The organism is Paenibacillus sp. FSL H3-0329 (genome assembly GCF_037963285.1).
Lineage (GTDB): Bacteria > Bacillota > Bacilli > Paenibacillales > Paenibacillaceae > Paenibacillus_AQ > Paenibacillus_AQ odorifer.
This window is the reverse complement of the sequence record NZ_CP150150.1, coordinates 2,076,174-2,133,844: the sequence shown is the minus strand read 5'-3', so window position 1 is coordinate 2,133,844 and position 57,671 is coordinate 2,076,174. Positions and strand designations below refer to the sequence as shown.

Annotated in this window: 61 protein-coding genes (2 of these 61 cut by a window edge); 18 read left to right on the top strand and 43 right to left on the bottom strand. The window is 44.0% G+C overall.

Going from position 1 to position 57,671, the window contains the following annotated elements; all coding sequences use genetic code 11:
- Nucleotides 1-468, top strand: the 3' portion of a protein-coding gene (locus NSQ66_RS09125; protein ID WP_036684045.1) for a carbohydrate ABC transporter permease. It extends 366 nt beyond the left edge of the window; only the last 468 of its 834 coding nucleotides appear in the window; the start codon falls outside the window, past its left edge; it ends in the stop codon at nt 466-468.
- Here the strand turns inward: NSQ66_RS09125 and NSQ66_RS09120 are convergent, their stop codons facing one another.
- The 7 genes from NSQ66_RS09120 to NSQ66_RS09090 all read right to left on the bottom strand — a co-directional run bounded on the left by NSQ66_RS09120 (nt 469) and on the right by NSQ66_RS09090 (nt 6,217).
- On the bottom strand, nt 469-636 hold the full coding sequence (locus NSQ66_RS09120) for a hypothetical protein (RefSeq protein ID WP_179086877.1): 168 nt from the start codon (nt 634-636) through the stop codon (nt 469-471).
- Nucleotides 637-1,392: 756 nt separating this feature from the next.
- The gene (locus tag NSQ66_RS09115; RefSeq protein WP_339279662.1) at nt 1,393-1,578 is read right to left on the bottom strand and encodes a hypothetical protein; all 186 of its coding nucleotides are present in this window, start codon (nt 1,576-1,578) and stop codon (nt 1,393-1,395) included.
- Complete coding sequence (locus NSQ66_RS09110; protein WP_339279661.1) at nt 1,569-2,444, bottom strand: CapA family protein; 876 nt, start codon at nt 2,442-2,444, stop codon at nt 1,569-1,571. The genes NSQ66_RS09115 and NSQ66_RS09110 overlap by 10 nt, the downstream gene beginning before the upstream one ends.
- Nucleotides 2,445-2,529: 85 nt before the next feature.
- Nucleotides 2,530-3,189, bottom strand: a complete 660-nt coding sequence (locus tag NSQ66_RS09105) for a class I SAM-dependent methyltransferase (protein WP_076142606.1) — start codon at nt 3,187-3,189, stop codon at nt 2,530-2,532.
- A 157-nt stretch (nt 3,190-3,346) separates the two neighbouring features.
- Nucleotides 3,347-4,369 (bottom strand): SDR family oxidoreductase, encoded by a 1,023-nt coding sequence (locus NSQ66_RS09100; RefSeq protein WP_076142604.1) that lies wholly within the window; start codon nt 4,367-4,369, stop codon nt 3,347-3,349.
- 35 nt (nt 4,370-4,404) lie between these two features.
- Nucleotides 4,405-5,253, bottom strand: a complete 849-nt coding sequence (locus tag NSQ66_RS09095; protein WP_036684049.1) for an NAD(P)-dependent oxidoreductase — start codon at nt 5,251-5,253, stop codon at nt 4,405-4,407.
- Nucleotides 5,254-5,284: 31 nt separating this feature from the next.
- Nucleotides 5,285-6,217, bottom strand: a complete 933-nt coding sequence (locus NSQ66_RS09090) for an aldo/keto reductase family protein (protein WP_076142603.1) — start codon at nt 6,215-6,217, stop codon at nt 5,285-5,287.
- A gap of 174 nt (nt 6,218-6,391) precedes the next feature.
- Between NSQ66_RS09090 and NSQ66_RS09085 the strand changes: the two genes are divergently transcribed.
- A complete protein-coding gene (locus NSQ66_RS09085) occupies nt 6,392-6,736 on the top strand; it encodes a helix-turn-helix domain-containing protein (RefSeq protein WP_036684053.1) in 345 nt (114 codons plus the stop codon).
- 984 nt (nt 6,737-7,720) lie between these two features.
- Nucleotides 7,721-7,882 (top strand): hypothetical protein, encoded by a 162-nt coding sequence (locus NSQ66_RS09080; protein ID WP_179088408.1) that lies wholly within the window; start codon nt 7,721-7,723, stop codon nt 7,880-7,882.
- A gap of 116 nt (nt 7,883-7,998) precedes the next feature.
- On the opposite strand, the gene NSQ66_RS09075 is transcribed toward NSQ66_RS09080, so the two are convergent.
- From NSQ66_RS09075 to NSQ66_RS09045, 7 genes are all read right to left on the bottom strand, one after another.
- Nucleotides 7,999-9,000 carry an anti sigma factor C-terminal domain-containing protein gene (locus tag NSQ66_RS09075; RefSeq protein WP_076100002.1) on the bottom strand — a complete coding sequence of 334 codons (1,002 nt, stop codon included), beginning with the start codon at nt 8,998-9,000 and terminating at the stop codon, nt 7,999-8,001.
- Complete coding sequence (locus NSQ66_RS09070) at nt 8,997-9,449, bottom strand: RNA polymerase sigma factor (protein WP_339279660.1); 453 nt, start codon at nt 9,447-9,449, stop codon at nt 8,997-8,999. The genes NSQ66_RS09075 and NSQ66_RS09070 overlap by 4 nt, the downstream gene beginning before the upstream one ends.
- A gap of 181 nt (nt 9,450-9,630) precedes the next feature.
- Nucleotides 9,631-10,791 carry an S-layer homology domain-containing protein gene (locus NSQ66_RS09065; protein WP_339279659.1) on the bottom strand — a complete coding sequence of 387 codons (1,161 nt, stop codon included), beginning with the start codon at nt 10,789-10,791 and terminating at the stop codon, nt 9,631-9,633.
- A 254-nt stretch (nt 10,792-11,045) separates the two neighbouring features.
- On the bottom strand, nt 11,046-12,182 hold the full coding sequence (locus tag NSQ66_RS09060) for an ABC transporter permease subunit (RefSeq protein WP_076142318.1): 1,137 nt from the start codon (nt 12,180-12,182) through the stop codon (nt 11,046-11,048).
- 5 nt (nt 12,183-12,187) lie between these two features.
- A complete protein-coding gene (locus tag NSQ66_RS09055) occupies nt 12,188-13,051 on the bottom strand; it encodes an ABC transporter ATP-binding protein (RefSeq protein WP_076100008.1) in 864 nt (287 codons plus the stop codon).
- Nucleotides 13,041-13,865, bottom strand: coding sequence for a hypothetical protein (locus NSQ66_RS09050; protein ID WP_038569608.1), 825 nt, complete (start codon nt 13,863-13,865; stop codon nt 13,041-13,043). The genes NSQ66_RS09055 and NSQ66_RS09050 overlap by 11 nt, the downstream gene beginning before the upstream one ends.
- Nucleotides 13,862-14,392, bottom strand: coding sequence for an RNA polymerase sigma factor (locus tag NSQ66_RS09045; RefSeq protein ID WP_051491311.1), 531 nt, complete (start codon nt 14,390-14,392; stop codon nt 13,862-13,864). Before NSQ66_RS09045 ends, NSQ66_RS09050 begins: the two co-directional genes overlap by 4 nt.
- A 318-nt stretch (nt 14,393-14,710) precedes the next feature.
- On the opposite strand from NSQ66_RS09045, the gene NSQ66_RS09040 reads away from it, so the two are divergent.
- The 4 genes from NSQ66_RS09040 (at nt 14,711) to NSQ66_RS09025 (ending at nt 18,736) form a co-directional block, all read left to right on the top strand.
- The gene (locus NSQ66_RS09040) at nt 14,711-15,241 is read left to right on the top strand and encodes a hypothetical protein (protein ID WP_076100009.1); all 531 of its coding nucleotides are present in this window, start codon (nt 14,711-14,713) and stop codon (nt 15,239-15,241) included.
- 664 nt (nt 15,242-15,905) lie between these two features.
- The gene (locus NSQ66_RS09035) at nt 15,906-16,814 is read left to right on the top strand and encodes an ROK family protein (RefSeq protein ID WP_051491321.1); all 909 of its coding nucleotides are present in this window, start codon (nt 15,906-15,908) and stop codon (nt 16,812-16,814) included.
- A gap of 38 nt (nt 16,815-16,852) precedes the next feature.
- Nucleotides 16,853-17,470 carry a sugar O-acetyltransferase gene (locus NSQ66_RS09030; protein ID WP_038569607.1) on the top strand — a complete coding sequence of 206 codons (618 nt, stop codon included), beginning with the start codon at nt 16,853-16,855 and terminating at the stop codon, nt 17,468-17,470.
- 66 nt (nt 17,471-17,536) lie between these two features.
- Nucleotides 17,537-18,736, top strand: a complete 1,200-nt coding sequence (locus NSQ66_RS09025) for an MFS transporter (protein WP_076100029.1) — start codon at nt 17,537-17,539, stop codon at nt 18,734-18,736.
- Between the two features lie 311 nt (nt 18,737-19,047).
- Here the strand turns inward: NSQ66_RS09025 and NSQ66_RS09020 are convergent, their stop codons facing one another.
- Together NSQ66_RS09020 and NSQ66_RS09015 are read right to left on the bottom strand one after the other, a co-directional pair.
- The gene (locus NSQ66_RS09020; protein WP_081382534.1) at nt 19,048-19,455 is read right to left on the bottom strand and encodes an HAD hydrolase family protein; all 408 of its coding nucleotides are present in this window, start codon (nt 19,453-19,455) and stop codon (nt 19,048-19,050) included.
- 32 nt (nt 19,456-19,487) lie between these two features.
- A complete protein-coding gene (locus NSQ66_RS09015; RefSeq protein WP_038569602.1) occupies nt 19,488-19,826 on the bottom strand; it encodes a hypothetical protein in 339 nt (112 codons plus the stop codon).
- Between the two features lie 218 nt (nt 19,827-20,044).
- On the opposite strand from NSQ66_RS09015, the gene NSQ66_RS09010 reads away from it, so the two are divergent.
- Nucleotides 20,045-20,380, top strand: coding sequence for a potassium channel family protein (locus NSQ66_RS09010; protein ID WP_036684066.1), 336 nt, complete (start codon nt 20,045-20,047; stop codon nt 20,378-20,380).
- 138 nt (nt 20,381-20,518) lie between these two features.
- On the opposite strand, the gene NSQ66_RS09005 is transcribed toward NSQ66_RS09010, so the two are convergent.
- From NSQ66_RS09005 to NSQ66_RS08940, 14 genes are all read right to left on the bottom strand, one after another.
- Nucleotides 20,519-20,698, bottom strand: coding sequence for a hypothetical protein (locus NSQ66_RS09005; RefSeq protein ID WP_076100014.1), 180 nt, complete (start codon nt 20,696-20,698; stop codon nt 20,519-20,521).
- Nucleotides 20,699-20,706: 8 nt separating this feature from the next.
- Nucleotides 20,707-21,276 (bottom strand): manganese catalase family protein, encoded by a 570-nt coding sequence (locus NSQ66_RS09000; RefSeq protein ID WP_036684067.1) that lies wholly within the window; start codon nt 21,274-21,276, stop codon nt 20,707-20,709.
- A gap of 50 nt (nt 21,277-21,326) precedes the next feature.
- Entirely contained in the window at nt 21,327-21,593 is a 267-nt protein-coding gene (locus tag NSQ66_RS08995) for a spore coat protein CotJB (protein ID WP_036684069.1), read from the bottom strand.
- Between the two features lie 3 nt (nt 21,594-21,596).
- A complete protein-coding gene (locus NSQ66_RS08990; RefSeq protein WP_036684070.1) occupies nt 21,597-21,815 on the bottom strand; it encodes a spore coat associated protein CotJA in 219 nt (72 codons plus the stop codon).
- 207 nt (nt 21,816-22,022) lie between these two features.
- Nucleotides 22,023-23,048, bottom strand: coding sequence for an AI-2E family transporter (locus NSQ66_RS08985; RefSeq protein ID WP_076100015.1), 1,026 nt, complete (start codon nt 23,046-23,048; stop codon nt 22,023-22,025).
- Nucleotides 23,049-23,095: 47 nt separating this feature from the next.
- Nucleotides 23,096-23,590 (bottom strand): DedA family protein, encoded by a 495-nt coding sequence (locus tag NSQ66_RS08980; protein ID WP_076100017.1) that lies wholly within the window; start codon nt 23,588-23,590, stop codon nt 23,096-23,098.
- Between the two features lie 7 nt (nt 23,591-23,597).
- Nucleotides 23,598-24,122: a CDP-diacylglycerol--serine O-phosphatidyltransferase gene (pssA, locus tag NSQ66_RS08975; protein ID WP_036684073.1), complete on the bottom strand. Its 525-nt coding sequence runs from the start codon at nt 24,120-24,122 to the stop codon at nt 23,598-23,600.
- Between the two features lie 42 nt (nt 24,123-24,164).
- A complete protein-coding gene (locus tag NSQ66_RS08970) occupies nt 24,165-25,919 on the bottom strand; it encodes a HAMP domain-containing sensor histidine kinase (protein WP_076100019.1) in 1,755 nt (584 codons plus the stop codon).
- The gene (locus NSQ66_RS08965; RefSeq protein ID WP_076100020.1) at nt 25,916-26,596 is read right to left on the bottom strand and encodes a response regulator transcription factor; all 681 of its coding nucleotides are present in this window, start codon (nt 26,594-26,596) and stop codon (nt 25,916-25,918) included. Before NSQ66_RS08965 ends, NSQ66_RS08970 begins: the two co-directional genes overlap by 4 nt.
- Before the next feature lie 164 nt (nt 26,597-26,760).
- On the bottom strand, nt 26,761-28,119 hold the full coding sequence (locus tag NSQ66_RS08960) for a hemolysin family protein (protein ID WP_036684171.1): 1,359 nt from the start codon (nt 28,117-28,119) through the stop codon (nt 26,761-26,763).
- Between the two features lie 20 nt (nt 28,120-28,139).
- A complete protein-coding gene (gene yfkAB / locus NSQ66_RS08955) occupies nt 28,140-29,276 on the bottom strand; it encodes a radical SAM/CxCxxxxC motif protein YfkAB (protein ID WP_036684078.1) in 1,137 nt (378 codons plus the stop codon).
- 224 nt (nt 29,277-29,500) lie between these two features.
- Nucleotides 29,501-30,610, bottom strand: coding sequence for an HD-GYP domain-containing protein (locus NSQ66_RS08950; RefSeq protein WP_076100022.1), 1,110 nt, complete (start codon nt 30,608-30,610; stop codon nt 29,501-29,503).
- 144 nt (nt 30,611-30,754) lie between these two features.
- Nucleotides 30,755-31,582 (bottom strand): undecaprenyl-diphosphate phosphatase, encoded by an 828-nt coding sequence (locus NSQ66_RS08945; RefSeq protein ID WP_036684081.1) that lies wholly within the window; start codon nt 31,580-31,582, stop codon nt 30,755-30,757.
- 74 nt (nt 31,583-31,656) lie between these two features.
- Nucleotides 31,657-33,096, bottom strand: coding sequence for a bifunctional UDP-sugar hydrolase/5'-nucleotidase (locus NSQ66_RS08940; protein WP_076100023.1), 1,440 nt, complete (start codon nt 33,094-33,096; stop codon nt 31,657-31,659).
- Between the two features lie 137 nt (nt 33,097-33,233).
- On the opposite strand from NSQ66_RS08940, the gene NSQ66_RS08935 reads away from it, so the two are divergent.
- On the top strand, nt 33,234-33,947 hold the full coding sequence (locus NSQ66_RS08935) for a molybdenum cofactor biosynthesis protein MoaE (protein ID WP_036684088.1): 714 nt from the start codon (nt 33,234-33,236) through the stop codon (nt 33,945-33,947).
- 77 nt (nt 33,948-34,024) lie between these two features.
- Nucleotides 34,025-35,065: an HD-GYP domain-containing protein gene (locus NSQ66_RS08930; protein WP_036684091.1), complete on the top strand. Its 1,041-nt coding sequence runs from the start codon at nt 34,025-34,027 to the stop codon at nt 35,063-35,065.
- A 37-nt stretch (nt 35,066-35,102) separates the two neighbouring features.
- Here the strand turns inward: NSQ66_RS08930 and NSQ66_RS08925 are convergent, their stop codons facing one another.
- Nucleotides 35,103-35,387, bottom strand: a complete 285-nt coding sequence (locus NSQ66_RS08925; protein ID WP_141118606.1) for a hypothetical protein — start codon at nt 35,385-35,387, stop codon at nt 35,103-35,105.
- Between the two features lie 353 nt (nt 35,388-35,740).
- Here NSQ66_RS08925 and NSQ66_RS08920 point away from each other — a divergent pair, with 353 nt between their 5' ends.
- A complete protein-coding gene (locus tag NSQ66_RS08920) occupies nt 35,741-35,989 on the top strand; it encodes a hypothetical protein (RefSeq protein WP_052096900.1) in 249 nt (82 codons plus the stop codon).
- 12 nt (nt 35,990-36,001) lie between these two features.
- On the opposite strand, the gene NSQ66_RS08915 is transcribed toward NSQ66_RS08920, so the two are convergent.
- The 3 genes from NSQ66_RS08915 to NSQ66_RS08905 all read right to left on the bottom strand — a co-directional run bounded on the left by NSQ66_RS08915 (nt 36,002) and on the right by NSQ66_RS08905 (nt 40,134).
- Nucleotides 36,002-36,316: a hypothetical protein gene (locus tag NSQ66_RS08915; RefSeq protein WP_076142315.1), complete on the bottom strand. Its 315-nt coding sequence runs from the start codon at nt 36,314-36,316 to the stop codon at nt 36,002-36,004.
- Between the two features lie 192 nt (nt 36,317-36,508).
- Nucleotides 36,509-38,347 (bottom strand): ABC transporter ATP-binding protein, encoded by a 1,839-nt coding sequence (locus tag NSQ66_RS08910; RefSeq protein ID WP_036684176.1) that lies wholly within the window; start codon nt 38,345-38,347, stop codon nt 36,509-36,511.
- Nucleotides 38,348-38,373: 26 nt separating this feature from the next.
- Nucleotides 38,374-40,134: an ABC transporter ATP-binding protein gene (locus tag NSQ66_RS08905; RefSeq protein WP_036684103.1), complete on the bottom strand. Its 1,761-nt coding sequence runs from the start codon at nt 40,132-40,134 to the stop codon at nt 38,374-38,376.
- A gap of 452 nt (nt 40,135-40,586) precedes the next feature.
- Here NSQ66_RS08905 and NSQ66_RS08900 point away from each other — a divergent pair, with 452 nt between their 5' ends.
- Both NSQ66_RS08900 and NSQ66_RS08895 read left to right on the top strand, forming a co-directional pair.
- A complete protein-coding gene (locus NSQ66_RS08900) occupies nt 40,587-41,135 on the top strand; it encodes a hypothetical protein (protein WP_249267783.1) in 549 nt (182 codons plus the stop codon).
- 96 nt (nt 41,136-41,231) lie between these two features.
- A complete protein-coding gene (locus NSQ66_RS08895) occupies nt 41,232-41,672 on the top strand; it encodes a hypothetical protein (protein WP_076100027.1) in 441 nt (146 codons plus the stop codon).
- Between the two features lie 146 nt (nt 41,673-41,818).
- Here the strand turns inward: NSQ66_RS08895 and sufB are convergent, their stop codons facing one another.
- From sufB to NSQ66_RS08860, 7 genes are all read right to left on the bottom strand, one after another.
- Complete coding sequence (gene sufB, locus NSQ66_RS08890; RefSeq protein ID WP_036684335.1) at nt 41,819-43,216, bottom strand: Fe-S cluster assembly protein SufB; 1,398 nt, start codon at nt 43,214-43,216, stop codon at nt 41,819-41,821.
- 24 nt (nt 43,217-43,240) lie between these two features.
- Nucleotides 43,241-43,672: a Fe-S cluster assembly sulfur transfer protein SufU gene (sufU, locus tag NSQ66_RS08885; RefSeq protein WP_036684339.1), complete on the bottom strand. Its 432-nt coding sequence runs from the start codon at nt 43,670-43,672 to the stop codon at nt 43,241-43,243.
- A complete protein-coding gene (locus NSQ66_RS08880; RefSeq protein ID WP_036684342.1) occupies nt 43,659-44,885 on the bottom strand; it encodes a cysteine desulfurase in 1,227 nt (408 codons plus the stop codon). The genes sufU and NSQ66_RS08880 overlap by 14 nt, the downstream gene beginning before the upstream one ends.
- The gene (gene sufD / locus NSQ66_RS08875; protein ID WP_036684344.1) at nt 44,882-46,183 is read right to left on the bottom strand and encodes a Fe-S cluster assembly protein SufD; all 1,302 of its coding nucleotides are present in this window, start codon (nt 46,181-46,183) and stop codon (nt 44,882-44,884) included. Before sufD ends, NSQ66_RS08880 begins: the two co-directional genes overlap by 4 nt.
- Nucleotides 46,184-46,209: 26 nt before the next feature.
- Nucleotides 46,210-46,992, bottom strand: coding sequence for a Fe-S cluster assembly ATPase SufC (gene sufC, locus NSQ66_RS08870; RefSeq protein ID WP_036684347.1), 783 nt, complete (start codon nt 46,990-46,992; stop codon nt 46,210-46,212).
- Nucleotides 46,993-47,272: 280 nt separating this feature from the next.
- Nucleotides 47,273-47,734, bottom strand: coding sequence for a Dps family protein (locus NSQ66_RS08865; protein WP_036684350.1), 462 nt, complete (start codon nt 47,732-47,734; stop codon nt 47,273-47,275).
- A 239-nt stretch (nt 47,735-47,973) separates the two neighbouring features.
- Nucleotides 47,974-48,276 carry a DUF1805 domain-containing protein gene (locus tag NSQ66_RS08860; RefSeq protein WP_036684352.1) on the bottom strand — a complete coding sequence of 101 codons (303 nt, stop codon included), beginning with the start codon at nt 48,274-48,276 and terminating at the stop codon, nt 47,974-47,976.
- A 214-nt stretch (nt 48,277-48,490) separates the two neighbouring features.
- On the opposite strand from NSQ66_RS08860, the gene NSQ66_RS08855 reads away from it, so the two are divergent.
- Nucleotides 48,491-49,018, top strand: coding sequence for a hypothetical protein (locus NSQ66_RS08855; RefSeq protein WP_076142314.1), 528 nt, complete (start codon nt 48,491-48,493; stop codon nt 49,016-49,018).
- Between the two features lie 78 nt (nt 49,019-49,096).
- Here the strand turns inward: NSQ66_RS08855 and NSQ66_RS08850 are convergent, their stop codons facing one another.
- Nucleotides 49,097-49,480, bottom strand: a complete 384-nt coding sequence (locus NSQ66_RS08850) for a DUF423 domain-containing protein (protein ID WP_076124773.1) — start codon at nt 49,478-49,480, stop codon at nt 49,097-49,099.
- Between the two features lie 170 nt (nt 49,481-49,650).
- On the opposite strand from NSQ66_RS08850, the gene NSQ66_RS08845 reads away from it, so the two are divergent.
- Together NSQ66_RS08845 and NSQ66_RS08840 are read left to right on the top strand one after the other, a co-directional pair.
- On the top strand, nt 49,651-50,112 hold the full coding sequence (locus tag NSQ66_RS08845; protein WP_076124771.1) for a hypothetical protein: 462 nt from the start codon (nt 49,651-49,653) through the stop codon (nt 50,110-50,112).
- An 800-nt stretch (nt 50,113-50,912) separates the two neighbouring features.
- Nucleotides 50,913-51,035: a hypothetical protein gene (locus NSQ66_RS08840; protein ID WP_339279658.1), complete on the top strand. Its 123-nt coding sequence runs from the start codon at nt 50,913-50,915 to the stop codon at nt 51,033-51,035.
- Between the two features lie 168 nt (nt 51,036-51,203).
- Here the strand turns inward: NSQ66_RS08840 and NSQ66_RS08835 are convergent, their stop codons facing one another.
- Entirely contained in the window at nt 51,204-51,692 is a 489-nt protein-coding gene (locus tag NSQ66_RS08835) for a hypothetical protein (RefSeq protein ID WP_036684361.1), read from the bottom strand.
- A 200-nt stretch (nt 51,693-51,892) separates the two neighbouring features.
- Between NSQ66_RS08835 and NSQ66_RS08830 the strand changes: the two genes are divergently transcribed.
- Together NSQ66_RS08830 and NSQ66_RS08825 are read left to right on the top strand one after the other, a co-directional pair.
- Nucleotides 51,893-52,537 carry a methyltransferase domain-containing protein gene (locus tag NSQ66_RS08830; RefSeq protein ID WP_051491334.1) on the top strand — a complete coding sequence of 215 codons (645 nt, stop codon included), beginning with the start codon at nt 51,893-51,895 and terminating at the stop codon, nt 52,535-52,537.
- Between the two features lie 118 nt (nt 52,538-52,655).
- Nucleotides 52,656-57,671, top strand: partial view of a DUF11 domain-containing protein gene (locus NSQ66_RS08825; protein WP_141118489.1) — the 5' portion only. Its footprint extends 1,722 nt past the window's final position; only the first 5,016 of its 6,738 coding nucleotides appear in the window; the start codon lies at nt 52,656-52,658; its stop codon lies off the right edge, out of view.

Sequence of the window (57,671 nt, the reverse complement as noted above, 5' to 3'; positions counted from 1 at the left end):
CTGACCGTTCTGCAAACGGCTAAGACTTTAAATCTCTCTGAGAGTACTTGGGGACTTGGGTTGTTATATTGGGGTTTCGGTGCTCCACTCGCCGTGTTTATCTACCATGGATTCGTCAAGGGTATTCCGGTTGAAATTGATGAGAGTGCCACGATTGATGGAGCTTCCGGCTTCCGCCTGTTCTTCAGTGTCATCTTCCCACTGCTGAAATCGGTCACAACAACCATTGTCATTATCGACGTAATGTGGATCTGGAATGACTTCCTGCTCCCGCTGCTCATGGTCAACGGCTCCCCAGATACCAAAACGCTGACACTGGCTGCCTACACCTTCGTAGGCCAATATACCTCAGATTGGCAATATGCGATGACTGCTATGGTCATGGCGGTGCTGCCATCAATCGTAGTATTCATCTTCTTGCAAAAGTACATCGTTAAGGGTGTTGTTGCGGGGGCGGTGAAGGGCTGATTAACTGATTCCAAACCTAGCTTCTGCATAAAAAGGGGGAGATCCATATGGATCTCCCCCTTTATGCAGACGTTCCAATACTTTGCATACTGCTACGGTCAGCTTTTGATGCAGACGTTCCAATACTTTGCATACTGCTACAGTCAGATTTTTATACAGACGTTCCAATACTAACTAGTAGTTTAACTGTATTTTGTACAACTATAACTCTGCAACTCGCTCGGCCGATGGATATAGCTGTATTTCGTACAACTATTCTCTTGATATATTGCCCTCTAGGTCGATTTTCTAGTTTTTAGTTGCATAGAATACACTTAAAAGCAAAATGGTCCGTTTTACATATAAAATAGGTGTATAGAATGCAGTTATTTCACAAACACAACGGTGATACTTCATGGGCACTCCATACGGACTCCATAAATACTCTCTTCATACTGCTTCAGTCAGCTTTTTATACAGACGTTCCAATACTAACTAGTAGTTTAACTGTATTTTGTACAACTATAACTCTGCAACTCGCTCGGCCGATGGATATAGCTGTATTTCGTACAACTATTCTCTTGATATATTGCCCTCTAGGTCGATTCTCTAGTTTTTAGTTGCATAGAATACACTTAAAAGCAGAATGGTCCGTTTTACATATAAAATAGGTGTATAGAATGCAGTTATTTCACAAACACAACGGTGATACTTTATAGGCACTCCATAGGTATTCCATACGCCACATCCTACGTACACCATACGTACTCCATACATACTCCATACATACTCCATACATTCTCCATTCGTACTCCATACGGACTCCATACATACTCCATACGTACTCCATTCGTACTCCATACATACTCCATAAGTACTCCACACATTTCGCATTCCAACGGGATCGGGCGCGATCCGTGAATAGTTAATCAGAGTTTGTATTTATTAAAGCTCCTTCTCCGTGACCCTGCCGTTAGCATCTATGTTGGCATTAAAAGATAGGGTGTTCATGAGCTTAATCGTTTTCCTATTGTAGGAATCATCCATGAAATTAGGCTGTCCGCCAATGATTTTGACAGGTGTAATCTTGCTGGTGATCTTGGAGTCCTTAATCTCAACATTCAACAGCATAGAATTAAGTGTTTTTTCCCACCACGTGTGGAGCGATTAAACACAAAATTCCCAAGTGAATAATAAATGGGCTTGTGCTTATAGTATTCGATGCCCATAAGGCAGTGACTGTGTGCGCCAAGAATTAAATCCGCCCCGCTATCAATCATCTGTTTAGCTAGTGTGCGAGCGTACTTTTCAGGGAAATCCTTAAACTCTTCATTCCAGTGAATATATACGATCGTGTAATCATTCTCCTTGGACATCTTCTGAATGGCGCTAAGCATAGGCTGCGAGGTGTAAGCTGAAGCGGCTCCCGGTTTGTTTTTGCCGGCATACCACGAAGGATCTGAAAGCACACGGCTAACGCCAAGGATGGCGATCTTTTTCCCTTTTACTGTCTTAGTATAAGGCTTGAACGCTTCATCTTCATCTTTGCCAGCTCCTGTATGGCCAATCTTGTTTCGATCCAAATGGATCAGCGTGTCGAGCATAGCGTCTTTTCCATAATCCAAAATATGATTATTCGCCAAGGACACTCCATCAATCCCGGCATAGGTTAAGCCACCTAACGTTGCTGGTTTGGATCTGAAGGCAAAGGTTTTCTCTGCCGCTTTCCCTCGGATAGACACAGGCGTCTCCAGATTGGCGAAGGCGATGTCAGCCTTTTGCAGCGTAGGTGCGACCTTTACAAACGGAAAGTTCACCCCATATTTAGCAATCTGATCGCCAACAAAACCATCCAAAAGGATATCACCCGCAAAAGCAAGCTTTATAGGATCTGAAGATAGTGAAGCTGCACTGGAGGCAGATGTCACAGGAACTATTAGTGATAACATAAGTGTAATGAGTGCTATTCTACGCAAAACCTTCGATCCTAATCTCAAAAAACACAGCCTCCTCTCATCTTTTTATTAGCTATGATCCTAGCATACTGGAAAGAGGTTACTAAATTAAGAGTAGAAAGACCTGTTATTCCTTTGCTTTTTTCAGAACGGCTCTGAAGCAATTTAATCCGCCCCACGCATCCGTATGCACAGCATCCGCAGGCAACTCAAAATCTGTCTCCCCCCAATACTGAAATCCAGTTTGCAGCAGCAGGTCATTCATAAGATTCAGATTTACCGTCGGATAATCAAATGTCAATACCAATAATCCTTCTTCGTTCAACGTCCGGTGAAATTCCCGTAAAGTACCCACTGTATCCTCAAAGCTCAAATGCTCTAATACTGATATGCAAAAAACAGTGTCAAAGCTCTCATCCTCATACGGCAGATCCGTCAGATTAGCTTGAGCCAAATGCAGGTTGTTTGTTCTTCTAGCGATAACCTGCTTTGCCGCTTTTTCCCCAATCTCATTTTCAATACATTCTTGGATAGCTTTTGGGTAAATAACCCTACTGTCCATATCGCAGGCATAGACCTCTGCACAAACCCCTGCCAAATAAAACTTCAAGGGATGAGGAATCCCACAGGCTGCATCCAGTACAACACCATGCGGAGAAATAAAGTTAATACACCACTCATATTCAAAGGGACGGCTCCACCATGATTCCGGCAGATCATAAATTAACTTCTCACGACGTGCATCTGAATTTACGAAAAAACGCGAGACAAAGGGATGGGTTGGCATGGCCAGGACTCCTTTTTCAACGGAATTTTAGGTAGTGAGAGTATATTCATGATTTGCTGATTCATTCCATAACCTTACATTGAACGAGACAAACCCAAAAAAACGGCTGCTCCCTTAGGAACAGACCGTCTTTAAATATAACTGTATAGTATAAACCTTATGCGTAGAATGAAAGAGGTTTGGACTCAATTCCATGTCTCTCGATCATCTTATCAAGTAACGCAGACCATTCCGCATCGACTGTACATTGCTCAGGATGTGCCTCGAACCAAGCAACCGACTGCTTGATCCCTTTGGAGAAAGGCACAGTAGCCTGGAAGTCAGGCACGAAACGTTTGATTTTGCTATTATCAAAAACACTGCTTACCGCTTGATCACCGATCAAGCCATCCGCTGTCCCTGGAGGGGAAAAGGCTGTGATAAAGTCTGTGGAGATATGCACCACTTTAGGTTCCACACCTGCCGCTTGTCCGATGGCCGCATAGATCTGATTCCAATTCAATACCTCGTCGGAAGTAATATGAATGGCCTCCCCTATCGCTTCCGGATGTCCAAGCAATCCAACAAAACCTTTGGCAAAATCCGAATTATGCGTCAGTGTCCACAGAGAGGTTCCATCTCCATGTATGACTAAAGGTAAGCCGCGGCGGATACGATCGATCAGTGACCAAGGATGCTGGCCACTCGTAAGTGCCGCAGGGATGGCTGTATTTCCATAGGTATGGGAAGGACGAACAATCGTAACCGGGAATCCGTTCGCCTTGTAAGCTTCCATCAACAGCTGCTCACACGCAATTTTATTCCTCGAATACTCCCAATAAGGGTTCTCCAGCGGTGTCTCTTCTGTAATTACATAATTACGCTGCGGCTTCTGATAAGCAGAGGCTGAGCTGATGAAAATGTACTGCGTCGTTTTACCAGTGAACAGGTCAATGTCTGCCTGCACATGTTCCGGTGTAAAAGCAATCCAGTCTACCACTACGTCAAATTCGTAATCTCGTAATACTAATGCGGCTTCTGCCGGATTACGAATGTCTCCTTTAATTACTTTTGCACCTTCTGGAACGAATTCATCCCGCTGTCCTCTGTTGAACAAATACAGCTCGATTCCTTGAGCTACAGCCAACGGGGATACAGCCTGACTAATTAATCCCGTACCTCCAATAAATAAGACCTTCATTTTGCACGCTCCTTATAGTGAATCCGGCTCGTTATTTACTGGTTAACATAATCTCGCCATACGTGCTTCGGCTGCCAATTCAGCAGCTTTTTGGCCTTCTCATTACTGAGTAGCGACTCGTGACCCTCCAGCGGCTGGCGGAAATCCGTCACCTCTGGATAACGTGCGGCCATTAGCTCTCTGCTAGGAACAGCCATGCTGGTCTCATCTGCACATATATTAAGAGCAACCGCGCCCAATCCATCCGTTTCGATTGCCAATTGGCAAGCTGTTGCTACATCCCGTGTATCAATATAACTCCATAGAATCCGATCGCGCTGCGCTGGATCATGAATGAAGGAAGGGAAACGTTCATACGCCGATGGATCAATAACATTTCCGATTCTTAGGGAAACGACCTGTATACCCTTTCTGCGATAGAACATCTCAGCGGTTTGCTCATTCACAACCTTAGACAGACCGTAGCTGTCTTCAGGCAACTGTGGATGCTCCTCATCCATAGGCACATACTTCGGCCCCAAAGGATTAACCGCAAAACAGATTCCGTAGGAGGATTCACTGGAAGCAATCACTGCTTTTCGAATCCCGAGACCCGCTGCAGCCTCCAAAATGTTATAGGTAGATACTACATTATTTTGAAAGGTGACCTCACTCGTCTTTATATTTGCAGCTGGGATCGCAGCCAAATGTACAACTGCATCAGCGCCAGCAAGTACACCATATACTTCACCCAAATTATTCAAATCAGCAATCATCGTTGGGCACAAAGAATCTGCGGATTTTTGCGTATCTACATTCACAACCTCATACCCTTGCTCTACAAAATGCCGGACCACCCATCTGCCCAACATCCCACTGCCGCCTGTAACAACTACTTTCGCCATGAGTGTGTCTCCTTTTTTATGAAGCTAACAACTACTCCAGAATCTCCTCAATCTGCTTCAAAATCTCTTCCGAAAGCTCAATACCTGAAGCCTTAACATTCTCTTCGACCTGCTGCGGACGGCTGGCACCCACCAGCGCACTAGCTACATTAGGTTGACGCAAAATCCAAGCCAAAGCCAAATTCCCAACAGAAATATTCAGTTCCGTAGCGATCCCACTCAATTGGCGGACTTTTTCAATCTTTTCTTCTGTAATCGAATCTTTTAATCGATCCAGCTTAGCAGCACGGCTATCCTCAGGGATGTCCGTGTTATACTTTCCAGTTAACAGCCCTTGAGCCAGTGGAGAAAATACCACCTGTCCAATCCCACGGCGCTCACCGAGCGGAATAATCTCTTTCTCAATATAACGGTTAAACATATTATAAATCGGCTGATTAACAACAATATGATCTAGCAAATAGCGGTCTGCTACAGCTAACGCATCGGTCATTTGCGCCGCCGTCCACTCACTAACACCGACATAATATACCTTGCCTTGCCGAACCAGATCATCTAGCGCACGTAAGGTTTCTTCAATTGGAGTTTCCGGATCAAAACGGTGGCAATACATAATATCCACGTATTCTACTCCGAGACGTTTCAAGCTAGCATGACACTGTTCCGTGATATGTTTGCGGGATAGTCCACGGTCGTTAGGTCCCGTGCCCATTTCCCCGTATACTTTAGTAGCTAATACATAGGACTCACGAGAGTAGTTACGTAAAGTCTCACCTAGTACTTTCTCGGCAGCACCTTTTTCATAAACATTTGCAGTATCAAAAAAATTCACGCCTAAGTCGTAAGCGGTTTCAATGGCATTAACAGCATTATCTCTTTCCACATAGCCTCCGTATGTCAGCCAGCTTCCCAAACTAATCTCACTGACTTTTAAACCGGTTCCACCTAATCTGCGATATTTCATAATAACTGCTCCTCTCCATAGTTCCGTGTTTGATTTTGGCAGGTTGCTTAGCACTCATATTCATTCTAGAATAGTTTGTATATAATAGAAAGAAGTGAAAATTAGTTTATTATATGATCTCTAGTGTAGTTACTATACTAGAGTATAGTAGCTTCACAAACAGGAGGAGATACCTTGAAGACAGCTAAATCTACTAATAATTATATCCCCAAAACCCCTGTTACTATTGAATGTAATGTTGAAAAAACACTTGAAGTATTAGGTGGAAAATGGGCCTTTCTTGTCCTCAGAGAGCTATTCGACGGCACGCAGCGTTTTGGGGCACTGCAACGAAAAATCACTAACGTGTCTCCCCGCGCACTGACCACTACGTTGCGCCATCTGGAGGAGCATGGTGTGCTTGAGCGTCACGTATTTCCGACTGTTCCTGTTACGGTAGAATATTCGCTTACTCCCAAAGGTGAGGATTTACATCAAATTTTGAAGGAAATGAAGCTGTGGTCCGCGAAATGGACTTAGCTTGAGCAGATTGTGACTGATGAAAAAAGAAGCTGTCCAAAAAGTAGAGAATTCTACTTATAGGGTAGCTTCTTTTTTATAAATTGGCTATACAATGGATTCTTACTTTAACCCATGGGATATGTGCGGCGTGCGGTGTGCGGTGTGCGGTGTGCGGTGTGCGGTGTGCGGTGTGCGGTGTGCGGTGTGCGGTGTGCGGTGTGCGGTGTGCGGTGTGCGGTGTGCGGTGTGCGGTGTGCGGTGTGCGGTGTGCGGTGTGCGGTGTGCGGTGTGCGGTGTGCGGTGTGCGGTGTGCGGTGTGCGGTGTGCGGTGTGCGGTGTGCGGTGTGCGGTGTGCGGTGTGCGGTGTGCGGTGTGCGGTGTGCGGTGTGCGGTGTGCGGTGTGCGGTGTGCGGTGTGCGGTGTGCGGTGTGCGGTGTGCGGTGTGCGGTGTGCGGTGTGCGGTGTGCGGTGTGCGGTGTGCGGTGTGCGGTGTGCGGTGTGCGGTGTGTGCGGTGTGCTGTGTGCTGTGTGCTGTGTGCGGTGTGCGGTGTGCGGTGTGCGGTGTGCGGTGTGCTGTGTGCGGTGTGCGGTGTGCTGTGTGCTGTGTGCGGTGTGCGGTGTGCGGTGTGCGGTGTGCAGTGTGCGGTGTGCGGTGTGCGGTGTGCGGTGTGCGGTGTGCTGTGTGCGGTGTGCTGTGTGCGGTGTGCGGTGTGCGGTGTGCTGTGTGCGGTGTGCGGTGTGCTGTGTGCTGTGTGCTGTGTGTGATGCGCCGCGGTGTGCGATGTGTGATGTGCGCTTTAGTGTAATTGGGGAAAAACTCCCTAAAAATAGCCGATATTCGCTAAAAAAGAGCATAATGAGGGAATTTCTCCCTAAAAATCGGGTTGATTCCTTTCTTTTTCACCAAATCAGGTAAATTACAGGGAGGTTTTCCCTAATTATAAGTTAGATGACCAAATATCTAAGAATTATAGGGAAAAATTCCCCAATTATAGAGTCGGAATGCGTATTTGGTTAACTGAAAACAACCGGAGATACCAGCGATTTCTGCGTCAAGTCATACACAAATTGCCGTTTGAGGTCAGCAGGCTATGCCTTGCCTTCAATCTACTACTGAAGCAGATCGCGGATAATCAAAAACGCAGAGCAGCGAAGATCCAATAGGAGGATGAATCGCTGCTCTTTTGACCCTTGCATTTTTGAAAATGAAGGAGAGGTCGTCTCTTTTCGTAGAAAATCCACCTGTAGAACAACCCTTCCAGCATTTTCACTATACGGATCTAGTATTTATCCACAATCGCGCCGAGAACTGCCGTATTTACATAGGGTTTTCCTTTGAGGCTTTGCAGCTCTTTCGCAGTTCCTGTAACAACAGCTCCCAATAGCTGTACATCACTGGCATCCGGCGCCGCTTTATCCTTTTTCAAGTAATTCGAGATTCGCTCAAACTCTCCGTAATGCTTGCCCTTCATCTGAAGCCCATAGGCTAGGGATTGTAAAAAATCCTCTGGTTTCGGTTTAAATAACCCTTCCCATTCCCCACCGTAGCCATATACTTGTCTAGCTGATTCCGGTAAGGCATATTTATTCGGACCGCTGTCATTCCTAATAAACTCAAGGTTCCTTTTATCGTCATACGTATCCACCCAATACCATGTCTGTGTCAAACCCGCCGGCAGCATCTTCTCTACCTCTGCCTGAGTGTAGCCTTTATCAAAAGAAACTGCCATTTCTACGAGCTTACCAGGTTCCATTTGTTCGAGTGCAGGCAGGTCATTCAGCACTTTTTCGTTATAATTCACTCCAGGCACATAAAACATCATTTCCCGCTGAGCATTTTGACTGTTATATCCTCGGTAGTATTCATAATTTTGCTGTGTCATTACCGGGTCAGGAACATTTATACTAGAGTACCCCCTATTAAGCAGAGAAAAACGGCTGCCCATATCGAAATACAGTTTTTTTGTATCCCATACGATGGGTACACCCTCAACAACTTTGTAAGTACTCAGTTCGACTTTACCCGATAGAAACCCTAAATCAAGCTCAGTTCTCAACTCCTGAAGGTTAGGACTGCTTATTTTCATCATGATCCTCTCTTCATCCAGACCACGCATTGCCAACCAGCTTGTCAGATGGGCGTTGCCCAGCATCCCGCCGAATAATACTATAACCGTCACCACTAGAGAAATGATCGTATTTCGAATCATTGTTTTTCGTTTTGCCTTCTTAATTACTTTTGAAAGGTTCTGATCATCCTTTTGTTCCCATGGAGCTGTCATTCCGCATCACCTCTATACTTTTTTTGAAATTGCTTGCGGGCACGAAACAATGCCGATTTCACTGTATCTGTCGTAATTCCCAGAAGCTCAGCTATCTCCTGATAGGACAGCTCCAGCTCATATTTCATAATAATTAGTTGTTTATGGAGCGGTAGAAGCTCATCCAACACTCTTTCGATGTCTTCTCGTTTCTCTTTTAACAGCACATGATCCTCTGGCAATTCCATATCCGGCACATCTACATAGTCAATAGGAATGACTATCCGCTTGCGGCGGCGGCACAGATCATAGTAGCGGTTGATCGCTACTTTATATAACCATGCACTGAATTTGTTCTCATCAATGGAATCAATATACAAAAGAGCCTTATACACCGTATCCTGTACGATATCTTCAGCGTCGGCTGCAGGTGCCCCGAGACGAATCAGGTATTTTTGAATTTCTAACATTTTAGGTTGAAGTATCTGATGTAGCTGCCCGGGCTTCATCCTGCACCTCCCTTCGTATGTATAACGATAAAGTTCTCAGAATGTTAGCTTATGAGGTAAAAAAATTATAAAAGAAAAGACGGCTGCCTCAGAAAGACATGCCGTCACATTTTAAAGAATGAATAAGGTTCCAGTACAATTCCTATATATCCGTAGGATTCATTGCCTGCTGAGCTGTAGATATGAGTATGGTTTGAACTTTCAGAGATTGTTTGTCAATAATGAAGCCTATATAGAACCCACCCTCCAGATTATCCATTTCAAAAGGTGACAATCGGGGCTCATACACTCCACCCTTGTTCTCAAACCAGTAACTCACTATAATCCCGTATTCGTTATCCACTGCAACGTATGTACCGTATGCCTTTAGCACATCTTCCAATGTACTTACCCCAGGTCGAATATTGTTCAATGTACCTATGTGGATTGGATCAATGCGCTCATTATCTTTATCTATTTTCCAAGCGTTCAGCCGACCTTCGGTATCATAATGTACAGATACTTCTTTATACATTTCATTATTGAATACATCTTGACCTGTTGAATCCCCGTAATGTTCCTCTACTAACATTCTTGAACTCCCAAAATCAATAAAAAGATTACGTCCACTATCCGCTATTCCGAAATCACTATCAGTTACCGGAGCCGCTATAAAGTCCTTCAAGCCTGTACCCTGTTCCGGTAATGACGGTAATAGACTCCGATCCGATCGTTCTTCTGGACGAGAATTTACAGTATATATTCCCTTAAGCTTGAGCATTCTCATCCATTGTATAGCCTCTGCTCTTGTAAGCGGGAGATTTCCTTTAAAACCGACTAAAGTTGGCTCCCCGGGAAGTGGAAGTAGAGAGTTACCCAGCAAATAAACGACGGAATCCGTGTCGTTGTAATTCATCCCTAGACCAGATACAACTAACCTTGCGGCGGCCATTCTGGTGATTGGAGTCGATCTTGCCACTGGATATTGTAGTCCAGTAACTGGATGATTCCACCACTTAGCCATTCTATACGGTGCTGCTGTCCATTCTTCGCCTATGCTAGTAGCCTTTGGATAGCCGAAAGAAAGATAAAATAATTTCAAAAATTCCGCTTCCGTAATCGGCTGATCCGGTCGAAAGCTCCCATCATCATAACCAACCATCAATTGGTTGCCTAACGCCCAGCGCACCCAAGGTTCAGACCAGTGACCTTGAATGTCAGTGAACAGTGAAGATGCCGGATCCTCCTCACCGTCCTCTTCCACTTCTTCATATGTCCCTGTATTCTCGTACGTTGTCGTTTCAGCATGAACTCTATAACTCACGTTGCCGCATGTCACAATTGTCCCCGAGATAAGACCTAGTACCAATAGCTTCATTATCTTCAATTTAATAATCCCTTTCGTTCTTATCGGTAAGGGGTTCCTGCTCTCTTTGTCAGGTTTATCGTGATTAACCCTTTATCTTAACTATCGGGTAAAAAGTCTGATTCGTAAATATACTGCTCTCCTTTTTCACAAGAAAAGCCAAAAAAGATCGCTCCCCTTCATAGCGGGAACGATCTTAACCTACCTACTACTTAGACCTTTAATCGACGTTCGAAAGCTTTGGGGATAAGCATTATAGCAAGTATACCTATGATTATCACCGAAAGAATTGACAAGGGTAGATGTAATATAGGGATGCCAAAAATGTTATAGGATACATATTTTACGATTAAGGATCTGCTAACCATTACACCTGACGGTAAAAAAGAGATTATTTTGCCCAACATTCCAGGCAAAGAGAAAAGGGGAAGAATAACTACGAATGCTGCCAGTCCAAGACTGCTTAAGCTACTCCGACACAAAGCGGATATCAGCGCCGTCAATAACAATAGACCACATGCAGCCAGCAAGGTTACAGCATATTTCAGGGCAAATCCCTGCAGCTGGGTTAAGGCATATGGAGTCTCATCAAAATAAAAGTAACTATTCAGCGGGGCATTCCAGCCCACGAAGCCGAACGGTAAACAGGCCAGCAATGTGCAAATTCCGTAAAAAAGAGTAACCCAGCTAAACGTAACTATAAATCCAGCTAATAGTTTTGCCGAAACAATCTTCAACCTTCCGTATCTACTAGATAGAATAAGTGCATCCATTCTATAGTTTTCCTCACCAGAGAACAAGGGTGCCAGCGCAAATACTAGAATAAGACCGATCAGAAGATCGCCGACGCCAGGCAAGCTTGAAAAAAATATATGTAATAAGTCCCAGTCCTCCGTTACATAAAACCCCCGTGGTTTTCCCTCCTCCAACATGGAGAGTTTTTTAGTAACATCTCTTAGTGCATATGATCCTGGTTCTTGCTTCTCCAATAAAACCTTCCGCTCTCTCAGCTCTGTTAAATTTCTGTTGAATTGATCTACCATATAAGCTGTACCAGCATAGTGTTGCTCCAGAATTCGTTTCATCTTCTCCTCTTTGGACCAAGCGCTGTCTTCGGCATATTCTTCTTTGAGTCTAGGAGCGTATTTCAAAACTAAATCTGCTTGAATCGGTCCTAGATGAGCGGCGATAGCTTCAGGCTTTTCCTTGTTTACAACCAATAGACTATCCGTACCGGATGGGTAGAAACTAACAAAACAAAAAATGGCTAATGCAGTACTTCCAGCTATAGAAATCCAGACTCTGGGAATCATAATTTTGCGTAATTCAAACATCACCAGACGGTTCATGTGTATCATCCCCTCCGAAAATAATGCATATATACATCTTCTAATGAAGGATTCACCATCACCGCATTCTCAACTGGCGAATCCTTGCTGACTATCCGAACCACTAGTCCAGTATCTGACTGCTGCACATTCACTACAGTTCCCTTCTCTTCGATTTGAGCCAGCAACCGTGCAGGGATATGAACCTCCCAAACCTCTCCTTGCAATTCATCGGTCAACTCCTTAATTGTTCCTTGACGAAGTAACTCTCCTCGCCCCATCAGTAGCACCTGTTTAGCTATATGATCAACATCAGAAACGATATGAGTAGACAAAATAACGATGCGCTCATTTGATATTTCAGAAATTAAATTTCGAAATCTTACGCGTTCCGAGGGGTCAAGTCCTACTGTGGGCTCATCCAATATGAGGATGCTCGGATTATTAAGCAATGCTTGTGCGATACCGAGTCTACGCTTCATCCCGCCGGAGTACTTTCCGCATTTTTTATCCATTTCACCGGATAGATTAACCGTTTGAGCCAGAACCTCTATACGATCACTCGCCTCCTTCTTGGTCAACCCCTTTAGGGCAGCAACATAATACAAGAAATCACGAGCTGAAAAATGATTGTACATCCCCAGTTCCTGTGGTAAATAACCAATCTGAGCCCGGTACTGATCCCCCATGTCATCCTTGTTTTGTCCATCTAAAAGTACATTTCCACGAGTCGGATACAGAACATCTGCGACAATACGCATCAATGTCGTTTTTCCTGTTCCGTTAGGTCCTAGAAGACCATACACACCAGGTGACATAGAAAGGTTAATAGTATTCAAAATTCGCTTTTTGTCGAAATCATGTACGATATTACATAGTTTAAGCTCCAATCAGAAACCCTCCCTTGCTCAATACTCTGGATTGAAACCTCATGGCTAAGACAAATAACACTGCCGACAGAACACCCAATCCCATTAACCAAAATAACTCAACCGACGTCGTCCAGCTCACTGCAAATTCTCCGGAAAATAAAATCATCCAAAAGAGAGGCAAACTGAAGAGTACGGTCGTTAATTGTCTAAAATTACGTATCAGCGTAGATAATACTGACGCTACCGCCGCATTCATTAGGATTGGGATGCACCATAGCAAGGTCATACGCAGCATAAACTCCTTTCCCCCTAAAGGGGTTACCATAGCAGTAACACTAAAGTTAATCATTAGTGAGATCAGCCCTGCCATAAGGAACCGAGCTTGCACATACCGATGCAACGGGATTCTAAAACTACGTGCGAGTTCTCCCATTCCACAGAGCGTATTCCGAGCCGTATGAGAGACGACCACCAGTAAAGGAATACAACCCACGATGGACAGAATAAACATAGGGCTAACAATCTCCGTAACACTCAGCACCAAATATCCTACTACAAACAAGATCACACCAAGCACAACTTCTCTCCACCATCCCTGTGAAAAAAGAATCCTCATCTGTTCCCGTACAAATAGAGGAACTGGTGGGACTGGCGCAGGTAAAGCCCGCTTGGATCTTCTCCACCTGCTCATGGCTTCTTCTGCAAAACCGTCAAGGAGTGGCGGTTCAGGAATGCACTTGATGGAATTCACGATCTCCTCTACAGACTCTGCTGTCATCTCATCCTGTAAATTTAGATTGAGGTAATCTTGATGGTTACGTTTAACCCTCATTTCCCTGCTCCTTTCTTTAGGGGTTGGGATATATCCTCTTGCTTGGAATACCTTAGTAAATCGCGTAATTTTATCAGTGATCGACTTACCCTTGACTTCACAGTTGATTCAGGTTCATGAGTTACGGCAGCTATTTCTGTAAACGTAAATTCATATTTATACCTTAACAAGAGCGCATCCCTCTGTTCCTCTGGCAGTGAGCAAATCGCGGCGTATACCTGCTTAACCTCTTCACGAAGTAATATTCCTTCAAGAAAGTCTCCTTCGACTGTGATTTCATCAGATAAGCTTTGATTCAACTCTGCTTGCCGAGCACTTTTGCTGCGAAAATAGTCAATGCAGACATTTTGCGCGATCGCCATCAACCAAGCTCGAAAACTCCCCTGTTTATTTTGATAGCTGCCAAGCTTGGCCCATGCTTTTTCATACACCGTCTGTGCAAGATCCCAGGCTAATTCGTCATTATGTATTTTCCATCTGATGAATCGATAAATATCGCTATAGGTATACCGAATTAATAATTCCACCGCTGCCTCATTGCCCTGCTGCGCTTCTGTGACCCATTTGTCCTCTCCGATTTAATTCCCCTCCAATCTACCAATCTACTAAATATAACGAAATCGCCTACAAAGTAGACGCATCACATTAAAAAGACCAACCAGAAGGTTCTGGCTGGCCGAATATAAATTTTCCCTAGATTATGTCCCCGGTTCAAATTATGAGTGAACATTCTCAGCTTGTATCTTAGTGAATTATATAACATTGATTCTATTAATTTCCATAGTGTACACTCATTACAAGTGGTCTTTTTGTGAAACTCTTCGGAAAAGGTGGATTATTGTTCGATGAAAAAAATGATGCTGTCTATTCTTTTAATAGTTTCTTTAATAGGTATAAGTGGATGTGCAGAGAGTAATATAGGAGATCTTAAGATAAGCGCAGGAGATCAAGAAATTAAAAGTACAACATTATCTAACACTAAATTAGCTAACGCGAAGAGTGACTTATCCTCAAACGCTGAAGCAAGTGGATTTGAATTCGCCTTTGAGCAGGATGCAGTAAAGAATATTCAATATTTAAAAAATGGAGAAATCATTACTCTAGACTTTGGAGATTCTGAGCCAGATAATGTATCGCTCGAAGATAGCGTACTAAATAAGAGTGGAGCTTATCAATTTTCATCCAGAGAAACACTAGAAGTTCCAATTACAAAAGAAGACGGTAAATATTCCTTTACGATCGAAAAGCATATGGCTTCTTCATTGAGTTCGTTTTACGAAGAGAACAAAAAAGACTATAGAGGCTTTAGCATAACGGCAAGCTGGGGAGAAAAAGAATATAGATATGCTTTTGTTATACAAGCGGATGCCAATTAAAGCTAACATTCTGATTTAAACCCGCTAATCATATTAGGCATTCCATCGAAATATTCAGGGCCCAGAAGTCATCCAGATGGCTTCTGGGTTCCCTTGAATAGAAATCTAACTATCTATTTTTTAAATATACAACAAATTGTTCATGCAACTCTAGTTCGGATCGTTTAAAGATCCCAGCCCTCGGAATTTAATTATTGAAAAGTAGGAATAACAAGATTATGAATTTGCTCTGACCCGAGTTTACTTTCAACAAAAGATATTTATGGATTCTTTCGCGATATTGATTATAAGTGATTTCAAAGCTTTGCTTGTCTCCCTGTGCATCCGGATAAACAGTGGATTTGTCATGAGCTCCAGACATTGTAAGAACCTCCTCTTGACCTTACATTTAATTAGACACCGCAGGTTGATTAAAAGCCACATGTCATTTCAAAAAAATCCACAATAAAAAACTGTCGATTGCTAGACAATTATATAGAGCCAAGTTATAGTATTGATAATACTTTTAATAACTATTTTCAAAAGTCTAGAGGTGAATAAAATAAACCAAATCGCAAACAATTCTATTCGTGTTAAAAAGATAAATCAGGAGCTTATCAAGCAGGCCTTGAAATCGATGAAAGAAGGAACCAAATCCACGATTGCAAGTGCCACCGGATTAAGTATTGCTACCTGCGGAAATATCCTGAATGAACTTCTGGAGACTGGTGAAGTCATTGAGACTGAACTGGAGGCATCAAATGGAGGTCGACCGGCCAGACGATTTATCTATAACGCTGATTTTTCCTATATTGCATGTATCTATGCCAAAATTGAGGATGGCCAGAAATCCATAACCTATGCGGTGACCAATTCAGTTGGTGATCGTGTGGATCATGGATGGATGGAATTAGAGTACATAGATGCTGCAGCCATCGACCATCTGCTGGATACGCTTATCCAACAATATAACAACATCAAGGCAGTCGGGATTGGAATTCCCGGCCTTGCTCACCAAGGTGTCATTAATATCTGTGACATTAAAGAGTTAATTAATGCTCCCTTAGAATCACTGCTCAGAGAAAAATACGAGCTTGAAGTCACGATTGAAAATGATATGAATCTGACCGTTTACGGGTTCTATAAACAGCAGGATTATGAAGAGGATAAAACCATTGTCGTGGTGACCTTTATCAAAGGAGCTTTTCCAGGCGCCGGGATGATGATCGACGGGCATATCCACAAAGGTAATACTAGATTTGCTGGTGAAGTCTCTTTTTTACCGTTTGGAATCTCGCGTGAACAGCAATTGAGTAGCTTGGACCACACGGATACCTTCATCCCTTTGGCGGCTCACACTATATCGTCCCTGATTGCAATTATTAATCCAGAGACCATAGCTCTCACAGGAGAACAAGTCAAACAAGAGAATGTGCGGCCGATTTATCAACGTTGTCTGGAAGTGATTCCAGAGGAGCATATGCCTCACTTAATTGTGCTGGATCAACCTGATGATCATTACATGAACGGATTAATTGCGATCACACTGGAAAGCTTAACCTACTCATTGCAGTTGGTTGAGAAGCGCCGTTAAAAACATAAAACTAACATACACTTCAGGAGGAACTACGAATGGCAACAAACAAAGAAAACATGATCGCAGGAAAGCTATATATGGCAGGCGGTGAAGAATTAGCAAAGGATAACAAAAGATCCAGAATGCTCACTCGTTTATTTAACAATACGACGGAAGAACAAGGTGAATATAGAGTAGAACTACTCAAGCAATTATTTGAGTCTACAGGAGAATCATTATATGTTGAACCTCCCTTCCGTTGTGATTACGGCAGTAATATTACCGTTGGCAATAACTTCTACGCTAATTTTGACTGCATTATCCTTGATGTAGCTAAAGTAACGATTGGTAACAATGTTCTCTTTGGACCTAGAGTAGGCGTATATACTGCTGGTCACCCCATAGATGCGGACGTGCGTATTAGTATGCTTGAATTCGGTACACCGATTACCATTGGAAACAATGTGTGGGTTGGTGGAAACGCGGTAATTAATCCTGGGGTAAAAATCGGCAACAATGTAATCATCGGTGCAGGTTCAGTCGTAACTAAGGATATCCCTGACAATGTAATTGCGGTGGGTAACCCATGCAAGGTATTAAGAGCAATCACCGAAGACGATAAGCAACACTGGGAAAAACTTAAAGAAGAGTATTACAGAGACATTGAGCAATAAAGTAACCCGTTCTGGGAGGATCTTAATTTGAAAAAGCGCTTCGGGGGATTTAACAAGATTTATGCCATGCAATTGGCGACCATCTTTTTAGGATTTATAGTGTTTGGCATATCGGAAAATATTAAAGGACCCGCCATTCCGCGAATCCAATTCGACTTTAATCTGGACGAGAAACAGCTTGGCTCCCTTTTATCCCTAAATGCATTAGGTTATTTGATCGCCTGCTCCTTTACAGCTGTATTGGTTCGGAAGTGGGGGATCAAGGCTGTCAGTATCATTGCTTTTGCATCCATGATATTTTCAGGAGTGTTAATCTATATCTCCCACAGCTACCCCTTTTTCTCAGCTTCTTATTTCCTGATGTACATCGGAAACGGAATGCTGGAGATTGGTCTTGCCATTTTGGGAGCACGCATCTTCGTAAAAAATACCGGGACTATGATGAACTTATCCCATTTTTTCTACGGATTTAGTTCAACCTTAGCTCCACTGCTGGCAACAGGACTCATGTCGGTAAGTATATTTGGCCATCCACTCGACTGGCGCGGAATGTATTTGATTATGCTAAGCTTATCTTTACTGCCTATTCTATCTGCCTTGCGCAGTACATTTCCGGGTGACGATCTTCCGCAAGAGGACCGGATCCCATTAAAAACGCTGGTCCGCGATCCCGCTTTATGGCTGATGGTGCTTATTCTTTCTTTCGGTGTAGTGTCAGAACTTGCAGTAGGTGGATGGCTAGTGAATTTCCTAGAAAAAGCATACTTGTGGGATACAGTTACAGCTTCTGGTATGTTGTCCACCTTTTTTCTCTGCTTCTCGCTAGCAAGGCTCCTGCTGGGGCCGGTTACAGATAAGATTGGTTTCAATCTATCGCTTATCATCTTTTCAGCCTTCTCTGCCTTATGTACGTTTGCTGCTATTTTGGGTGGGGAACAGCTCGCGTTTCTATTTGCAGCAGCAGGCATAGGTATCGCTATGATTTATCCGACCGTCATGGCGTTTATCGCAAAAAGGTATCCGCATGGCAGTGACACTGCCATCACCTTTACAGTTACACTAATGGGAGTCGGTAGCGTGATTGGCAACTATGCCATAGGTGCAGTAATCGAAGGTGTAAAGAGGCTTTACGGAGCAGAATCACAAACTGGCTTGCTACGTGGACTTCAAGCTGGGTATGGTTTTATCGGTTTATGTGCAGCTATATGCGCGATATCCGGTTGTGTTTTATATCGTTATTTAAATCGCCGCCAAGAACTTATATAGAATAGTTATCGCACTTACTTCTGCTCATCCCTGCAACAACCTGCTGATTTCATGGCAGGTTGTTTTGTTGCAAATAGCGACCAACCTCCCACCATCGGACTCAAATGACCTTATTGGCTTCGAAATAGGCAGAAACGAGGTTTTTCGGACCCCAGAGTCGTTATTGAGTTGTTTTTGTGCAAAAACCGCTGTCTTCTGACTTGATAACGCCTCCTGAGTCCGAACACTCCGCCTAATGAAGCTAAATCCTGAAATAGCGACTATACAGTCCGCAACAATGACCTCTGAGCTGGTGATCACCATCCCAACAATTATCGCAGCCCTCCCGCCAGCTCCATTATTTTTCTAACAATCTGCTCTTCACCACTACTAACCTTTTCCGTTGCAACTTCTCCCAAGGTTATATGATCGCCAACACAAACCGAGTGTGCGGAATGTCTGAACATTTCTATATCATTAGCATCGTTACCAAAAGCAATAAATTGCTGCGGTTCTATGCCTAAATTTTTTAGTCCTGTCCATTTGTTTACGCCTTGGGGACTTATATCCATAATATCTTCTTGTCCATGCTGGTAGATCACAATCGGCAGATTTTGCAGCTTATGTATAAGTTGTTCCCCGTTCAGACTGCTCAAAATAACTACCTTCACAATCTCATCCAGCTCCGATGGAGTTACATTTTTGGCGCGTTGTTCTGGATCTACATTTCTCCGCACCATTCCCGCCAACCATAGACCTAAATGCCCCTCATTTAATTGAGGATAAAATGATCGATGTCATCATAACGGATATCGATCTTTTCTCCGTTTCTTTTGACAAGATTTATATACAGAGGAGCTGCATCAACACTTCCGCCACCCACCAGCACATGGTAGTTTTCATTGATTTCATATTTACGGATGTACAAGCCTGAACCGACATCTTCAAAGGGATAACCTTCAAAATCCTTCCACGACAACGCCTCGCCTTGATGAGCTAGATCCTGTATTTCATCCATGGATAATATTGCAGTTTTTTTATCATTACAGGCTGAAAGTATAATCGTCAAAGCAAACAATAACAGCATTATCAAGCTACGCTTACTTCTCATTCATAAACCTCCAAACTCTATATATTGTTATTTATAGGAAAATATAAGGTAATAATAACATAGCTTAGACTTGCTTTGAATGGATTGCGACCAGTTTCTGCTCTGAGTGCTAGAAATTCAAGCTCCCCACATCCTCCTCGGTTTCTTCCTGCAAATCTATTTTAAATTTGACGTTAATTTGTTATGTATGCTCTAATATAAATGAAGGGTGGAGCTGCATGTTATCATTTTTACTAACTTTAAAACGTTTATTCTCGGGCTTATGGAAAGCGCTAAAACGTAAAAATTTCCAAGTATTATTCTTATTAGTTTTGATGACGCTGTTGTCTGGAACCATTTTTTATGTCAAACAGGAAGGTTTGTCTGTCCTGGATGCTATTTATTTCTGTGTTGCAACGCTTAGTACATTAGGTCATCCAACATTTGTTCCCCAGACAGCACTCGGAAAAATATTTACGATCGTTTACATTATTGCAGGCACAGGGTTGTTCTTGGGAATGATGGGGTATATCGCTTATGAACTGATCAAACAAACCGATAAAGATAACAATTAAATAATGGAATCCAGAACTCGTGACATTATTAACAGCCTTGTTAGCCGAAGCTGACATGGCTATTTTTTTCAAATATTCGATTATATCTGTTTCTTTTTCGCAATCACTTTCACTTTCAATCAAAGCAATGTTGATGGATTAACGTGTCTCATCTCCAATGGCTGCAAGAGCTTTACTGCTTTCACCATTACCATTGAAATGACCAAACAAGGCTTGAAAAATGGCTTTATGCATGGCTGGATTGTTGGCCACTCCATATTTTCTAACATTAAAAGCCGTTCTCTTATAGAAGAGAACGGCTTTAAATGTTTTTTTCACAGAAATCCTTAGAACACCCGCTTCTGATTCCGATCATCAATAATAATCTGCACCGCTTCCTTAAACCGTAATGCATGCACAATCTCCCGCTCCCGCAGGAACTTGAGGCTATCCTGCAGATCCACGTCATCCGTCATGTCAATCAGCCACTGATATGTAGCCCGGGCTTTTTCCTCAGCCGCAATGTCTTCATAAAGGTCTGCCAAAGGGTCTCCCTTAGCTTGAATATAGGCTGCGGTGAATGGAACTCCGCTAGCATCCGTGTAGAACAGGGCATGATCATGCGCTACAAAATGTGGCCCTAATCCCGCTTCCTCTAATTCACATACCGAAGCATCCTTCGTCAGCTTGTAGATCATCGTGGCAATCATCTCAAGGTGAGCGAATTCCTCAGTCGAAATATCGTTCAACACGCCAATAACTTTATCTGGAATCGTGTATCTTTGATTCATATAGCGTAGTGCAGCGGCGAGCTCGCCATCTGCTCCTCCGTATTGCTCACTCAAATAACGCGCCATCCGGACATCACATTTACCCACCCGTACCGGATATTGCAGTTTTTTTTCGTATATCCACATTCGGGAACTTCCCTCCTCTAGAAAAATAGTTCCTTACGGTTATACTCCTCTTACACCTGCCAAGGCCAAGGGGGTTGATTCCATTCCCATGGACATTTAGAATAAGCGCGGCCAAAATTCTGCAGCGGACCATATAACTCCTGAAAATGATTCGCTAGCTTGGTTCGTTCCAGCGTAAGCTGATTAAATTGTTCAATACTTCTCAGATCGTCAGGATGCGTATTTAGATATAAGTTCAACTCCACTAAGGCAAAATCAAGGGTCTGCAACTGTTCAAGCAATTCATAATAACGTTGGTCGCAAGGATTTGCCTCCATAGTCTATTTTCCTCCTCCTTTGCACTTGGATTCATACGGACTAAATAGTGCTGGCCAGAGCGTTCCATACTTCAGAGCCTCCTGCAAACTAAACTGTGGCAAATCGGGTGGCTGAAAGGTGATAAATTGATTGGGTGGAACTACATACGTCTTGAACGGCACCGGTGGGCAAGGATCAAACGGGCCCCTAAAGGGGGTATACCTCCGCAGCTGTGATTCCATCTTTTTTGTACCTCCTTTGTTCCTGTTCCTTCTTTAAAGACTCTGAACATTACTCCCTTAGCTAACTTATGACAGCAGGACACAATATAAAACGTTATTTACAAAAAAAGCCCATTAGCAATTTTTTTGAGCAATGTGCACGACAAATAAGCTGTCTCCGGAAAAGTACCGGAAACAGCTTATAACTTGAGTCTTTTAGTATTCAGCTTAGGGGTTCGCTCTTTTGAACGAATCTTCGTGGGTAATCTCAAGGATATCCAACATAAATACAAAGATAGGAATACCAAGAATAAGTCCCCAGACACCTATATAATGCTCAGAGAACAACAACACGCTAAAGGTGAAGAACATCGGCAAATTCATTTTTGTGGACATCAGCTTAGGATTCAAGAAATAACCTTCGATAAAATGCAACACCGCAATAATCGCCAGCACATAAGTAACTGTTATAAGACCGCCGATGTTGTAACCAATTATTAAAAGCGGAATGAGCGAAATCAAAAAACCAACCACCGGAATGAGACTGAGCAGAAAAATCAAAATCGCCAGGGCAAATAAATACGGGAAGTTAAGCAGCCACAAGCCAATAACAGTAAGACAGGTATTGAACATGGCAATGAGAATTTGCGCTTCTATTACTTTCCCAAAGGAAACGATGAATTTTCGGCTGAAATACTCCAGATCTATATAAAACCAGGCAATCCTGCTCTCTCTCATCCTAGAAGTGAAACTGACGACCCGGTTCTTCTCCAGAATAAACACAAAGCTTAAAATGGTTGATAGAACGAAAGTTGCACCCCAGTTGCTAACCTGCAGCACATAATCGATGCCTCTTTTGATATAGGACTGATAGTTAAGGTCCCTGAGCATATCATACAAATATAATGTAATCTTGTTCTGCGGAAGATCCTCTGATTTGAGATTGGTGAGGAAGATCGCCAATTGCTTAATCTGCTCCAATACTTTAGGAAGATATTTTACAAGGGCCAGTACAATCAATGCGATTAAAGCAAGGTATAGAATGACAATAATCACCTTACTGTTAACCTTCATGAATTTACCAATTCGTTTACTGAGCACAATCTGAAAGCTGTTCATGACAAAAGCAATCAGAAACGTCAGCAACACCAGATTAAGCATCCCACGAACCATGTACAGCAGCAACCCGATAAGTGCGAGAATAAAAAAGCGTCTGGTAGTACTATTCGCGTAGAATCGCTTGAATACATTCATTGATCTTGCTCCATTCAATTGCGATTAATAATGTTAAACTTCAATGGCTATAAAAAGGAAAACTTAGCCCCCACAAAAAAGCCGATAGAAACAAAAAGGAGTGACCAGGTTAGCGCTCCTGCAGTCGTTATAAGTATATATTTTTTGAAAGACATAGCACTGATTCCAGAGATATAGCTCGATACATGCCTCAGACCTGGAATAAAATAAGCAATGAAAATCGCCCAGTTTCCGAACCGCAAAAACCATCTTTTCATACTGGCAAAACGCTTGGGTGTAAGGCCAACCCACTTGCCGAATTTTGCTACCACAGGTTGCCCTAGCCTTAGACCAATAGTATAGCTGATAAGCATTCCTGTGATGGATCCCATGAAACAAACCAATACAGAAAGTGAAAAATCCAAAACCATAACGGAGGATAAATAGCCTACAAACAGCATTAACACCTCATCAGGCACAGGAAGTCCGATAATCCCAAGTGCCATAAGGCCAAATATGGCTAAATATCCGTACTGTGAAATAAACTCTATAATCCAAGGCATGGGTGTATCACTTCCTGTTGAAGGATTTTTTAAGGGACGGAAATGGGATACGGCTAATCATCATTACGGACAGCAATGCCATTAATCCGATGACCAGTCCTGGTTTCATACGTTCATCTAGTAAAGAAATCATCGACAGAATGACTCCAGCAGCAGTAATCGGCATCCCCACGAACCCTTTGGAAGGCGCCGACAGATTAAATCTGGCCAAACGAAGTGCGCCACAGATCAAAAAGAAAACTGCAGCTGCAGGTCCAATCCAGTGGGCATCTTCTAACCTATACAACAAGATAAGGAAGGTAGGCGCTAAACCAAATGATATAATATCCGCCAATGAGTCCAATTGTTTACCGAATTCACTAGTACATTGCAATATTCTTGCCAGTAATCCATCCAGTACATCGCATATTGCCGCGAGCAAAATCATTAATAAAGCTAGGCTATATCGTTCTTGAATCGTAAAATATAAGGACAGTGATCCTAGTCCCAAGTTTCCTAGTGTGCACGTTGAAGGCAACCAGTTCAATTTCATACAATCTCACCCCTTTCATAGCAGTATTTCTGTTGATCCGATTTAACCTACAAAGGTCACAGTAAAGCTGACACCGTTCTCCGTATTTTTCACTGTATAAAGACAAGCGTGCATATCTAGTATTCGCTTCGCAATGGAAAGCCCCAGACCCGTACCGCCTGTCATTCGACTGCGGGATGGCTCCAACCGATAGAACCGCTCCCAGATCTGCTCCAGCTGATCTTCAGGGATTGATTCTCCTATATTTTGAATAGTGAATACAATAGTCTGGGCATGACTCTCAATATTGACGGTGATAGAACTTCTTTCTTCCGCATGCCTGATAGCATTGGTCATAAAATTTAGCATAACTTGTTCGATCCAGTTCACATCCGCATAGACCGGTAATTCATTTGCAGGAATAATGATGACTTCCAAATGTTTTTCACTCAGCAAGTGGACCAGCTTGTCCGTCACCTTTTCCGTCAGTTCACTTAACATAAAGGAAGTTTTCCGAAGTTTAATCGTGCCCGACTCCAACCGCGCTAGATCTAGCATATTTTTAACAAGAAACTCCATTTTATCGGCTTCCTCAATAATTACCTTAATGTAGTGATCCTGCTTGCCGGCGCTAACGCCATCTTCCAAGCCTTCAGCAAAACCTTTGATAATACTGAGTGGTGTCTTCAATTCATGGGAGGCGTTGGCAAAAAAGTCCTGCTGCATGATCTCCATTCTTTGTTTCTGCTCCATATCCTCAACTAGCTGCTGATTGGCCTCTCTTAACTCTCGTAAAGCAGAATCCAGACTTAGTGATAAGGTGAACATGCTGTTAGAAAGGCTGCCTAACTCATCCTTCTGCCGAATCGATGTGTCCCCTGTAAAATCCAGAGAAACCATACGTTTGGCTATGTTATTTAATTTAATTAGCGGACGCGTTACCATTTTCGAGAAAAAGAGAGAAAGCACCAGAATCAGGACAAAACCACCCATTCCCAGATATAAAAAGAACCAACGCAACGCATCGTTCGAATCCTTAACTTCCTGTAATGAAGTGACTGTGAATAGTAATTCAATTTCTCCGTTACTTTGCTTCAGGGGCAGAATAACCACAGAATTGCGACTCCCACTCCAGGGAGCAATCCAGTCTTGCTTCTGTATTTTCAAATTTTTGAAGTCTTCTGCCTGCGCCGGTGTCAAAGGAAACCATTCCTCTAGAGCCTCAAACAGTATTCCCTGGCGTGGATTCCATATTTTCAAATCAGGCAGTACAACTTCGGCAACAGTACCAGATGCATGAATCGTCCCAGTCTCTCCCGTCTCCCCTATTGTTCCGCCCCCTTTTTTTGTAATGCTTATGGGGTAGAGTATAACGGGTGAAGCACTGTCTTCGTCCAAAAGTTCGCCTTCCACGCTCAACTGATCATCTACTTTAATGTTTGCTGCTCTCAGTGAATCTCCGTACTGATTCATGAATAGGGATAAAGAAACAACCATACTCTTCCCGTCATCATCGATTAGCTTTATATGAAATGGATCTTCTGAATTCATCTTTCCATCCAGCTTCAAAATAACCATTTGTGTTTTATTCCGCAGCATAAACCGGACAAGCTCCTGAGAGGTTCGAGTGCTTCCCCATGGCTCACTTATATATCTTGCCGCAAAGCTCTTAAGGTGTTTCTCCACGCGGTGCTCTTTTTGCTTCTGATAGAAATTGTCAAACAACAGCAATTGGCTTAGAATCACCATGCCATAGAAGCAAAGGAAAAAGATAACGGTCATCACAAACAGTTTAAAAGTAATTCCCCGTCTTCTCATGCCTCTTCCTCGAACATGTATCCTGTGCCAATTACCGTACGAATAAAACGTGATTCATAACCCAATTTACTTCGCAGCTTTTTAATATGACTGTCCACAACTCTGGAATCTCCTTCAAATTCAATTCCCCAGATCCGACTGAGGATCGTATCCCTTGAAATGACAATCCCTTTATTTCGTATTAAAAGCCATAAAAGATCATATTCCTTAGGGGTAAGCTCCACTTCCGCATCTTCTACCTCCAACCGATGAGCTAAGGTATTAAACATCGCGGAACCAAATTTTATTATGCCAGATTCAGGCTGATGGGTGCCTTCAACCCGCTTCATGAGTGCATTTGCCCGGGCTACCAGCACCTTTGGACTAAATGGTTTTGTAACATAATCATCGGCTCCTAATTCAAATCCATAGATTTTGTCGTCATCTGTAGACTTGGCGGTTAACAAAATGATGGGTACCGCTGATTTCTCACGAACTTCACGGCACACTTCAAAGCCATTCATAGCAGGCATCATGATATCCAGAATCAGCAGATCCGGCAACAGTGAATCAAACCAAACCAATGCATCTCTTCCATTATCCGCTTCAAGTACTTCCCAATCATTCTGTAAGAAATAATCAGATACCAGTTCACGAATACGAATTTCATCCTCAACGAGAAGAAGTTTCTTTTTCAATCTAGACCCCGCTTTCAAACAATTTATAAACATTAGCATAGACGAGCGTTATGTCCTTTATGTGTCCACAAAAAACTCCCCCTGTCGTGAGCCATAAAGCTCTTACAGGAGGAGTTCATTATATCCCTGATAAACCGGAACAATACGTTACAATCTTTAATAGATTATTCTTTATCCTCGTCCAATTTTGATGAGGTTTCTTCATCCTCAACACGGGGTTCCCGGTGGATATTAATTCTAGTGATACGCAATCTTGTCGATTCCTCGACTTCAAAAATAACATCTTCAACTTTGACACGTTTTCCTTTGGTTGGATTACCCTCCAGCTCCTTAAACAACCAGCCGCCGATGGAATCCACCTCATCATCTTCAATCACAACACCCGTAAGATCGTTGACATCCTCAATCAGCATCCGGCCCTCAACAGAGATATACTCCCCGTTATGTTCCACACTTGGACGCTCATCTTCGAACTCGTCATGCAGATCTCCTACGATTTCTTCCAGAATCTCTTCTGCTGTCAACAAACCTGCTGTGCCGCCATATTCATCGACAACCAACGTTAGCTGCGCCTTATTCTTCTGCATAAAACGAAGAGTATGACTGATCTCCATCGATTCCGGAACGTTAAGGATAGGCCGAACCAGAGTTGTAAGATCATTCTGCTGCTCCGGTGGAGCAAACAACAGGTCGGTAATATGAATAAATCCGATAATACGGTCCTTATCTTCCAGAGCAACCGGATAACGTGAATGTCTCGTTTCGGTAATAATCTTCATATTTTCTTCTAACGAAAGATTGCTGTAAAGCACATCCATATCTGTACGAGGCAGCATGACTTCACGTGCAAGCAGATCTGAGAATTCAAAGATATTATCCATTAGTTTCATCTCATCTTTGTCAATGACGCCACTCTTGGCGCTCTGATTCATCAGAATACGTATTTCCTCTTCCGAGTGTGCTGCTTCACTTTCATTTGCAGGCTCCACACCGACTAACCGAAGTAACGCATTGGCTGAAGCATTCAGCACCCAGATAAAAGGCATGAACACATTATAGAAGAACATCAGGGGTGCAGATAACAACAGTGCCGAACCTTCTGTTCTTTGAATCGCAAGCGATTTAGGAGCAAGCTCCCCAAGTACAATATGTAAAAATGTAATGATCGAAAATCCAATAATCACAGATACAGTAGAAATCAGGGTATGATCGGTGATCCCCATCTGGTACATTAAAGGTTCGACCAACAGCTCAGAAATCGCGGGCTCTCCAACCCAACCTAAGCCCAGCGATGCAAGTGTTATCCCAAACTGAGTGGCGGATAAATAGGAGTCCAGTCTCTTATTTACTTTCAGAGCATATCCAGCCATTTTATTACCTTCACTGACAAGTTGGGTCAGGCGGGACTGCCTGACCTTAACTAATGAAAATTCCGCTGCTACAAAAATACCGTTCAATAATACGAGCACCAGAACCAGCAAAAGATTAAGCAATAATCTCCCTACTTCAAATTCCGTATGCACCACTTAACAACGCCTCATTTCTACAGATTGATCGCTTTTCTAGTTTTGAAGTCAACTTCCGGATAATACATATCCGCCACTAACAGATTAGGTCCGCAGCAGCCTGCTGCATCGCAGTGGCAGTTCACCTTTTGGTTCAGCGGGTGTTTAGTCTGCCAATCGATAAATATATCATCCAGCTTTTGGTTCTCGATGTTGCCAAAGGCTGCGATATCAGCGAAATCTGTAACAAAAACATCGCCCGTAAACATGTTTACGTTCACTCGATTCCGGCCATCCGGATCATTGCGAAGGGTAACATTCTTCTCGGCGCGCATTCTGCTTATCAGCTTCTGGTCTTCTTCCAGGAAGCTGCAAGCAAAAAACGGAAGGGTCCCAAACAGCATCCAAATCTCCGGATCACGGGTATCCAGTAGTTTATGGATTGCCGTCCGCATTTCATTCAAGGACAACACTGGCAACGCCGAAGCAAAGCTGGAGTTGTACATAGGATGTACCTCATGCCGTTTGGCGCCCATATCGAGAATCAACTTATGAATTTCAGGTAGCTTAGTATGTGTACGGTAATTAATCATAGTTTCCGCAGAAATTAGCATACCATCCTCACTTAGCCGTCGAGAATTCTCAATCATTGCATTATATAACCGATATGCACTTTCCTTTGAAACAGCATGCCCGCTGTTGGCAAAACCAACTTCATGAAAATCGTCTCCGTTCACATAATTAAAAGAAATATGCATAACGTCCAAATACGGAAGCAGCTTTTCATATCGAGCATACGGCATCGTCAGATTAGAATTAATTTGCGATCTAATCCCCCGCTCTTTGGCATACTTTAAGAGCGGCACTATGATATTATCCACCGTTCCGGCCAAAAACATAGGCTCTCCGCCAGTAATACTAATAGTCTCCAGATGCTCTACTTCATCTAAACGGTCCAACATATTTTTAAGCGGCAGCATATCCCCTTCTCTAGAGGTTAAACTATCACCTACCGCACAGTGTTCACACCGCATATTACATAAATTGGTTACTGTAAATTCCACACTCGTTAGCACATGGCGTCCATGCTTGCGTAAAGAAGTAATGGGATCCCATGGATCGTAGCTTGGCGACAGCTCCTTCGGTGAAGATGTTAATGGTCTTAAAACATTCATTTGTACTAGCTCCTTTAAATCTTATTCCTATTATTAACCCATAATCATGAAGATTGAACGGTGTCTTATCCTATATCATACCACGTTAGTCAGAAAAACTGCACTTCGGATGTCTTTCGGACTGTCCTCACAAGCTTTCTCACTGTAAAAAATAATAGCAGCGAGACGAAGAATAGGCTTCCGCGAGTTATGCGGACAAGCCTATTCTTCTCTCTTCGCTGCTATTATAAATATTTTGGCGTTCCCACAGAATCGCCTTGATCTGCGACGTCAACGATAACAACGGAGAGGGCTTTTCCTAGATCCCTTTCGAACGGTACGACTTTCTCTCCTTCAGGCCCTGTAAGCACACGTACGATCGGTCTGTGAGGCGTACTTGGATCTATTTTGACAACAACTCCACTTTCACCCGTACTGAGCTTCACCGTAAGACCAAGTGGATAGATAGCCACACGATCTCTAAATAACTCTAGCTGCTTCTGCTCATACAATGTACCGGAACCTACATAAAGCGCCTCAACGGCTTGATGTGGCAGCATAGCCTTTTTGTAGACCCGGTTGGAGGTCATAGCATCGTAGGAATCAGCCACGCCCAACCATTTGGCATATTCATGAATTTGAGGTCCTTTTAATCCCCGCGGATATCCGGATCCGTCAATGCGTTCATGATGCTGAAGCGCACAATGAGCCGCGAGCAGCGGGATATTCGGTTCTTCCTTGAGAATCTGATACCCGATCTCGGTGTGTGCCTGCATATGGCGAAATTCATCTTCACTGAGCTTGCCGGGTTTTTGAATGATTTTTATCGGGACTTGGGTCTTGCCAATATCATGCAGCAGCGCACCCAGACCAATCACTCGAAGCTCCTCTTTGCTGTACCCATGCGCAATGCCAAGCACCAAAGTGTACAAGCAGACGTTCAGGGAATGGACGTACAAGTAGTTATCAGCAGTGTGCATATCAAGCAGCATGATCATCGGATCTTCTTGTAAAGACAAATCATCCAGGATGCTATCCATGATTTTTGAGAATTTTTTATCCAGATGGTAGAATCCCTTACTTATTCCTGAAGCGCCTGTCATTTGCTGAAACTGATTACGAATCACCTTCAGTGCCTGATTGCGCGTCTCATCTTGAAGCATACCTATAATTTCAACATCGTCCGTGACAGAGTCCTCTATGTAAATATAACCGATGTCAATTCTTGCAAGCCTCTTGATCAACGCATCAGTAAGCTCCACCCCATCCGCGAGGAGAGTTAGACCTTCATCATTATATATTTTTTTACCTAATTTCATGCCTGCTTGAAGCTGATTCACGGATACTAAACGCACTTAGCTCACTCCTGCCTTTAACGGTAAAATGCTATTCTGTTTTGAAATCCTTGGGTCACACGCTTTGTCTATACCGTTTATGTAGAGATCAGACAGGTGCACCATGAAGAACATCGGGTGTGTCTAGGTCTTTGCCTATGGGCATTAACGCATAATAAACAACCAGAATATAGCAGCAAGAATAAATCTGTAGATCGCGAAATGCGTCAATCTAATCTTTTGAATCAATTTCATAAACAAAATGACCACTACATAAGCCACTACAAAAGAAATCAGAAATCCAATTACAAAATAGCCAATCGTCTCACTAGTGAAGTTCTTATAAGAATCCAACAGTTCATATCCGGAAGCCGCACACATAATAGGAATGGCTATAAGGAAGGAGAAATCCGCAGAAGCTTTATAACTAACTCCACTTAACATCCCTCCGGAGATCGTAGATCCCGAACGGGAAAATCCTGGCCAAAGCACTGAAATAATCTGATACATCCCGATAGCCAGCGCCTGTCCGTAGGAAAGATCGTCTAGCTCATGCGCTGTAACTCTAATTTTGCGTCTATTTACCCATTCTGCGATAATCATTAGAATCCCTCCGGCGACAAGCGCCCAAAGAACAGTCGTGGCCCCAAAGAGACTTTTTATAAAATCGCGGGCAAAAAATGCCACAGCTAGTGCTGGGGCAATCCCAAGTATTACATGGATTAAGTTCAAACGAGACGCCGGCATCACACCGCCTCTTCCTGAGTTCTTACGCCCAATGCCCAGCAAATTAAGCACACGCTCGCGGTAAACAAGCGCAATCGCCAATATTGCCCCTAGCTGAATAACGATTTCATAAGTCTTCATAATCGAATCCTGCTCATCAAAGCCCAGAAGCTTCGAGGTCAAAATCATGTGTCCTGTAGAAGAAACAGGAATAAATTCAGTGATCCCTTCGACAATTGCTAAAATAATAGCTGTAATCGTGTCCATAATTTCCTCCTATTTTTTTGGGAATCTAGCACTGTCTAAATGGAATCAAAAAGTAAATCTTGTAAGCTGCAGGTTTACTCAGACTTGATCTGCCAGCGAGTGAGCATGCATTCATCAAGACTGTCCGGGCGCTGCAATTCCATCCCAAGCAGGTCGCGTAAAAAATGAGGCAGCAAAAATAAAGGATCCTTCCCATTGGCGATCGTCTCATAGCCTGCACGGAAAGTAAACATGTCCAGCGTACCAACATTATACTCTTTATCATCCTCCAGCGGATTTCCTTCGACAAAAACTGCAATATTGTTATCATACGGTATCTGCTGCGGATCGTACAAGATTTTTATCCCATCTACTGCTAAGCTGCCCAGATAATTCCCGCGAAAGCCATACCCAAAAATCACCTTATTATAAAATTCTTCCGTAAGACTCTGCTCCAAAGCTATGCGAATATCTAGGCCTTTCAGCTTGATTACGCAGGTATTAATGGGAGAAGGACATAGGGCGTGCAGCATTCCCGTTGTAACCTCCCCTTCAGGCAAAGGTCCTAGAAGCTGACCTGTGTTAACTATCGACAAACTGGCGCCTGTAAATCTACGTACAGCTTGGGCTAAAAGATTGCCAAAAGGGGATTCTCCCTGCAAATTCAAAGGAAGCTCACGATCTGTGATCGCAACGGTCTGCTGAAGAGCCTCACGACCACGCTCCAAATGAATAGTAGCGGCAGGACCTACAACCTCTTCCTTCAGTTCTGGGTCAATCGGAATACATTCACCTACCACCAGACTGAATCCAGTTTGTCCCTCTCTCCGCTCAAATTGAAGCCGCCCGAGGTAACGCCCGAATTTCCCCGCTCCACATACAGCTGTTCCGTTAATCATGAGCGGCTCTTCCAGCATATGATGCGTATGTCCACCAAGAATAGCATGCACACCTTCCAGCCGCTCTGCCAGAATTCGATCTGCGGGAAGCCCCAAATGAGAAAGGATGATTAGAATATCCACCTGGGGAGCTAAAAGAAGGCATTGTTCCCGAAGGGTTGTCTCGGGATCCAGGGCATCCCAGCCCAGCAAGGAATAGAACGAACTAAATGCTGCTGTCGCTCCAGTTATTCCTATTCTGATTCCATCCTTCTCCAAGATGGCATGACGCTTCATCCAGTGGGGAGGTTCCCCTGTTGCAGTCTCCACAAAATTACAGCATACCACTGGGCACTGTAACCCGGAGAAAATAGAGGATAACATCTCCTGTGAGAATGTTAACCCCTCATTATTACCGATGGTTACAGCATCATATCCTGTTAAGTTAAGTACATCGATGTTAGCCTGACCCATAGTTCCTTCTGTCTCGACGGCTGCACGATCCATATGATCGCCAATATCCAGCAACAGCACAGGCTCTTCCCCCGCTGCAGCTCTTTGTCTCCCGATTTCTGCTGCCAATGGACTCACCATTTCGAAATGGCTATGTATATCATTGGTATGAAGTATGGTCAGTCTTTGCGGCACATGCCCCATTAGCAACATTCCTCCTACCTGTTGAGCCGCTCTTAAATGAAGCAGCCGATGCATGATCTTATAGAGCCTAGCATAACATTTTCAGGCTCATTATGGTATATTGTAGACATTACAACATATTTCAGAGGTGAATAAGTATGCATATCACAATCCGTCTGTTCGCGGGTTTGGCTGAGATTATCGGCTCATCTTCTCTGACCTTTCATGCGACAGAGAATCCCTTAACCGCTGGGAAGTTAAAAGAACTCCTTTCAACCTCTTATCCGGATGCAGCATCCCTAATTGGAACTTCTTTGGTCGCCATTGACCGGGAATATGCACCTGATGAAGCCCTCATCACCGAGTCTGCCGAAGTTGCATTAATCCCTCCCGTTTCCGGTGGAGAGAATGGTTCTTTATATGAAAGCACTTCTGACGGCCTCTATAGCATAACGGATCTGCCTTTAAATGCTGAGAAGCTTCTGGATGCCGTCCTCGACGCCAATCATGGAGCATCCCTATTATTTGTAGGAACTACACGCGAAATGACCGGAGAACTACGTACAACAGCATTAGACTATGAAGCCTATATTCCTATGGCCTTAAGCAAGCTGAAAGAAATTGGTGACGAGGTGCAGAATCGCTGGAATGCACGCTGCGCGATTTCCCACCGCATTGGGCTTGTAGGCCTGAAGGAAGCAAGCGTTATCATTGCCGTCTCTACCCCTCATCGCGATACCTGTTACGAGGCTAGTCGTCTGGCCATTGAACTGCTGAAACAGACCGTCCCTATCTGGAAAAAAGACATCAATGAATCAGGCCAGCACTGGGTAGGCTCTGAACAAAAGGCTGCCGATTCCCTCCACAATTAATCTTCACTCCTTTTTCATTGAAAAATCTGCACTTTGTTGATATTCTGGATAAAATCGGATAAAAGGTGGCATAGGCATTGAGAGTACACGTCTCGGATCTAAAACCTGGTAATCACCTCAACTCAGACGCTTATAGTTCAAGAGGTCTGCATGTATTACCAAAGGGATCGCTGCTCCAGATAGATGATATCGCCAAGCTGATGCAGCATGGAGTTGATTATGTTGATATCCAGACGTTAGTGGAAGAACCTGCCCCATTAAGCAGACCTTCAATTATTCAGACGGTGACCACTAGTTTTGATACCATGATTGACGGCTTTGAGAATCTTTATATGGAAGCACTATTAAAAGGAAGCTTTAACCAATCCGTGGTTAACGACATTCTTCAGCCTTCGCTTCAATCGTTGGACAAGCAAAAGGATGTAGTCTCCCTGCTGCTTCTGCTCGATCGCGAAGATAATTATACCTACAATCACTCTTTGCAGGTAGGTATGCTCTCTTATTATATTGCAATCTGGCTTGGGTATTCCAAACAAGAATGCTATGAGATTGGACGAGCTGGATATTTAATTGATATTGGAAAATGTAGAATCTCACCTGCACTATTAAATAAGCCTGGGAAATTAACCGCGGAAGAATTCGAAGAAGTTAAACTACATACTAAGTACGGCTACGAAATTATCCGCAATTCTATGGATGACTCACATACAGCCTTGGCAGCCTTGCAGCATCATGAACGTGAGGACGGCTCTGGCTATCCTAATAAGCTAACCAAATCCGATATTCATCCTTATGCGCAAATTGCTGCTGTAGCTGACATCTATAGTGCGATGACTTCTAAACGCGTCTATCAGTCCAAGCAAGAGCTTATTTCTGTCCTACGTGAACTAAATGACCTCAGCTTTGGTAAGCTGAACGGTAGAACGGTTCAAGCCTTTATACAGCATTTAATGCCTAACTTTATCGGCAAGCGAGTATTACTGAACACGGGGGATACAGGTGTGATTATCATGAACAACCCGGTTGATATTTTCCGTCCGCTGGTAAAGATCGATGGATTATTTGTCGATCTAGCCCGCGAACGTAACGTTACGATTGTGGAAATCTACATGGACTAGGGCGTTTCTTGAGGTCCTGCGTTGCTTAGCAAAAGGTTCAGAGCTGCTGTTTGTACACTAAATCCCCCGGTTTGACTACGGGGGATTTTTTTGTTGTACTTTGTGCAACAAAATTCATGTCTACCAGGCTGACTTCTGATTTTGTTGTACTTTGTGCAACAGTATCCACGTCTAACGAGCTGAATTGTGATTTAGTTGTACTTTGTGCAACAGTATCCACGTCTAACGAGCTGAATTGTGATTTAGTTGTACTTTGTGCAACAAAATTCATGTCTAGCGAGCCGATTTCTGATTTAGTTGTACTTTGTGCAACTAAATCCACGTCTAGCGAGCCGATTTCTGATTTAGTTGTACTTTGTGCAACTAGAATTAAGGAAAATGCCCTTAATAAGCACATTTCTCGAAAATAGCTGCACAAAGTGCAATTAACAGTATTTTTATAACGAGAATGGCGGTTACTATTGTACAAACTGCAACTAAACGATTCGTTTCCTGATTACTCCTAAACTTCCCTCGATTTTCACCTCTACTTGTTTCCTTCTGACTTCGAAGATAGTTCCTCCTACCCTCAACATAGTAAGGCCCCTCAATTTAATTATCTGACGTAACGTTTGAATTTCTCTTCTCATGGCGAAACTAATATGTGGTTTTAAATTGCTGTAGGAGGAAAAAAGCATGCTTCCTGTCCATGAACGCCTTGCCGAGTTGTTCACCCTGAGCCGTAGACGGCAGCTTACTGCTGCTGAGGAAACGGAACAACAGCAGTGCCTGCAAATAAACGCTACCTACTGCTATGAGATGGCCCGATTGCAAAATGAAATCCAATTAGCGGAACAGACAGCTGATCTACAATGGCATCAAGATATTTGTGCACAAATGTTTGAGCTGCGTGTGACGGGCAGGGTATCCAAACGTCCTAAGTAACTGAATAGAAATCTAACCCTGCTGTATTATGTTCTGCTGTTTTGCCGTTCTGCTGTTCTGCCATTTGCCGTTCTGCCGTTCTGCCGTTCTGCCGTTCTTCCATTCTGACATTCTGCCGTTCTGCCGTTCTTCCAATCTTCCATTCTGCCGTTCTTCCGTGCTTCCGTGCTTCCGTGCTTCCGTTCTTCCGTTCTTCCATTCTGCCGTTCTTCCGTTCTTCCGTTCTTCCGTTCTGCCGTTCTTCCATTCTGCCGTTCTGCCGTTCCCCTGTTCTGCTGTTCTGCTGTTCTGCTGTTCTGCTGTTCTGCTGTTCTGCTGTTCTTCCATTCTGCCGTTCTTCCTTTGCCTTGTCCCGTAATACCTATATGCCATATTCCACTCTACTCTGGTCTGCCTGTTCTAACCCCGGACCCATTAATCTCTACATTCTATATCCCTATAAAAAACAGCCCACACCGCAGTTGCCTAAGCAACGGGAATGAGCTGTTGTTCTGTTCTGTTCTGTTCCGTTCTGTCGGTCTATAGGAAGCGGAATTGCGCTTCGATCAGACCGTTGTATACCCCATCACGGGATGTCAACTCATGATGGTTTCCTTCTTCTTTTATCTCTCCGTGATCGAGGACGACTATTTTATCCGCATGGCGGATGGTAGAAAGTCTGTGCGCTACGATAAAGGAGGTTCGGCCTTGAAGCAGGATTTTGAGTGCCTCCTGGATCTTCAGCTCTGTCTCCGTATCAATGCTGGCAGTTGCCTCATCCAGGATTAGAATACGCGGATTTGCCAAGAGCGCCCGGGCGAAGGAGAGAAGCTGACGTTGTCCCATCGACAACGCGCTGCCGCGCTCTTCCACCTCTGTCTCATACCCACCGGGCAGCTTCATGATGAAGTCGTGGGCATCCACGGCTTTTGCAGCATTTTCCACTTCTTCATCTGTAGCCTCCAGACGGCCAAAACGGATATTATCCCGAATCGTTCCCGAGAAAATAAAGGTATCTTGCAGCACGATTCCGATCTGCCTTCGCAGGCTGTCTAACGTAACCCCGCGGATATCTTCACCGTCTATCGTGATTCGGCCGCTTTTGATATCATAAAACCGGCCAATCAGGTTAATGATCGTACTTTTACCAGAACCTGTATGACCTACGAGCGCGATCGACTGTCCTGCTTTTACATCCAGATCAATACCTTTTAATGCAGCCCGGCCTTTTTCATATTCAAAAATGACCTTCTCAAAGTTAATATCCCCACGAATCGTTCCCATTGGCTTAGCACCAGGATTATCTTGAACCGCAGGTTGCTCATCCAAATATTCAAAGATCCGTTCCGAGGAAGCCATTGCCACAAGCAGCTGATTGTACATCTGCCCAAGGCGATTAATCGGGTCCCAGAAGTTGCTGACATAAGAACTGAATGCTACCAGCATACCTACTGTGAGTTCTCCAGATTGGATCAGATAAGCCCCCAGCCAAAAGAGGATCATTGTCCCAAAACCACCTGTGACCTCAATAATCGGACCGAACGCCTGGTTCATCGCAGAGGCTTTGTTCCAGGATTTTTTGCTGTCGGTATTCATAACATCGAAATAATTCATATTTTCTTGTTCTTGGGTGTAGGCTTGTGTGACTCTGATTCCCTGAATCGATTCATTTAAATGAGAATTAATTCTGGAGTTCTTCATCCGCACATCCTGCCAAGCGATCCGAATCTTTTGGCGCAGCTTAGTTGAAACAAAGAACATAATCGGAACCGTAACCATTACTGCAAGACCTAGCTTCCAGTTGATCACTAGCAGAATAATGGTAATCCCCATAAGCTGCACGCAGTCGATCATCAGATTGACAACCCCGTTTGTGAACAAATCCTGCAAAGAGTTGATATCATTGGTTACCCGCACTAATACCGAACCTGCCGGACGTTTATCAAAGAAGTTAAAGGAGAGCTTCTGAATATGCTTGAACAAATCTGAGCGCAAATCATAAATCACTCTTTGGCCTATGATGTTCGTGTATTTAATCCGGTATACTCCCGCAATCCATTGAATCAGATATAAGACGATTACCCCTGCTGTAAGCGAATATAGCAGAGATAAGCTGGGATTCCCCACCTTTGGCGCAATCGCACGGTCAATGGCTAAACTTGTTAGGAACGGGACGGTCAACTTCGTGATAGTTCCCAGAATCATCATGATGGACACCAATGGAAGCATCTGCTTTGCATAAGGCTTCATGTACCCGAACAGTCTGGTGAATTGCTTCCAGTCAAAAGCCTTATCGATGACATCATCATCTTTATATACAAAACGTTCATCCAGCTCTTGCTGCTCGGCTGCTTTATTTTTTGCTCCCGTAGCGGTCATTGGTTTGGCTTCAAGTTTCATATGCCTCACTCCTCCCCTCTTCCGGTCGCTCTGGCCAGATAATCAGCATACTGTATCCGGTATACATCCTGATAAGGACCCGGCACTTCAATTAGCTCTTTATGGGTACCACGCTGCTGTACATGACCTTCGTTCATGACGATAATCTGATCCGCATGGCGCAAGGAGGAGATCCGATGGGCAATAATAAGTGTAGTGCGCCCCTTCATGACCTCTTGGAATCCGGCTTGAATCTCGTGCTCCGTCTCCATATCGACAGCGCTGGTCGCATCATCGAGGATAAGAATCCGCGGATTCTTAAGCAGGGCTCTAGCGATGGCAATCCGTTGCTTTTGTCCACCGGAAAGACCCATTCCGCGCTCACCCACCACAGTGTCATAACCATCTTCCATCTCCATGATGAAATCATGGGCTTTGGCAAGTTGTGCAGCTCGGATAATTTCTTCCATGCTTACATTTTTCAACCCATAGGAGATGTTGTTGCGAATTGAGGAGGAGAACAGGAAGGTCTCCTGAAAGACCGTCGCGATCTGTGAACGCAAGCTGCGAACATTGTATTCTCTGATGTCCATCCCATCCAGTGTGATGCTGCCTTCATTAACGTCATAAGCACGCATCATCAGCTGTGTAATGGTCGATTTACCAGAGCCCGTTCCTCCAAGGAACCCTATAACCGCACCAGATTTAGCCTCAAAATCAATGTCTGTAACCGCAGGCATTTTGTTTCCATAAGCAAATGTGACGTGATTAAACGCTACATCTCCCTTAACCTCAGAAGGTACCAGTTCACGGGCGTTCTCTTTATCCTTCACATCAATATTCTGATTAAGTACTTCCAATACACGTTCTCCCGATGCTTTGGACTGTGTATAGTTATTAATATGGAATCCAAGACCCCAAATCGGTCCAATGATGTACCAAATTAAGCTGAAAAAAGCAACCAGTTCGCCCAGCGACATTTTCCCCTTAATAACTAACGTTCCGCCTACTCCAAGCAGAATAGCTGCACTGATCGATGCTAAAAACTCCATCGCTGGAAAAAACTTACTCCAGAGCTCAGCAGCAAAAATCTGGTTATTCTTATAACGTTCGTTACGGTGCGAGAATTTCTCTACTTCATGAGCCTCTCTCGCAAACGATTTGACGGTGCGCACACCCGTGATATTCTCCTGTACAGCCGTAGTCAGAGAACTGAGCGCAAGGCGCATCTCTTGAAAGGCCGGGTGAATCTTAGACTCAAATTTTAGCGCAATAAACGCCAGGATTGGCATCGTAATCAAAGTTACTAGAGTAAGCTGCCAATTGAGTGAGAACATCATAATCGAACCAAAAATGACCATAAAAAAGACATTAAGCAACTGAGCAAAACCGAAACCGATAAAGTTACGAATCGCTTCCAAATCTCCGGTTAGTCGGGACATCAAATCCCCAGTTTTCGCGGTATCATAATAACGGAAAGATAGGAATTGCAGCTTCTCATAACAAGCATTACGCAGCCGGTATGCAAGAAAGTTACCTAGCCGTCCTCCAAAAAATCCATGTGCAAACTGCAGGCATGCTTTTACTATTACTACAGCTAACACGCTCAATGCGAGCACTGGCACCTCTGTAAACTTAAGTGGCACAATAACATCATCGATCAGCTTTCTTAACAAATTGGGGGTAATCAGCCCCACTGCAGTTGCAGCGGCCAAACATATAATCGAAAGAATCAGAAAATGCAGCTTCTCTCGATAATAACCGCGCAGTTGCCTGAGAACATCCATATCTCTCCTCCTTAAGGCTTACCTAGTAAGCATTTTTTTGTATAAAGCAAATGTTACATCGTAAGCTAGCTTTTTTTAGCGCTTACAATTTAGTGACTTTATGCAGTGTATCATCCATAATTTAATGCGGCAAAGGGGAGAATTGCGCGTTTTTGCGGTTATTTCGGAAAAAAGCAGCATCTACATGATATAAAGGACCCTCGTTATCTTAAAATGCTCGTGTTTCCTCCTTAATCCTGATGAATGAAGAATCTACATGAATATTGTAATCATCGTGTAATATTAGGAGGACCTTTATTCGGTTTTTTGCATAATTATTGGAATTTATTCCGGGTTTCGAAGAGTTCACTTTTTCGCCGTCTTAAATTTGCCTCAGATGTAAAACTTTTACCACAATTTACCGTAATATAGTAATACAACACTTTTTACTTATATTATGGAGGGGAACTATATTGAAAAAGCAGCTTATTTTATATTGTATTATCGCCATTATCCTTCTCTCAGGGTGTAGCAATACAAATAACAATAACCCTACGGACGCAAACACAGCGATCAACGAATCTAAAAACTTGTTTAATTTCGGGGAAATTTCCTCAAAAGCAGATACAGCAGCACCCTCACCTGAAAAAACGCTAAGAGAAATAAGCAATTTTGTTATTGCCGACATTTGGAATGTAGGGTTTGTAGATGTTATCTCATACACTAGAAGTGGTACAAGCAGTACAGGAGCGAGCATGGACATAGACTTTACGGTCGAACAGCTTGGCAAAGCCATGGAAGAGAAAAAAGAATACGATACATATATGAACAAGTTAGATACTAAGTATGATTCTATTAAGAAAATATGGGCCAAGCTTTCACCAGAAATTGATCTTTTATATAAGCAGATCCAGGAGACACCTCCAAAAGCAAACGATGACAGCTTAACACTTGATGCAGGTAAATTTAATCAATATTCAGAGGCTTTTAATAAAGAAGTGAATGATCTGGCAAAACAGTAGCCTTTACTATATAAAAAACCCCGCCAATGATTTGGCGCCATTCTATTCTTTCTCTCATAAAATATAAAATCAACAATGAGAGGTTAGGTGAATAGGATGAGTATACAGTTTCTTGATATGCGGATTTCACAGGGCAGCACTATGGATGCGCAAAATCTTAATTTAGTTCGTTCAGGTGCAATTTTCGGTGACATTGGACTTCAGACAGTAAAAGTTACCCCTGCAAATGCAGGCTTAGTGAGAGTCACATTGAATGCTTTTGCCAGACTTAGTGTTGATGTTAGCATTATAGTTCAGAATGATGTTACTTTTAGTATTTACCGCAATAATATATTAATTTTTAGTACAACGTACCCCGGAAACATCAATAATACAACGACCCAATATGAAATGGTTGGAATCACCGCTGTCGACTATCCGCCTTCGACCGATTTGCTTACCGGCCAGATTCAATACACCATTGTAGCATCAGCGATTAGAACGGCATCTCTGGGAGCCAGATCCTTCAGTGGAATTGCCGTTGCCGGAAATGGATAGTTGAAAATATTAAAGGTAAGTCCCCGGAGCATTCGGGGATTTTTTTCAATTGTGCCCATAAAAAAGCATCCGCAGAAAAATATCTACGGATGCTTTGAAGAAATATAAACGTTAGGAGGACGGGCCTCCATTCATAAGCGCTCTTATTAACCGATTGAACCTTCCATCTCGAACTTGATCAGACGGTTCATTTCGACCGCATATTCCATCGGCAGTTCTTTTGTGAACGGCTCGATGAAGCCCATGATGATCATTTGAGTCGCTTCAGCTTCTGTGAGGCCACGGCTCATCAGGTAGAACAGTTGCTCCTCAGAAACTTTAGACACGGTTGCTTCATGTTCAAGAACGATGTTATCGTTCATGATTTCATTGTAAGGAATAGTATCCGAAGTGGACTCATTATCCAAAATCAGCGTATCACATTTAATGTTCGATTTCGCACCTTCTGCTTGACGGCCGAAGGAAGCTAGACCACGGTAAGTTACTTTACCGCCATGTTTACTGATGGATTTCGATACAATGGTGGATGTTGTATCTGGAGCCAAATGGATCATCTTGGCACCCGCATCCTGATGCTGGTCTTTACCTGCTACCGCGATGGATAGTACTGAACCTTTAGCACCACGTCCTTTAAGAACAACCGCAGGATATTTCATGGTCAGCTTGGAACCGATGTTACCATCGACCCATTCCATGGTAGCATTCTCTTCTGCAACCGCACGTTTGGTAACGAGGTTGTAGATGTTTGGAGCCCAGTTCTGGATTGTGGTATAACGAACGCGGGCGTTCTTCATACACAAGATTTCAACAACCGCACTGTGCAGAGAGTTCGTGCTATAGATTGGAGCAGTACATCCTTCTACGTAGTGCACGAAGCTGTCTTCATCAGCAAGGATCAAAGTACGTTCGAATTGTCCCATGTTCTCGGAGTTAATACGGAAGTAAGCCTGCAAAGGAACTTCACATTTCACACCTTTAGGAACATAGATGAAGCTGCCGCCTGACCAAACTGCACTGTTAAGTGCGGCAAACTTATTATCGGTTGGAGGGATGATCGTCCCGAAATATTTTTTCAGAAGCTCTGGGTGCTCACGCAATGCAGTGTCGGTATCTGTAAAAATAACCCCTTGATCTTCAAGGCTCTTCTGCATGCTGTGATAGACTACCTCAGATTCATATTGTGCCGATACGCCGGCGAGGAACTTCTGTTCCGCTTCCGGAATCCCCAGCTTGTCAAAGGTTTCTTTGATTTCGGAAGGAACTTCTTCCCAAGTCTTCCCTTGCTTCTCTGAAGGTCTTACATAATATTGAATATCCTCGAAGTCCAAATCATCCATATTGCCGCCCCATGTAGGCATTGGCATTTTACGGAACTGCTCCAAAGATTTCAAGCGGAAGTCAAGCATCCACTGTGGTTCATTTTTGATCGCTGAAATTTCTTTAACAATTTCGGCCGTCAAACCTTTACCAGACTGGAATATCGACTTATGCTCATCACGGAACCCGTACTGGTATTCTTCCATATCAGGCGCTTTCTTAGCCATGGTGTCAGCCTCCTTGTTCTACTGTTATTTATGTTGCTCTTCTTCGTCAATTCCTTTACGAAGTGCGTTCCAAGCCAGTGTTGCGCATTTGATCCGTGCAGGGAATTTATTCACACCCGAAAGGGCTTCAATGTCTTCGTAATCTCCAAAATCCACGTCTTCACCCTTCATCAGTAAGGAGAAGTTATCGGCCAGTTCAAGCGCACGTTCAACCGTTTGTCCTTTGATCGCCTCAGTCATCATCGAAGCCGACGACATACTGATCGAACAGCCTTCACCATTATAACGGGCATCCTTTACGATTCCATCCTCTACCTTAAGCTGAAGAGTAATACGGTCACCACAGGTTGGGTTATTCAGTTCAATTTTTAGAGCATCATCTTCAAATGAACCGCGATTTCGAGGACTTTTATAATGATCCATAATTACGCGTCTGTATAAGTCATCCAAGTTCATAGCTGAAGTACTCCTTTGTCTTGATTAAAGCGTCCACCAGTCGATCTACATCCTGCTCAGTATTATACAGATAAAAGCTTGCACGTGCTGTAGAGCTGGCTTCCAGCCAGCGCATCAGCGGCTGACAGCAGTGATGACCAGCGCGGATGGCAATACCTTCCGCATCTAGCACTGTAGCGACATCATGCGGGTGAACGTCACCCAGATTAAAGGTGACAACGCCGACTTCACGATTCCGAGGACCATAAATGTTCAGACCCTCGATCTCTGACAGACGTTGCTCTGCATACGCTGCAAGAGCTTTCTCATGGCGGTGTATCTCATCCAATCCGATTTCTTGTAAGAAATCAATGGCTGCACCTAAACCAACAGCACCAGCTATGATCGGCGTACCGCCTTCAAACTTCCAAGGCAGTTCTTTCCATGTGGATTCATAAAGACCCACATCATCAATCATCTCGCCACCGAATTCGACGGGCTCCATGGCTTCGAGAAGTGCTCTCTTGCCATACAAAGCGCCAATTCCGGTTGGTGCAAGCATTTTATGACCAGATAGTGCATAGAAATCACAATCCAGATCCTGCACATCGACCTTCATATGTGGTGTGCTTTGTGCACCATCTACGACAATTACTGCACCATGACGATGAGCAATAGCCGCAAGCTCTTTAATAGGATGAGTTACTCCCATAACGTTGGATACATAAGCGATAGCAACGATCTTGGTTTTATCCGTAATCGTCTGCTCGGCAGCTTCCAACGTAACCGTTCCATCAGGTTGCAACGGTATATATTTTAATGTAGCACCTGTCTTCTTAGCGAGCTGCTGCCATGGAATCAGATTACTATGATGCTCCATTAATGTGATGACGATTTCGTCGCCTTCACCCACAGCAGAGGGTCCGTAAGAAGAGGCCACAATATTTAATGCTGTAGTCGTTCCGCGTGTAAAGATAATTTCTTTAGTGCTGCGGGCGTTAATAAACTTAGCTAGCTTCTCCCGGGCTCCCTCGTAGGCATCGGTTGCTCGGCTGCCTAAAGTATGGACGCCACGGTGTACGTTGGCGTTATCCCACTCATAATACGACTTGACCGCCTCAATCACTTTCCGAGGCTTCTGTGAAGTAGCAGCACTGTCCAGATAGACTAGTGGATGTCCGTTCACATTTTGGTTCAGTATGGGAAATTGCTCCCGGATGGCGTTGCTAATCATTGAACTAACTTCCTTTCCACAAGAGATTGGAGCTGATTGCGCAGTCCCTCCAGTGGAATTTGTGACACAACAGGAGCCAAGAAGCCGTAGATGATCAGAGTCTCTGCATCATGCCGTGTAATTCCGCGGGACATTAGGTAAAAGACTTGCTCGTGATTGACCTGTCCTACGGAAGCGGCATGGCCGGCTGTAACATCATCTTCATCAATAAGCAGGATCGGATTGGCGTCACCACGGGCTTTTGGACTCAGCATCAATACTTTTTCCGTTTGCTGGCCATCCGCTCTAGTAGCACCTTTCTCAATCTTGGTGATTCCGTTGATGATAGAAGTAGCAGAATCACGCATAACTGCACGAGTGATCATATCACTTGGTGTGCTTTTGCCAAAATGCTGAGCTTGAGTGGTGTAATTCAGTTTCTGTGATCCCGTACCTACTGCAATTACTTTAGCGTCGGAGCTAGAACCGTTGCCTTTAAGCACAGACTTGGTATCACTCGCAGTATCTCCGTAGTTCATCTCACCAACGATCCATTCGATGACTCCGTCATTCTCAACAACAGCCCGGCGATAAGTTACATCTGTAGTATCTACACCAAGCTGATGCACTGTAGCATAACGAACTTTAGCGCCAGCGCCCACGAATACCTCTACCGCACCATTGTGTAGTCCAGCTTCTTCTTTATCCGATACGTAGTTGTCTACATAGGTTACGGAACTGTTAGTATCAGCTACGACCAGAATGTGTGGAACAAAAGTAGCTTCCGCATCATCCGTTAACAGCACTGCTTGAAGCGGAGTTTCAATAACAACATTCTTAGGAACATAGAGGAATACTCCACCATTCCACAATGCAGCATGAAGCGCTGCGATAGAATGCTCGTCTGGCTGAATGGCTTTATGCAGGTAACGTTGAACCAAATCTCCGTGTTCTTTAACAGCTGTCTGTAGATCTGTAAAAATAACACCCTGTTCTGCAAGCTCAGGAGCGATACGTGTATATACTGCACCAGAGTTGCGTTGAATAATCAGGCTGCCTTCCTCCTGATCCTTGATCAAGGAAGAAATAGATGCAGGTGCATCACTTAGCGAAGCAAAAGGTTCACTTGCTTTATAGCTACCATAATTATTGACATTCCAACGATCAATCCGTGTCTTCTCTAATTTAGGCAGTGTCAGAGTAGCTGCCAATTCTAGTGCCTTCAAGCGGCTTTCTTTCAGCCAACCCGGTTCGCCGCTGCTGTGCGATAATTCGCTCAAGCGTTCGGCATCCACCGGAAGAATGGTCTGTGTCGTCATAGTGGTCTCCTCCTTCCTGGCGTTTCTTACGCTTCTTGCCCTACAGTTTCATCTTCAATTCCAAGTTCTTCTTTAATCCATTCATAACCCTCTGCTTCCAGACGCTGTGCAAGCTCTGGACCACCGGATTTCACGATTCTACCTTGCATCATAACGTGAACATAATCAGGTTTGATGTAGTTCAAAAGACGTTGATAGTGGGTAATAACTAAGAAGCCGCGTTCTTCGCTCCGCATGGAGTTTACGCCTTCAGCTACAATTTTCAAAGCATCAATATCAAGACCGGAGTCAATTTCGTCCAAGATCACGATTTTTGGATCCAGCATCATCATTTGTAGAATTTCATTACGTTTCTTCTCACCACCGGAGAAGCCTTCGTTCAAGTAACGGTGTAAAAACTCAGGGTTCATATCTAGTTCTTTCATCTTTGCTTCCATTTGGCGAATAAAACGAATCAACGAGATTTCGCTTCCCTCTTCACGACGGGAATTAATGGCAGAACGCAAGAAGTCGGAGTTAGTTACTCCAGAGATTTCGCTTGGATATTGCATTGCAAGGAAAAGACCTGCACGTGCGCGTTCATCAACAGCCATCTCCAGAAGATCTTCACCATCAAGAGTTGCAGTTCCATCAGTTACTTCGTATTTAGGATGACCCATTAGCGCCGAAGCCAAAGTACTTTTACCTGTACCGTTTGGTCCCATGATGGCGTGAATTTCGCCACCTTTCATTTGAAGGTTAATCCCCTTCAAAATTTCTTTTCCCTCAATCGTCGCTTTAAGACCCTCAATGACAAATTCTGCTGCCATAATATTATTCCCTCCATTGATCGATTTGCGAAATCAAAAGTTGTATTGAAACAGGATAATCCTGATTCCCAGCACAATTAGATTTTCTATCACATTATAATTATTATAAATTGAATCACAATGATTATCAATGATTCTCACTAATTTTATATCAAACCTTGTTTTTTTACAAATTTCTCTTTAGCTAATCACTTGTGACTCAGAGAAGATTTTCATTAAGTATAAGACTAACGCAAAAATAAGACTTCCCGCAGGAAGCCTTATTCAAACTGCTTAATGATTAGCTAAGAAATGAACGTAGCATCCATTGGTGTTTCTCCAGATCACTACGGATTTTAATGAACATATCTGAGGTTGGCTGATCCTTGGTTTCTTCGGCAAGCTCGATGCCTTCTGTCAGCTCTTCAGAGATGGTGGCGAAGTCTTCAATCAGAGACTGAACCATTCCCCGTGTATCTTCCTTACCTGTAGCTTCTTGAATTGTAGCTAATTCCAAATATTCTTTCAATGTTGCTGCCGGACTGCCTTTGATGGTTAGCAAGCGTTCTGCTACTTCATCCATGTGAAGGGTTACCTCATTATATAATTCCTCAAATTTCACATGAAGGGAGAAAAACTGTTCTCCTTTGACATACCAATGAAAGTTATGAATTTTTACGTACAAGACATTTAAGTTAGCAACCTGACGATTCATGATCTGTTCCAGTGAAGTTGTATTTACTTTATTCGATGCTTTAGCCATGAGATGATCCCTACCTTATCCATTATATTTACCGGTTACTATTTCCTTCGTCCGGTAGTAACTTGTCTATTCTTAATTTACCCTTTTACCTGTAATACGAAACAAGGAGAAGCCTTCCATAACACCTTTATTTGTTCTAGCATTAGCATAGACACACCCGATTATGCTTAAATGTGAATACTTGCACACAAACAAAAAGGGCCTAAGCCCCGTTTGTTTGGAATTGTTAAATTTTCCGGTCAGACCATAAGAAGTAACGCTTCCGCACCCGTCATACCTGGTACGATGCCAAGACTCTCTGCTTCTATCGTTACAGACTCCAACGGGGCAGCTAAAAGCTGGGCAAGCGTCCGTACACCCACCGCACGAGCTGCGATGATATGCCGGTCACTAAGTGTTTCATTGAGGAGACCGACATCCAGTGCACCGCACATAATATAACCTCGGTTCGTGCTGATGGAGAGCAGTGTAGTTTTGGGAAGCTTAACCTCTACCCCGATCAGCGTATGTTCACCTACTGTAATAGGCTCCATAGTAACCAATAGCAGCACCTCCTTTTTTTCACTATCCACGTTGTATATGTATGCTAATTTTCCTGTGGGTGTGCTGACGGTAGTCCTATGCCTAGTATAAAATGCAGTATAATAGTCCCTATTCCAGTAGTCCTGGGTATATGAATATTGCATGTTTAATGTTATAGTTAATTACATTCCTGTAACCATTCAGAGATGTTCTAAACGAAAAGCTGGGGGATTTATGGACGAGAAACTACAACGCACAGACGGCAATTATTTATTTAACGTCGACATCCTGATTAATGCCCGTACCAACCCGCTTGCACTGCAATTTCTGCTCGAAATGTTGAACAATAATGACTATATCACAGATTTCAACATTAACTCCGGTCTTGAATTAGGGAGAACCATTGACAGCTTGCTACGCTCCGCTAAACTAGCTTTGAATCAAAACTCTGCTCCTCCCATTTCATTAAAGCTGCCTCCAAAATCTACGAAGAAGCAGCTGGATACACCGATAAAAAAACAGGCAGAAACGCCTGCACAGCAAACGGCCATTGAGACGCCAGCTGATGCATACGGGAAGATTCGTCAGTATATTCAGAATAATCAATTGGTACGTTTACGAGCGAACCGGTACGGGAAACAAGTGTCCATGCCCTGTCGTATTTTAAACTTTGATGAAGCAGCCAACTCTATAAGTGTCTACCATGTGGATGAGAAGCAGGTGTACAGCTTTAATCTAAATGAAATCGACGAGTTTCTGTAAGCGCATGCGTTACAAGCCAATAAGCACCCTCCCTCATTGGGGAACAGGTGCTTATTGGTCTTTCTTTTTTTTTAACAACTAAGACGACGTTTTACGTGAAAATCCCTCTATCGCAAGGCATAACCAGCCAATTATAAAGCATACCCCACCGATAGGTGTAATCGCTCCTAGCACCTTAATTCCGGAGATACTCAGAACATACAAACTGCCAGAGAACAAAATGGTACCTGCAATTAACAATCGGCCCGCCCAACGTAATCGGACACTTTCGCCCCATTGGCCCACAGCCAGTGCGATGAGAATTACCCCCAGCGCATGTACCAAGTGATACTGCACACCAGTCTCATATACCTTCATATAGTCTTCACTAATCACTGGTTTTAGTAGATGGGCACCGAAAGCACCAATTCCTACTGCCAGCATTGCTAGCACAGCCCCCCAGGCCATAAATTTCCGTTGCAAATGATTACACCCCCTTAATTTTAGACTCATTCTATCATAACGTAATGCCAGTTCCTATTTCCAGCAGTCATTTTTTATTTTGCCTCATTCAGGGGTTGCTTTTTTAGCATCAATATGAAAAAGTGGATATTAACAACATTTTCATTCTAATCTCTCAAGGAGTGCAAACCATGGACTTAAATTCTCTGTCAAAATCAGACGTACCTGCGGCAGAGGTGGGAAATCCCAACCCTCATCCGGATTACCCAAGCGCTGATTTATCATCTACGCATCAAAAAGTAGAACATGATCTTCAACATTCTGGACCTGGTATTGCTTCATTCATTATCTGTCTCGTGTCGATCATCGGCTACGCAGCCATCTTTATCTCTATTATAATGAAGTCTTCTTCACTGGTTAATGAGAATTCTGAACTATTAAGCCAGTCCTCGCAATTCATAATGCTTCTAGGATTAACGGTTATTATTTTAGCTGCTCTTAATGTAATCGGAGTAGTCATCGGCATCATTGGGCTTTCCATTCGGAAACGTCGCAAGGTGTTTGGCATTATTGGTACGATTGTTAATGGTGTTATTATCTTACTCTTTATGCTGCTTATTACAACCTTCCTAGTCAATGCTGGAACGCTTTAAGCTTATTTTAAACATGTTAACTTCATTAAAAAGGGTATCCCAACAACTTTGAGCTGTTGTGGGGATACCCTCATTTTATGTATGAAGCTAAAATCTGCATCGGGGAGTCCTCATCGTCATCCGCGGCTTGCGGACTCAGATGACGTTATTTACGGATTTTCGCCCTTTGGAGCAGAGTTTCGGACCCCAGTGACGCTATTGCATCGAAAAAGGATCCTAGTGGGCGCTTTTCATGGCAATAGCTGCGATGGGGTCCGATAGTAATTCAAATATCGGAAAAAGCTGCGTATAAGGGCCGCTGGGTCCGATGATACTGAATCCTATCCCTCATCCGCGGCTCACGGACTCAGATGACGTTATTTACGTTTTTTTCGCCTTTGGAGCACAGTTTCGGACCCCAGTGACGCTATTGCATCGAAAAAGGATCCTATTGGGCGCTTTTCATGGCAATAGCTGCGATGGGGTCCGATAGTAATTCAAATATCGGAAAAAGCTGCGTATAAGGGCCGCTGGGTCCGATGATGCTGAGTCCAATAATGCTGAGTCCGATAATGCTGAATCCTATCCCTCATCCGCGGCTTGCGGACTCAGATGGCGTTATTTACGTTTTTTACGCCTTTGGAGCACAGTTTCGGACCCCAGTGACGCTATTGCATCGAAAAAGGATCCTATTGGGCGCTTTTCATGGCAATAGCTGCTATGGGGTCCGATAGTAATTCAAATATCGGAAAAAGCTGCGTATAAGGGCCGCTGGGTCCGATGATGCTGAGTCCAATATAGGGGCTACCAGTTCCGTTAGTGTGCTACTAGATCCGTTAGTGGGGCTGCTAGATCCGTTAGTGGGGCTACTAGTTCCGTTAGTGGGGCTACTAGATCCGTTAGTGGGGCTGCTAGATCCGTTAGTGGGGCTGCTAGATCCATAATGGTGCTGCTAGATCCATAGTGGTGTAGCTAGGTATGCGTACTGTGATCGACCAAACAAAGTTTAGTGTTTTGAGCAAGAACTATGCTTAAAAAATACGAGGGCGTCCCAGCAACCACTATATGATTGCTGAGACACCCTCTATTAATTTGCAAATCAATACATTCAATTATTTTGCTAGAGCCAGCTTTGTCAGCACACGCTGCTTGACGGACGGATCGCCCTCCACTGCTTTTTCGACATATTCAATAACTACGGAATCATCCGAATTCAAAGTGTCAAGTATGCTCTCCATTCCAGCTGAAATCTCAAAAGCGGTTGGACCTTCTTTTGTCGCAATCTCAACGGAATGACTATCAATTTGTCCGATATAAACGGCTGTCATTTTTATTGTTTTACCTTCAGCTTTTGGAGTAGAACTAGGTTTAGCTGTGCTCGGATTTTCGGTTGGTGTGGCTGTACTTGGGTTCTCAGTGGGTACGGGAGTGCTTGGAGCTTCTGTAGGCTCAGCAGTGCTTGCGCTCTCGGTTGGTGTTGGAGAAGGTGTTGCAGTCGGTTCTCCTGAAGTCTGTGCCGAATTATTCCCACCGCAAGCGGTTAAGGCAAATGTTAAGGCAGCAATCGCTGCTATGGCGGGTAATGAACGTTGTTTTTTCATGTTGAGTGCCTCCTCTATGTGGCGATTATTTTCAAAGTCATCTTCATAAGTATACTCCTATAACGTTAACCACTCTATGAAAGTTTCATATGAAGTAATTTTAGATAACTTCCAGCTTCTATTAGGCATCCGTCGGATGCAGGCTACAGCGGTATTAATACAATAGTGTGAGCCTGATTTATCCCAAAGGAGTGAGCCCCTTGAGAATCGATATCGGCTGTGGATCTAATAAGGAAGCAGGTTATCTCGGGATCGATCGGATCGCGGGTCCTGATGTAGATATTGTCTGTGACATTTGCCAAGAGATTCCTCTCCCTGACAATAGTGCTGAGTTTGTTATGGCTAGCCGTGTACTGCCTTATGTGGACAATTTATTCGCAGCCCTGTCGGAAATTCACAGAATTAGCATCCATAAAGCAGTTGTTTGCATCCTAGCACCCTATGCCCACAGCTTTGCCCATATGTCCAACCCTGCCTTCAAGCAGAAGTTTGACGAATATACCCCCCGGCATTTTACAGGATCCTTCTTCCAGCCTCCATCCGGTCCAGTTTGCCCAGCTATTCCAGACTACCCTGTACCCGCACCACCCTTCGATTATCGGTTGCTGCGGATGGAGTTATTCTATCAGCATCCTTATGAAGATCCGCTTTACGAAACTGAAGAACTAGAAATACTAAAGACCCTTCAAGCAAATGTAGTGCATGAAATCATGTACCATTTTGTCGTAGTCAAGCACAATATCAACGATCAGGAGTTAGAGCTGATGAGCAGAAGCCATTATCCTGAACCTCATGTTCTTGTCGAACGAAGACTTAAATCACAAAACAGACATTTTTTTCTATAATTTTAAGATGGGACATACACTAATACCCATTTTGTGTCATAGGCTAACATACAGGTATTAACTGTGCCATCCTAGTTATAGGACGGCACACTTTTGATCAAAACCAACCTCGAAGGAGGTGAGAATCATCCCACTAGTCGTACGGGCAACGATCAATGCGACCGGTGCTATCACATTTACCGGCAACACGCTTGGACTTAGCCGCTCCGATACGATCGGAGTGCCAGGGACACTAGACAGCATCGGTGGCTTTACTACTGTTAATACTTCATCAACATTTGGTACCTATCCTAGCGGAACTACTAGTCTTTATACAAGCAACAGTTCAGCAGCCATACTGGTCCTACCCTCAGGCAGTACCGTACTGTATGCGGAGCTAATCTGGGGCGGTACCTATATTAACGGAAATGTAAACCTTAGTTCGGCCATTAACAACCCTGTCTCCTTCATAACCCCTGCCGGCACTACATTCAGTGTTACTCCTGATTCAGCAACGAGCAACGTAGTCGATTTGGGAGGTGGTGCATCAGCATATGTTCGTTCCGCCAACGTGACCAGCATTATCCAACAAGGCGGTGCCGGCACCTACACTACTGGCGGTGTAGTGGGTACGATTGTTATCCCTAGTGATTCTACAGCCAACCATGCGGGCTGGACGCTGGGTGTAATCTACCAAAATACAGCCTTACCTTTTCGCAATATGTCCCTTCGGGCAGGTGCAATACTTGTACAGGCAAACTCAGCTCCGGTATCCACTACAATAACTGGATTTGCCACACCCATTACTGGTGCGCTTGGCGGCAGAGCGTTATTCAGCGCGCAGGAGGGGGATGCCAACCGTTCGGGGGATCAGGCATTATTTGGTCCAACCTCTGCTACACTTGTTGCTTTATCGGGACCTAATAACTTTGCCAACAACTTTTTTGCATCGCAGATTAACAATGATGCAGGTAACCTAAACACAACGGGTACCTTTGGAAACCGCAACCAAATAAACGGAAATCCAGGAACCAACATTATCGGTGGTCGCCAAGGCTGGGATATTACCAATGTTGACGTCTCCGCACGGCTGATAAACAATCAATCTTCAGCCGTATTACAATTAACCACCTCAGGCGATGCTTATGTACTCAACGGTAATGCCATACAGGTTGATATCAATGCTCCAAAAATAAACCTCACTAAAAGCGCTAATGTAGCCGGCCCCATAGTCGGTGATACGGTAACTTATACGGTGACTGTCAGTAATACAGGAACAGCGGGAGCAGCAAGTGTCGTTTTATCAGATGCGCTGCCGGCAGGATCCACTTTTGTAACTGGAAGCGTAGTTGTTGCTGGTGTCTCCAGACCTACTTTTGATATTACAGCAGGAATCTCACTAGGCTCATTAGCTTTAAGCAGTTCAATAACTGTTACATATCAAGCCAAAGTCACTTCATTACCACCAAGTCCGCAAAATATCGCTAATACCGTTAATGCTGCCTTTACATTTCAAAGTGTAGCCGGAGGCCCTATCATGACCGGGGTCATTCCATCTAATACAGTAACCTTACCTGTATATTCACCCGTCCTTAACATTGTGAAATCAGCCAGTACTACCAATGCTACGGTTGGAGATCAGATCACCTATACCCTTCAAATCACTAACACAGGAAATATCGGCGCGGTAACAACACTTACAGATAATATTCCTTCAGGCAGCTCTTATGTCGCAGGTAGCTTCACCGTCAATGGAAATCCTATCGCCGGTAACCCTGCCACAGGGATTGCTATCGGTACGGTTGCCGCCGGTGGCAGTTCTACTGTTCAATTTCGGGTCATCGTGAATAGCCTACCTTCTCCGCCACAGCTGGTCGACCAAGCAAGCGCCGCTTATACGTTTCAAGTTCCAGATGGGCGAACAGTAGCTGGATCTGCCTCGTCCAACATTTTGTCTATTCCAGTTAGAACACCTAATGTTACCGTAGTCAAAAGCGCTGGATTCGCCGAAGTAACTGTCGGAGATATACTACTCTACACCTCTGTAATCAGCAACAACGGAATTGCAGCAGTTACCAACGTTTCACTCTCAGATACCATCCCTGCGGGTACATCGCTGGTCCCCGGAAGTGTTACCGTCGCCGGTGTGTCACAACCCTCAGCTAATCCTGGAACAGGGATTTCTGTCGGTACCATCGCTCCAGGAAGCTCCGTCGCCGTCACTTTTCAGGTCAACGTTATCTCATTACCCAGCCCCGCTCAGCTATTGAATAAATCTAGCGCCTCTTTTAGCTCGGGTGCTTTTACTGGCATTTCAGTCTCAAACACGACGACAACTCCCGTGTATCAGCCTGTAATCCAAATTGCAAAAAGCTCGAACGTTTCCAGTGCAACTGTAGGCGGCAATATTCTTTATACGTTAAATGTGCAGAATTCTGGAAATATTGGGGCGGCTGTAACCCTGAGCGACAATATCCCTTCAGGGAGTGCCTTTGTCTCGGGAAGTGTAACTGTTAACGGTGTTACTAGACCTGCTAACTCTCCACTTACGGGGATTAATTTAGGTACTTTAGCTTCAGGGGCAGCTGTTCCTGTGACCTTTCTTGTCTCTGTGCAATCTATACCTACTCCACCTGTTTTGAATAATCAAGGAAGCAGCAGTTACACCTACCAATTGCCAAGTGGAAGATCATTATCCGGGACCAGTCTGTCCAATACCCTAACCATTCCGGTCTCCGCTCCTAACATTACACTAACCAAAACTGCAAACCTGACTAATGTAGCGGTTGGAGAAAATCTGACTTATTCAGTCGTAGTGTCCAACCCAAGCAGCGTCGCTGTCACCAACGTCGTTGTCTCTGACCTTATTCCTACGGGGGGAGCTTTTGTAGCAGGCAGTGTGACTGTCAACGGTTCGACGGTAGCAGCGGCTAACCCAAGTACAGGTATAGCAATCGGAAGTATCGCCGCGGGCAGCTCTGTCACGGTGTCTTTTAGAGTGAATGTCGCTACCTTGCCAAGTCCAGCACAGTTTACAAACAGAGCCATCGCCTCCTTCACCTCTGGGGCGTTCACCGGTTCTTCGCTCTCAAACACGATAGTAACACCTGTATTTCAGCCCATCCTTAGTATGGTCAAAAGTGCCAATGCAGCACAGGCATCTGTAGGGGGATCTCTCTCATACTCCATCCTGATCAGCAACACCGGGAATATTGCAGCTACTCTATTAGTAACTGATATCCTGCCACCCCAAGCCGTGTTTGACACGAATAGTGTAATTATTGGAGGAACGCCTTTGCCCGGATATAATCCGGCAACTGGCATTCCAGTAGGACCGCTCGCTCCAGGTGACAGTGTCACCGTAAGTTTTCTGGTCACGATCACAGCACTGCCTCCATCACAAGTATTGCTGAACTCTGCTTCAGCGACATATAATTTCACCCTTCCAGACGGGCGTCAGCTCGGTGGAAATGTAGTGTCCAATACGCTCTCTGTCCCAGTGTCTGCCCCTAACGTCAGTGTTGTAAAAAGCGTAAACGCTGCTACTGCTGTTACTGGTGATATCCTTACCTTTACCTCTGTATTGACCAACAACAGTATTGCAACAGTAAGCAATATCATTCTCAGCGATCCTCTGCCTGAGAATGTAGCTTTCATTCCCGGAACCGTAATTGTAAGTGGCACTCCCCTGCCGCTAGCAGTTCCGTCCGCCGGCATTCCAATCGGTAGTTTGAGCCCTGGCGCCACAGCTACCGTAACATTCGAGGTGAGGATAACAATGCCGATACCATCACAGATTAACAATCAGTCGTCTGTCAGTTTTACATCCGGTGTATTCTCCGGTTCTTCTTCATCTAATATCACAACTACACCAGTTATTCAGCCCCAAATCTCCTTATTAAAAAGTGCCGCTGATGGAGACGGCGATTTCGATGCTTTAGTTGTCGGTGATTCTGTCATCTACACAGTGCTTGTTAGCAACACAGGTAATCTGGCTGCAAATCTTACGCTAACTGATAACATTCCAGCAGGTACAGTTTTTGTTCCTAATAGTGTCATTGTAGGTGGCATGCCTCAACCCGGATCAGCCCCTGATACAGGGATAGCTGTAGGAAATGTCGCTCCTGGTGCCAGTATTGCAGTCAGCTTCACCGTTGATATCATCTCCCTGCCAACACCTCAGCAGATTAGTAATCAGGCTTCTGCAAGCTTTACCTTTACTCCGCCTGACGGTAGACCGTTATCTGGGACTGCGGTGTCTAACACTGTAACTTTACAAGTCTCTGCTCCTAACATTGTCGTTACCAAGAGCACTACTTCAACATCAGTTGCTGTTGGTGAAACGGTCACTTACAACGTCAATATAACTAATAATGGTATAGAATCTGTTACTAGCGTCTTACTCAATGATCCTACACCGGTAGGGAGTACTTTTGTAACAGGCAGCGTGTCTGTCAACGGAGTTCCATTCCCGAACTTGAATCCTGCTTCGGGGATATCTATCGGTACTCTAGCAGCTGGTGCATCAGCGCTGGTTACCTACAGTGTTACTGTTATCTCCGTCCCTCCTACAGCTTCACTCATCAATCAGGCATCCGTTACCTTCACTTCAGGCGTTATTTCAAGCTCCACTTTTTCTAATACTGTTACAGTCCCTGTGTTCCAGCCGAACATTGCCGTAGTCAAGAGTGCTAGTACAGCCAATGCCACGGTTGGCGATTCCGTTAGCTACACACTGACAGTGAGTAACACAGGAAACTATGCTGCTAATTTAACACTGACGGATAATATTCCCGCAGGTACCACTTTCGTTCCGAATAGTGTGCTCATCAACGGCCTCCCTTTAGCGCAAGCGGATCCTTCCACCGGAATTGCAGCTGGAATAATACAGCCTGGAGGAACGACCGTAGTCATTTTCACGGTTGACATCACTTCATTGCCTAGTCCTCAGCAACTGGTCAATCAAGGAACCGCAGCATACAGCTTCACCTTACCCGACGGACGTACACTTAATGGGTCTGCACTCTCTAACACCGTCACTATTCCGGTCTCCTCACCTAATATTGCTGTAGTTAAAACTACAACCACAACATCAACTACAGTCGGTGACACTATTACTTATTCCATAGCTTTAACTAATAACGGGATTGCCACT

Coding starts and splice junctions, on each gene's coding strand:
- NSQ66_RS09075 (WP_076100002.1), bottom strand. CDS start 9,000: ATGACAGCTCCATGGGAACAAAAGGATGATCAGAACCTTTCAAAAGTA.
- NSQ66_RS08940 (WP_076100023.1), bottom strand. CDS start 33,096: ATGGGGCATGTGCCGCAAAGACTGACCATACTTCATACCAATGATATA.
- NSQ66_RS08845 (WP_076124771.1), top strand. CDS start 49,651: ATGGACTTAAATTCTCTGTCAAAATCAGACGTACCTGCGGCAGAGGTG.
- NSQ66_RS09060 (WP_076142318.1), bottom strand. CDS start 12,182: ATGAACCGTCTGGTGATGTTTGAATTACGCAAAATTATGATTCCCAGA.
- NSQ66_RS08935 (WP_036684088.1), top strand. CDS start 33,234: ATGCATATCACAATCCGTCTGTTCGCGGGTTTGGCTGAGATTATCGGC.
- pssA (WP_036684073.1), bottom strand. CDS start 24,122: ATGAAATTGAACTGGTTGCCTTCAACGTGCACACTAGGAAACTTGGGA.
- NSQ66_RS08970 (WP_076100019.1), bottom strand. CDS start 25,919: ATGAGAAGACGGGGAATTACTTTTAAACTGTTTGTGATGACCGTTATC.
- NSQ66_RS09040 (WP_076100009.1), top strand. CDS start 14,711: ATGAAAAAAATGATGCTGTCTATTCTTTTAATAGTTTCTTTAATAGGT.
- NSQ66_RS09010 (WP_036684066.1), top strand. CDS start 20,045: ATGTTATCATTTTTACTAACTTTAAAACGTTTATTCTCGGGCTTATGG.
- NSQ66_RS09050 (WP_038569608.1), bottom strand. CDS start 13,865: ATGAGGGTTAAACGTAACCATCAAGATTACCTCAATCTAAATTTACAG.
- NSQ66_RS08835 (WP_036684361.1), bottom strand. CDS start 51,692: ATGAAAAAACAACGTTCATTACCCGCCATAGCAGCGATTGCTGCCTTA.
- NSQ66_RS09080 (WP_179088408.1), top strand. CDS start 7,721: ATGCGTATTTGGTTAACTGAAAACAACCGGAGATACCAGCGATTTCTG.
- sufU (WP_036684339.1), bottom strand. CDS start 43,672: ATGAACTTGGATGACTTATACAGACGCGTAATTATGGATCATTATAAA.
- NSQ66_RS09030 (WP_038569607.1), top strand. CDS start 16,853: ATGGCAACAAACAAAGAAAACATGATCGCAGGAAAGCTATATATGGCA.
- NSQ66_RS08865 (WP_036684350.1), bottom strand. CDS start 47,734: ATGGCTAAAGCATCGAATAAAGTAAATACAACTTCACTGGAACAGATC.
- NSQ66_RS08980 (WP_076100017.1), bottom strand. CDS start 23,590: ATGCCTTGGATTATAGAGTTTATTTCACAGTACGGATATTTAGCCATA.
- NSQ66_RS08855 (WP_076142314.1), top strand. CDS start 48,491: ATGGACGAGAAACTACAACGCACAGACGGCAATTATTTATTTAACGTC.
- NSQ66_RS08895 (WP_076100027.1), top strand. CDS start 41,232: ATGAGTATACAGTTTCTTGATATGCGGATTTCACAGGGCAGCACTATG.
- NSQ66_RS08945 (WP_036684081.1), bottom strand. CDS start 31,582: ATGGACACGATTACAGCTATTATTTTAGCAATTGTCGAAGGGATCACT.
- NSQ66_RS09020 (WP_081382534.1), bottom strand. CDS start 19,455: ATGGTGCGGAGAAATGTAGATCCAGAACAACGCGCCAAAAATGTAACT.
- NSQ66_RS08905 (WP_036684103.1), bottom strand. CDS start 40,134: ATGGATGTTCTCAGGCAACTGCGCGGTTATTATCGAGAGAAGCTGCAT.
- NSQ66_RS08910 (WP_036684176.1), bottom strand. CDS start 38,347: ATGACCGCTACGGGAGCAAAAAATAAAGCAGCCGAGCAGCAAGAGCTG.
- sufC (WP_036684347.1), bottom strand. CDS start 46,992: ATGGCAGCAGAATTTGTCATTGAGGGTCTTAAAGCGACGATTGAGGGA.
- NSQ66_RS09100 (WP_076142604.1), bottom strand. CDS start 4,369: ATGAAGGTCTTATTTATTGGAGGTACGGGATTAATTAGTCAGGCTGTA.
- NSQ66_RS09095 (WP_036684049.1), bottom strand. CDS start 5,253: ATGGCGAAAGTAGTTGTTACAGGCGGCAGTGGGATGTTGGGCAGATGG.
- NSQ66_RS08915 (WP_076142315.1), bottom strand. CDS start 36,316: ATGGAAGAACAGCAGAACAGCAGAACAGCAGAACAGCAGAACAGCAGA.
- NSQ66_RS08985 (WP_076100015.1), bottom strand. CDS start 23,048: ATGAATGTATTCAAGCGATTCTACGCGAATAGTACTACCAGACGCTTT.
- NSQ66_RS09070 (WP_339279660.1), bottom strand. CDS start 9,449: ATGTTAGAAATTCAAAAATACCTGATTCGTCTCGGGGCACCTGCAGCC.
- sufD (WP_036684344.1), bottom strand. CDS start 46,183: ATGACGACACAGACCATTCTTCCGGTGGATGCCGAACGCTTGAGCGAA.
- NSQ66_RS08880 (WP_036684342.1), bottom strand. CDS start 44,885: ATGATTAGCAACGCCATCCGGGAGCAATTTCCCATACTGAACCAAAAT.
- NSQ66_RS09115 (WP_339279662.1), bottom strand. CDS start 1,578: ATGCTGTTGAATGTTGAGATTAAGGACTCCAAGATCACCAGCAAGATT.
- sufB (WP_036684335.1), bottom strand. CDS start 43,216: ATGGCTAAGAAAGCGCCTGATATGGAAGAATACCAGTACGGGTTCCGT.
- NSQ66_RS08995 (WP_036684069.1), bottom strand. CDS start 21,593: ATGGAGGCAAATCCTTGCGACCAACGTTATTATGAATTGCTTGAACAG.
- yfkAB (WP_036684078.1), bottom strand. CDS start 29,276: ATGAATGTTTTAAGACCATTAACATCTTCACCGAAGGAGCTGTCGCCA.
- NSQ66_RS09105 (WP_076142606.1), bottom strand. CDS start 3,189: ATGCCAACCCATCCCTTTGTCTCGCGTTTTTTCGTAAATTCAGATGCA.
- NSQ66_RS09015 (WP_038569602.1), bottom strand. CDS start 19,826: ATGAGAAGTAAGCGTAGCTTGATAATGCTGTTATTGTTTGCTTTGACG.
- NSQ66_RS09090 (WP_076142603.1), bottom strand. CDS start 6,217: ATGAAATATCGCAGATTAGGTGGAACCGGTTTAAAAGTCAGTGAGATT.
- NSQ66_RS08920 (WP_052096900.1), top strand. CDS start 35,741: ATGCTTCCTGTCCATGAACGCCTTGCCGAGTTGTTCACCCTGAGCCGT.
- NSQ66_RS08990 (WP_036684070.1), bottom strand. CDS start 21,815: ATGGAATCACAGCTGCGGAGGTATACCCCCTTTAGGGGCCCGTTTGAT.
- NSQ66_RS09000 (WP_036684067.1), bottom strand. CDS start 21,276: ATGTGGATATACGAAAAAAAACTGCAATATCCGGTACGGGTGGGTAAA.
- NSQ66_RS09025 (WP_076100029.1), top strand. CDS start 17,537: ATGCAATTGGCGACCATCTTTTTAGGATTTATAGTGTTTGGCATATCG.